The organism is Mycobacterium sp. 852013-50091_SCH5140682, from assembly GCF_001665685.1.
Lineage (GTDB): Bacteria > Actinomycetota > Actinomycetes > Mycobacteriales > Mycobacteriaceae > Mycobacterium.
The window spans coordinates 1-57,671 of sequence record NZ_LZTB01000065.1 but is presented as its reverse complement, the minus strand read 5'-3'; the positions used below and the strand labels follow the sequence as shown (position 1 = coordinate 57,671).

Genomic DNA, 57,671 nt, shown 5'->3' with positions numbered 1-57,671 from the left:
TGGCGCGATGAGATGAACACCCCGGCTTGGCACGAACGGAATGATCACCATGACTAACGGAATCCGCGTCGCCGTACTCGACGACGTCCCCGAAGGTGAAGGCATCGTCATCGAACGCACCGTCACCGGCACCGACGACGACATCGCTCTGCTGCGGGACGACGACGGCTGTGTCTGGGCGCTGGACAACACCTGCACCCACGCCGATGCGTCTCTGGCGGAAGGGTGGGTCGAGAACGGGCACGTCGAATGCCCTCTGCATTCCAGCAAGTTCTGCCTCAAGACCGGCGCGGTCGACGGCCTTCCGGCCACCAAAGATGCCCGCCCACACCGCGTCGAAGTCCGCGAAGGCGCTGTGTACCTGTTCCCGAATGAGCGACCGTGATGGTTCCCAACCGGGTCCTGGTAGTCGGCGGCGGAGTAGCCGGGGTCAGTACCATCGCTGCGCTGCGGGCCGGCGGCTATGACGGTGACCTTACGCTGATCGATGCCGGGGTATTTCCCTACGACCGCCCACCCCTGTCGAAGCAATACCTCGCCGGCCAAGTTGAACTCAAAGACGTTGCGTTGCAGTCACCTACGTGGTTCGACGAGCAATGTGTGCGGCTGATCACCCAGAGCACTGTTGCCGCGATCCGCACTGGCGAAGGCGCGGTCGAACTCGATGGTGGAACCGTGATCGCAGCAGACGCAGTGGTGCTGGCCACGGGAGGGCAGGCTGCCCGACCACCGATTCCGGGTGCCGACGACCCACACGTTCACACGCTCCGCACCGCCGAGGACGCCGACCGGCTCCGCTCCGCACTGACACCCGGGTCGCGCCTGTTGATCGTAGGGGCCGGCTTGATCGGCGCCGAAGTCGCTTCCACTGCAGCGGGACTCGGCTGCCAGGTCACCCTGGTCGATCCGATCGCAGCACCGTTGGCGGGCGTTGTGGGCCCACACGTCGCCGCGTGGCTCCATGGCATGCATGCCGACCATCGCGTGAAAGCCGTGACCGGCACGGTCGAATCATTCAGTGCTGCAGCCGATGACGCTATCGACGCCGTACTCACCGGCCAGCCCCCGCAGACCTTCGATGCCGTTCTGCTGGCGGTCGGGATGACCGCCGACACCGCCTTGGCCCGCGACGCAGGTCTGGCCGTCGAGCGCGGAGTCCTGGTCGATGACCGCAACATCACCTCCAATCCTCACGTCTTGGCCGTGGGCGATGTGGCCCGCACCTGCGTCGACGGCGTGCCAGGGCACCGCAGTGAACATTGGGAGGCGGCCCAAGTCGACGGACAGCGCGCCGCAGCCGCACTCCTCGGTCAACCTGGACCTGCGCCGTCAGCCTCGTGGTTCTGGACCGACCGCTACGGTCGTCACGTCGAAGCTGTCGGAAGCCTGGGCGACGCCGAACTTTTCGTACGGCGCGGCGAGTGCACCACGACACCGTGGGCCTCTTTCGGCTTGACCAACGGTCGCGTGGTGGGGGCGGTCGGGGTGGACGACTCCACCTCCGTACGTGCCGCCCGGCGCATGATCGATCGCGGTTTGTCGATCGACCCGACTGCGCTGGCTGACCCCGCCGCCGACCTGCGCAAGATGCTCAAGCGCTGAGGACGAAACGATGGAAAGAGCGTGATATGACAAGCACACCAACAATAATCGCCGGCGTCGCGGGGATGCGCGCCGACCGCGACGTACATTTCGAGGTCGAGCAGTTCTACTTCGAGGAAGCAGACCTGCTCGATGACGGCCGGTTCGCTGACTGGCTGGACCTGTTGGCCGACGATCTCGACTACTGGATGCCCACGCGCACCAACCGGTTGCGCCGACAGCAAGCCTTGTCCATCGCCGCGCGCGGGGAGGCTGCGTTCTACGACGAGACCAAAGAGAGTCTGGCGTGGCGGATCCGGCGTTTCGATTCCGGCATGGCGTGGGCCGAGGACCCGCCGTCACGAACCCGCCATCTGGTGACCAACGTCGTCGTCAGATACGCCGACCCCGGGCCCCACGATGACGTCAGTGCTGCCGACCTCGATGTCCGGTCCGCGTTTCTGGTGTACCGCAATCGCCTTGAGCGTGAAGAGAACGTTTTCGCCGGGCAGCGCAGCGACATCTTGCGCCGTACGCGCGACGGCTCGTTGCAGGTCGCGCGACGGGTGATCCTGCTTGACCAGAGCGTGCTGCAGGCCAAGAACATCTCCACCTTCTTCTGACTCAAACCGAAGTCTGATCCAACTAACAAGGGAAACCATCGTGTCCACCGCTGAACTCGATTCCTCCGTCACAGAATCGGTCGCCGTGCGCCACCGCGTTGTGACCACGTCCCGAGGTGACATTTCCGTTGCCGAGGCTGGGGACGGCCCTGTGCTGGTGATGCTGCACGGCGGCGGTCCCGGCGCATCCGGACTGAGTAACTACCACCAGAATCTGGCGGCGTTGACGCGCCGGTATCGGGTGGTGCTACCTGATCAACCGGGTTTCGGGGGGAGCTACCGGCCGACCGAGGCTGATCTGGAGGCCGAGTCGATCACTCAGATCGCCGTCGGTGCGCTCTTCGAGACCCTCGATGCCCTCGGTATTGACCGATTTCACTTGTTGGGCAACAGCCTTGGCGGCGCGGCGGCCATCGCGATGGCACAGGCGCAGCCAAAGCGAGTCTCTGGCCTGGTGTTGATGGCGCCCGGCGGCGGATGGCTGCCGTTCGGCCCGACACCGACCGAGGGCCAGAAGGAAATGTTCCGCTACTACAACGGTGACGGTCCGAGCGAAAAGAAGATGGCGAACTTCATCCGAACCATGGTGTTCGACCACAAACAGTTTGGCGCCGAGGTGGTCAAGGCCCGCTACGAGGCATCCCTGGACCCCAGCCATATCGAGTTCTACCACCGCTACAACGCAGCCTTCGGCAAACGCCACGGCATGGACCCGCTGTGGCGTGATCTGCATAGGATCACCGCGCCGACCCTGTTGCTGTGGGGTCGCGATGATCGCACAATCACCCTGGAGGGATCGCAGATCATGCTCAAGCAGATCCGTGATGTGCAACTGCATGTCTTTGGCAATTGCGGGCACTGGGTGCAGTTGGAACGCCGCCGCGACTTCGAACGACTGGTCGCTGACTTTCTTGCCGAACTGCCATGAGCGGCTGGCTCAACGACTACGCAGCCCTTATCACTGGCGGCGGTTCCGGCGTCGGTCGGGCGGTGGCGGAACGGTTTGTGTCCGAAGGCGCATCGGTCACCATCGTTGGACGTGATCTCGACCAACTCGGCGCTGTCGTGGCCGCTAGTGCGGACCCGTCGAGGATGCACGCCGTCCAAGCAGATGTGCGTAGCTCGGACCAACTGCACGAGGCAGTCGAGCAGACCGTGCGGCGTTTCGGCAAACTCGACACGCTCGTCGCCAACGCCGGCATCTGGGATTACCAGCGCCAGCTGACCCGCATGACCGGACAACAACTTGGCGAGACCTTCGACGAACTGTTCGCCGTCAACGTCAAGGGGTACCTACTGGCCGCCGAGGCGGCGTGGCGCGAGCTGGTCAAAACCAGGGGCAGCATAGTCATGACGCTGTCCAACGCGTCCTTTTACGTCAACGGCGGCGGACCCATCTACACCGCGAGCAAGCATGCCTGCCTGGGCCTCATGCGGGAACTGGCCTACGAACTGGCGCCGAAGGTCCGTGTCAACGGGGTGGCGTGCGGAGCGATGAACACCGAACTGCGCGGGCCCGAGTCGCTGAACTTGCAAGACCGTACGCTGGCGATGTCGTTCGCCAAGAAGACTGCCGACACACCGCCGCCGCCGATCCCACTACACGACTCCAGCACCGATCCGAAGGATTTCACCGGTTCCTATGTGCTGTTGGCCAGCCGCGAACAGAGCGGACCCATTACCGGACAGGCGATTTCGGTGGACGGCGGGATCGGCGTACGCGGGTTCGCCAGCGCAGCGGGCGGCGATGCACTGTGATCAACCCTTTGGCGCGGCTCGGCTCGGGCTGGACGGTGGCCTCGCAGGATGACCGGCAGACTGCGTTGCATTTCGACGACGGGGACGGCATCTTTGCGGCGGTCGTGCGCCGGCCTGCCGACGGCCCGCTGCGTACCGCCTACCCGGTCAGTGCCCATGATGTTGAGATCTGCCTGAATGGTGATGCAACGTCCACGCAGTTCGGTGCGCATCTCGCAGCACTGACCACGGCGCTGCTGGCCGACGACCCCACGTGCCGACGGGTCGTCGTGGCTCTCGCGACGTTTGAGGACGCCCGGATCGCGGTGATGCCGTCGGCCGGCTACCGGCACGTCGTCGATGTTGAGGTACCCGGTGCAGAACTGATTCTCTTTGTGCGGGAGGCGGATTGGCTGATCAGTATCGACCTGGACCGGGTGCCGGGAACTTAGCTGGCCTGAAAATTACTCGGCCGGCTCATCATCCGGCTGGCTGCGGAAGATACCTGACGCAGATTCACCGTGAGCTTGCGCAGATCGGTGGTCAGTGGCGCGGCGACAGACAGCGCCGCCACCGGCTGACCGTTGCGGCCGAACACCGGTGCTGCCACGCACGTCATTCCCGGGCGACTTTCCTCGCGCTCCACGGCGATCCCTTCATGGCGAATCCGAATCAGCTCGGCGGCCAGCACCGCCGGATCAGTGATCGACCGTGGTGTCAGCGCGGGCAGCGGACGGCCATCCAGAACGCGGCCGCCGCTCGGTCGATACGCCAGCAGCGCCTTGCCCACCGCCGTACAGTGCGCGGGCAAACGCCCGCCAATGCGGGACGGCGCAGCCATGTTTCGGTGGCCGTACAGCTTGGCCAGGTACACCACCTCGTCCCCATACAGAACGCCCAGATGAACGGTCTGCCTGGTGGATTCGAAGAGATCCGTCAGATACGGCAATAGTTGGTCGCGAACCCGGTCCTGGCCCGGCGCGTAGACCGCGAGTCCCAGTTCGTGCAGTCGCGACCCCAATCGATAGGCGGTCCCGATCCGCTCGACCATGTCATTGCGCTCCAGCATTCCCAGGACCCGGTACGCGGTCGACTTGCTCAGGTTGGTCCGGCGGGCCAACTCGCTGACGCCGAGGCCCGAACTTGCCTGATCGCCAAACGCAACCAGCAGACTGAAGGCCTTGTCGATCGCCGCGCGATCATCGCGGACCGACCCCATTGCTGTGGACATCACGACACCTCCATCGCGCCGGGGTCACTTTGAGTACCCCATTCGTCACTTCTAGATGACCATGATGCAAAACAACGGGCCGTTCGTCAATAATGACGATATGACTATTAAAAGTGACGGCCACGGGGATGAGAATCAGCTGGTGGCGCGCAACGTCCGCCGATTCCGTCGGGAGCGGGCGATGTCACTGGGGGAGTTGGCGCGGCGCTCCGGGCTATCAAAGCAGACCTTGTCCAAGATTGAGCAGGGCACGGGAAATCCGACGGTCGAGACCCTCGCCCTACTTGGGGCGGCCCTGGATCTGCCGGCCCGCCGCCTGCTCACCGAGTGGGGTACTCCGGTGTACGTGCAGCGCCACGACGAAGGCCAGTGGGCCGACGGAGCTGACTGGTCCGAACGCTTACTCGATGAGGTCTACGGCTCCGGTTATGTCCGAACATTGTTGCTGCGCTTGGAGAAAACCGGCGGCGAGTCCGGAATCATCAACCCGCACGCGCCCGGTACCCTGCATCACTTGTACGTCATCACCGGAAAACTGCGAACCGGGCCGCTGGTCGAACCTGTCGACCTGTCCGCCGGCGACTTCGTGCGGTTTCCCGGTGACGTCCCGCACCAGCATGTCTGCATCAGTGACCGGGTCACCGCGCATATGGTCACCACGCTGCCGCAGGTACGGCAGATCAGGCCGGTGTTACGGCCCGATACGGCTTCGGTGTCGCTGGACTGACTCCGCACAGCTGACGCGCCGAAACCCGGTGGCAGGCTAATTCAGGGTGGGCTCGGGTCGTTTGGAGGTCACCGCAGGCAGCGGCGGCCCGCCGGTCCGAGCGTTGATCAGCACGCTGCTCGGTGTGACGCCGAAAGCCTGCTTGAAGCATCGACTGAAATGCGCGGCGTCGTTGAAACCCCACCGGAATGCAACATCGGTCACCGTCTCGGACGACCCACCGTGGGACAGTGCCCGGTAGCACGCTTTGAGCCGCCGGTCCCGAATCCAGCGTCCTACGGTCGTGCCGGTGGAGGAGAACAGCTGATGGAGTGTGCGCACCGAAATGCCGTGGGCTGCAGCGATTGTCGATGGGCCCAAGCTGATGTCATCGAGATTGTCTTCGATGTACTGGCGCACGCCACGCAGCAGTGCTGCGCTGGCCGTGGGCCGCTGCTCAGCGGTGCTCAGAGCGCAGTCCAACACGTCGAACAGGGACTGGCACGCGATCGTCAGAGCCGCGTCGGACAGTTGATCGAGTTCGCGGTAGATGGTGCCGAGTTGTTGGGCAGCGACCGCGAGCAGCCCCGAGCCGGGACCCGCGGCGATGGCGCCGCTGGCTCGGGCGGCCGCCTCGGCCAGACCGGCCGAGACGCGGCTGCGGGGCAGCAGGAGATACAGCTCGTGGTGGGGGTCGACGACCTCGAAGTCACGTGCGGTTTCGCTGTCCCAGAGAATGAGCTGGCCAGGCTGGGCAACGAACTCGCGGCCGTCTAGATAGCGGCAATTGAGCCGACCGGAAAGGTTCATCAGCACCCCGACCGACACATCCTCGTGCTGGGACACTGCGGGTCGGCGGCCTACCAACCGGCCGGCATGAAATTCACCGACGGTCAGCGTATCGACCTTGCGGTAGCGAGCCGAGACGTCGAGAACCTCACGCGCGGACGGCGCCAACGCCCACGCCACATGCAGGTCCGACAACCCCGTGGGCGAGGCTGCCGGCGCATCACTCGCCGACGACCCGCGTGTTGACCACGTGGCTGCCACAGTCGCTGTCATAAATGACACCTCCACCTACCAATCCCTAATTAACCCACCAATCGCAGGTCGCGGACAAGCATCCGTGCCGACAGGTGGACCAGCCGCGGCCTGCACAAACAGGCAAACATCACCGCACTCTCGTGCAAGCAGCAACAGATCGGCGCCGACATAGTGATGTCAGCCACATCGATCAGCTGCAATGAAGGAGTCCTCGTGAGTGAGCCACGCCCGGTCGTCATCTATGGCGCGAGTGGATACACCGGCCGCCTGGTCGCCGAATACCTGCGCGAATACAGCATCCCGTTTGTCGCGGCCGGCCGGAACAAGGCCAAGCTGCAAGAGATCCTGAAATCAGTCCCCGGCATCGAGACCGCCGACTACGAGATCGCCGAAGTAGACGGCTCCGTCGATTCGCTGACCGCGCTGTTCGAGGGCCGCCGCATCGTCTGCAACATGGTCGGGCCTTTCCTTCGCTACGCCCCTGCGGTGCTGGAGGCCGCGGCCCGGACCGGATGTCACTACCTGGACACTGCCGGCGAACAAAAGCACCACCTGTCGGTGCTCAACGACTGGGGCCCGAAGTTCGCCGCTGCCGGCGCCGCCGTCTCCACTGCGGTGTCCATCCAGTACGCGGTGCCCGATATCGCCGCACGCATCGTGCTGGAATACCCGGGGATCGACACCCTCGAACTCGGCGAATACGTCAACGCGGTGCCCACCGTCGGATCCACGCAGTCGATCTTCGACGTCATCCGCACCGATGCCTTCTACCTGGAAGACAACGTGCTGAAGAAATACGACGGCATCTACGAACAGGACATCGTCGTTCCCGGCACCGGCTATGTCGTTCCCGGTTTGAACTGGGGTGGTACCGCCATGCCCGTGTTCTTCCGCGACGACCACCGAGTGCGTAACTGCCGCATGTTGGTCGCCATGCAGAACCAGGCCCGCGACATCCCCACTCGGGTGCGGGCCGCGGAGCGGATGTTCAAAGTGGTGTTCCAGTGGCTGCCCGAGGACAAGCTGTTCCCGGTACTCGACCGGGTCGCCGCTGGGATGACACCGGTCACCCCGCCGCGCGAGAACCGGCAAGTTCACCGCTCCATCGATTGGTGCACCGGACGCGGCAACAACGTGACCGCACGCGCCGTCATCCACGGCACGAGCGGATACCAAATGACCGGACTCATTCAGGCCTACATTGCGATGCGCCTGCTCGGCAACAACTTCAGCGGCATCGGGTTCCGTTCTCCGGCTGAACTGGTTGGACACCGAGAATTGTTGGGCGCCTTGGAATCCTACGGCCTGGCACGACTCACCGAAGACTCGGTGGCGTGATTATGAGCCCCGTCTGGGTGGCCGGGGTCGGAATGACCGCCTTCGGAGTCCGGCCCGATACCTCCGTGAAAGAACTCACGCGCGAGGCCGTGACCGAGGCACTGGCAGACGCGGGAGCGCAGCGTGGCGATGTGCAGGCTGTCTACTTCGGCAACACCTGCCAGGGCGTCTTGGAAGGTCAGGTGGTCGTCGGCGGACAGATCGCCTTGCGCTCCACGGGATTTGACCGCGTCCCTATCGTCAACGTCGAAAATGCCTGCGCCACCGGCGCTACCGCCCTGCATCAAGCGCTGCTGCATGTGAAGTCCGGCGCCGCTGACATCGCGCTTGCGGTCGGGGTGGAACGACTCAGCATCGGCGACAAGGCCAAGGCGCTGAGTGTGTTCGATGGCGGGGTCGACGTCAACGACCCCGACGGTGTGCGAGCCGTTCTCACCGAATTGGCCGGTTCTGCGCCGGTCAGCGCGCCGTCGCACAGCCTGTTCATGTACGTCTACGCGGCATTGGCCCACGCGCACATGGCTGTCTTCGGCACCACCCAGCATCAATTAGCGGTCATCGCGGAGAAGAACCACGCCCACGCCGTGGCCAATCCGTTGGCGCATTTCCGTGCCCCGATGTCGGTGGCCGACATCTTGGCCGCGCGACCAGTGGCAGGGCCGCTGACGGTGCCGATGTGTGCACCGTTGACCGACGGGGCCGCTGCCGCAGTGGTGTGCAACACCGACGGGCTCAAACGTTTGGGCGGTGCGCACCCGGTGCGGATCCTGGCCAGCGTCTTGCAGACGGGAATGATTCGCGCAGTGGACGACTGGGAACAGTCGGTCAGTCGGGCCGCCGCCCGCGCAGCCTACGAGCAGGCCGGTGTGGGACCCGACGATGTGTCTGTGGCCGAAGTCCACGATGCGTCCGCATTCGGCGAGCTCCTGCAAACCGAGATGCTCGGATTCTGCGAGATCGGTGCCGGCGGCAAACTCGCTGAATCCGGCGAGACTGCCCTGGGCGGCCGCATTCCGGTAAATCCCTCCGGCGGTTTGGAATCCAAGGGCCATCCCATGGGCGCGTCCGGGTTGGCCCAGATCTACGAACTCGCCCACCAGCTGCGCGGCAACTGCGGCACTCGCCAGGTACCAGGTGCCCGAATCGCACTGGCAGAGAACGGCGGTGGACTGTACGGCCCCGAGGAGGCTGTCGCCGCCGTCACCATCCTGAGCACCATATAAACGTCCGATCCACAAACCCGAGGAAGACCAATGACCTACCAGACTCTGAGCATTCGGCGTGACGGACGCATCCTGTACGTCGACTTCAACAACCCACCGGTCAACCTGATGACCGTGCAGATGGTCGGCGAGCTGTTCGACCTGGCGGGTTCGCTCGCCTTCGATCCCGACACCGCAGTGGTCGTCGTCGGTAGCGCCAACCCGGAATTCTTCGTCGCCCATTTCGACCTGAACGACCTGGTCAAGGTGGTCAGCGGCGATCCGTCGGTCCCGCAGAGTAATTACGACGACATCAACGCGGTACAGGCGCTGACCACGACCTGGCAGACCCTGCCCCAGGTCACCATCGGTGTCGTCGACGGCATCTGCCGCGGCGCCGGACTGGAATTCCTGCTGGCCACCAACATGCGGTTCGCCACCGCACGCAGCCGGTTCTGCTTCCCGGAGGTCAGCGGTGGCCTTCTTCCCGGCGGCGGCGGCACCACCCGCCTGGCGATACAGATCGGACCAGCCCGGGCGACGGAAGTGATCCTGTCCGGGCGTGATTTCACCGGCGAGGAAGCCGCCGACTACGGCATTGTCAACCGGACCCTGGCCGCCGAGGACCTGCCCGCTTATGTCGAGGCCCTTGCTCGCGGAATCGCGGCCCGCCCAGCGGCCGCCATCGCGGCAGTAGATCAGGTCGTCAAGGCGGTATACGACTCCATGATCGACGCGCAATTCGGCGGATTCGCCAGTGAGAACGCCGGATTGCGGGCGCTGTCAACGGTACCCGGCGTCAAAGAATCGCTCGAGCAGCTGGCCTGGATGCAGGACGCCGAACACGAGCGCGACCTGCCGGCGATCATCGCCGCCGCCACCTAGCACCACGACAGCTGCGAGCAGAAGGAAAGAACCATGACACAACAGATCGAGCGTGACACGCTCAACTCGGTACGTCCGCACCTGCCATACACCGAACTGAGCGGGTTCGAGGTGCTCACCGACGACGAACGAGCCATCCAGCAGGCCATGCACGCCTTCGCGCGGGATGTGATGCGGCCAACCGGAATTGCCATCGACAAACTCTCCGCGGAACAAGCCATCGCCCCGAGCTCACCGTATTGGGAATTCATGGCCACAGCGGCAGCATCCGGCATCGAATTCGATACGGCGGACGATGACGTCCCGCCGCAGGCCATGGCCCGGGTGCAGTCCATCGTGATCGAGGAATTCGGTTGGGGTGACATCGGTTTGACGGTGTCGCTGGCCGCCGCATCGTTCCCCAACATGATGGCCAAACGCATCGGCAACCAAGAACTCGTCGAGCTGACCTCCGGCAAGATCGGTGCCTGGGTCGCCACCCAGCCCGACCGCGGCTCCGACGGCACCATGCTCTACCCGGGTGAACGCCACGCCAAGGCGGCCACTGGTAATAAAGGCAACCTCACCGCACGCGTCGTCGGCGGCGACATCGTCATCAATGGCCAGAGCTCAGCCTGGGTGTCCAACGGCGCCGTTGCCCAGGTGGCGATCTTGACCATCGTCGCCGACTACGGTGACGGTTTTTTCGACGTCGACGGCCATCCGTACGGGGTTGAGGTCATCGTTCCGCTCGACCTGCCCGGAGTCACTCACGGCAAGCCGTTGGAGAAGTTGGGCCAACGCTCCCTGCCACAAGGCGAGTTGTTCTTCGACAACGTCAAAGTGCCGGTGCGTTATGCAATTTCCCTCGGAGACGAGTACTGGCACGGCCATGCTTCAACCTGGTCGACCGCCGGCGTGGCGATGGGCCAGATGATCACGGGGCTGGCTCGGGCGGCGTTGGAACACGCGGTCGCCTACACCCATGAACGTTCGCAGGGTGGAGCGTTGCTGGCCGAGCACCAGATGGTGCAATCCCGCCTCGGGGCGATGGCACGCAAAGTCGAGACCATGCGTGCGCTGGCCCGGCGCGCGGCCGAATACACGCTGCTCTCGCCGGCCAAACACCCCTACTACACCGGCAGCACCAAGGTGACCTGTACGGACCTGGGGTTCGAGGTCGCCGACGAAGCGCTGCAACTATTCGGCGGCTATGGCCTCACCAAGGAATACCCGATGGAGAAACTCTTCAGGGATGCCCGTGCCGCCCGCATCGAGGATGGCGAAAACCATTTGCTGAACATGAAATTCGGATATTTGACGTCCATGATGTACCGCAGCGCGCGGCACGGATCCTAAGGCGGAGCGCGACAATGGCTGTGACTGATTTTTTCGACCGAGGCTGGCGGGCCAACCCTGACGGCGTGGCATTCATTGCCGGCGACCGGCAATTCACCTATACCGAGATCGGTGAGCTGTCGTGCCAGGTGGGCAGCGCGCTGCTGGCCGCCGGGTTCACCGGACAGGTCAATGGTGCTGTGCTGGCTGGCAATGACCCCACAGCGTGGGCATGCGTACTTGGACTGTGGCGGGCAGGGATGGCCTGGGTGCCGGTCAACCCGGTCAGCCCGTCCGAGGAGATTCAACGTATGCTGCTCGGCTTCGACTGCCAGGTGTTGTTCTGCCAGGAGCAACTGTTGCCCGTCGCCCACAAGATCCGCGAAGCGCTCCCGCAGCTGCGCACGGTGATCGGACTCGGTGACGGCTTCACCGAGTCGACTGACGACGTCACGGCGCTGCGGTCGTTCATTGAAACAGCGGATACTTCTGTTCCCCAATATATTCCGGCGCAGGATGTGATCGCCGGCGTCATGCCGACCGGGGGGACCACCGGGGCCCCAAAAGGCGCGATGAACACTCACCGCAGCCTGTCGGTGAGCGCCCTGCACCACATGTTCGCCGCTCCGTACGCTAGCGATGAGCCGATCGTGAATCTCGTTGCGGCACCAATGACGCATGCTGCGGGGACCCTCACCCTGCCATGCACGGCGCGCGGCGGCACCGTCGTGGTGATGAACCGCATGGACCTCTCCCATCTGGTCGACCTCGTTGAGCAACACCGGGTTACCGAGATGTACGTGCCGCCGACGGTTATTTACCGGCTGCTGGAGATGCCGGGTATCGAGCAGCGGGACTTCTCCTCGCTCAAATACCTCATCTATGGCGCGGCACCGATGTCGACCGAAAAGCTGCGCAAGGCCATCGAGGTGTTCGGACCGGTCATGCTGCAGGGCTACGGGCAAGCGGAGGCACCCACGGCGATCGCCTACATGCGGCCCGAAGAGCACTTTCGCGATGGCGTCCTGGCGGAGGATGCTCGACTGTCAGCGGCAGGACGCCCGGCGCCGATGGTGCGGGTAGAGATCCTGGACGACGCGGGAAACATCCTGCCGGTCGGCCAAGCGGGCGAAATCTGCGTGCGCGGAGACTTGTTGATGAACGGCTACTACAACGCACCCGAAAAGACGGCCGAGACCATCGTCGACGGCTGGTTGCATACCGGCGACATCGGTCATCTCGACGACGAGGGATTCCTGCACATCACCGACCGCAAGAAAGACCTCATCATCAGTGGCGGATTCAATGTGTACCCCAGTGAAGTCGAGCAGGTTATTTGGCGCCATCCGGCGGTGCAAGACTGCGCGGTCATCGGCGTGCCCAGTTCGGACTGGGGCGAGGCGGTCACCGTTGTCGCAGAGCTCAACGCCGGTGCCGAGCTGACCGAAGACGAGCTGCTGGCCTACTGCCGACCGATATTGGGCGGCATCAAAACACCCAAATCCGTGGTGTTCGTTGACAGTCTGCCCCGCAGCCCCAACGGCAAAGTTCTCAAAAAGGACCTCCGCGAACCGTACTGGCGGGAGCGTGACCGCCAGATCTAGGTGCACTTCGGGCGCCAGAAATCGGTTTTCAGGTGCTGACGCGTGGGGCCGGTGCCGTGGTGCCGGGCGGGCGCATGCGCTGCGCCCGGCACCACTGGTGCTCAGGACATTCCGGCCTGCACCACCTTGACCACCACCAGCACCGTGGCCAGCAGCAGGTAGCCCCGCAGTACCGACAGCCCGACCCGGCGACCCGCCGACATGGTTGGCCGGTCCAGCGTTGCCAACGCGGGCATCCGCCATGAGGAACGGTCACCCTCCCGCACGGCTGCGCGTTCGCCACGGGACAGTGCTGCGTCGCTGTCGAGTTCCTCGATCACATCAGGGTCGATGCCACCGAACTCCGAGGACACCGCGCGGGCCCGACGCTGGATGTGCCGACGCCGAGACACCCCGATGACGAACGCTCCGCCGACGATCCCGAGCACCGCGCCCGCCCCCAGGCCGGCCTCAAGCGCGCCGGCCGACACATCGGGAAACAGGGTTGCCGCGGTCAACGCCAATGACAGCAGCACCAGGCACCACACGATGGTCCACGCGGCCATGTTCTGCCGGACGTTGTTGACCCATGGGCCCAGCACCGGACGATCGTTGCACAGCAGCACCAGAAACACCGTTGCCGACGGCAACAGCACCCCTGCCAGTACCTGAACGCCCAGGGTGATCAGACCCAACACGTGGTCAGGGCTGAACGCCAGCGCCGCGGACACCGCCAGGAGCACGGCGTAGGCGCCGTAGAAGACCGGAGCCTGACTTACCTTCCAGTGCAACGAGTGTCGCCTGCCCAGCGCGTCGCCCACCGCGTAGGTCGTGGCCAAGCCGACCGCATTGGCCCCGATCAGCGACGCGTCGAACAGCAGAACGGCGAACAGCACACCCACTGCGCGGCCGGCGTGATCTGAGAGGCCGGTGGCGACCGCGCCGGCATCGGTGAACTGTCCCACCAGATCGGTGCCTGCGAACCCGAATGCCGTTGTCGCCATGATGGCCAAGGCTCCTGCCATCACGACCGCGATGCCGATCCACAGGTCGGCGCGCGCATACCGGATCCAGTTGGGGGTGATGCGCTTGTCGACGATGTTGGACTGCTGGAAGAACAGCTGCCACGGCGCCACGGTGGTGCCGACGATCGCGACGATCACCATCAGCAGGGCGGCGTCGAGCCCGCCCGGCAGCTGTGGGATCAGGCCGTGCGCCGTGGTGCAGATGCTCGGATGCACCAGCAGCGCCATCGGCACCATGACGAGGTTCACCGCGATCAGGAGGAACAGCAGCCGTTCCCAGCGTCGGAACGAGCCACCGGCGACGACACCGAACAACAGCACCGCGGCCACCGGCACGGCAATGATCTTCGGGACACCCAGGTACCCCAAAGCCAATGAGACGCCGATGAACTCGGTGACGATGGTCAAGGCGTTCAGCAGAATCAGATCACCGAGGCTGAACGCTCCCCAGAACCGGCCGAATCGCTCGAAGATGAGGCGCGCATGCCCGACACCGGTGACCGCGCCGAGCCGCACGACCATCTCCTGATTGACGTAGAGCACCGGGATCAGCAGCGCCAGTGTCCACAACAGGCTCATGCCGTAGTTCTGGCCGGCTTGGGCGTAGGTGGCCACCCCGCCGGCGTCGTTGTCGCCGACCATGACGATGAGGCCTGGTCCGACGATGACGGCGAGCATGCGCATCCGTTGCCAGAAGCTCCGGCCTTGGGCGCTGTCGCCTTTGGTGATTCGGCCCAGCGCACCGACGATGTCACCGGTGTGGGCCGGGTCGAGGGCTGCAGAACCCTCACCGGTTGGGGCCTGCGCGGTGGTCCGGCCGCGCGGCCACGTCGCAAAGAAGCTCATCGGTAGTCACTTTCAGGTCGAGAGTGGATGGGGGAGCCCGAGCGGGCGATGTGAAGCTGGGCATGGCTCGGCGGCGGTGCAGCGGGAAAACCGTTGCACCGCTACCGAGTAGCCGGTTCATGCGTTCGGGTGGCCGCCCAATGAGGCCGTGATGACCGCAAGAGGAGTGGTGGTCAGCGCATGCAGGTTGGCGCGTTCTTGTGCGGTGAGATTTCGGCGGGCCCACAGCCGGCCGATAGCGCCGGTCGGCGAATGAGGCCGGCGGGTGAAACGAAATGTGTTGTGGATTGCTACGAAGGACATCGGCCTTCTCCTCATGGGCAGCATCCAGCGGTGCACGAGCATCAATTGCTTTGGCGCAGCTCAGATCTACCCGCAAAAGCGGGTTGTCGGGCGCCGTCGGTCAGCTGTGAATTGCGCGTGCCCTGGCCGGATGGAACGGAATAGGACTGGGATAGGGACTTTCCCCACTACTAATCGTCCTCACCTCCTCAGGGCCGTGGCGCGCGCGGGCGCCGGTGTCGGGCACACAGGAGTGGATCGGACCGCCGAGCGGCCGGATGCACCCCTCTCGTCACAGCTTCGGCACTGCACGGCGTATTCGGACCGGGATCCGAAAGCCACTTGGGCTCAACCCTTAAGCCGGGAAGAGCTGTCCTGACCGGGGGCGTCTCTCGACGTTCGGGGTCAGTGGCCTTTGTCCATGCAGACGCCTCGCCTAACGAGGTGCTTGCGTTACAGGTGTACACCCTCACGAACGCCCGCGTCAACTCGACTCGCTGGTTTCGTGCGGCCCGCGCGCGGCGGTCCTCGATCGCGAATAGCGCCGCCGAATAACATCTTTCGCTGCCACCGCGTGAGCCCACGCACGAAAGGCTCCTTGATACGCAAAAGGGATACGCAAAAGGCCAGAAACCCGAAGGGTCCCTGGCCTTTTGGCTCAGTGCGTGCGTTAGCGGCCGATGCCCGCGTTCACGCCGCCGTCGACACCGGCGTCGCCCACCGGCGTGTCCACGCCACCTTCGACTCCGGTGTTGCCGGAGACGCCCGCGGGGGCGAAGGGGTTGAACGGGTTGGGCAGGTTGACGCCGGTTCCGCCTTCGACGTTGCCGCCGCCGATCGGGGTGTTGACGCCGCCGCCGGCGTTGGTGTCACCGGAGACGCCCGCGGGGGCGAAGGGGTGGAACGGGTTGGGCAGGTTGACGCCGGTTCCGCCTTCGACGTTGCCGCCGCCGATCGGGGTGTTCACGCCGCCGCCGGCGTTGGTGTCACCCGAGACGCCTGCAGGGGCGAACGGGTTCAGCGGGTTGGGCAGGTTGACGCCGGTTCCGCCTTCGACGTTGCCGCCGCCGATCGGGGTGTTCACGCCGCCGCCCGCGTTGGTGTCACCGGAAACTCCGGCGGGAGCGAAGGGGTGGAACGGGTTCGGCAGCTGGAGGCTGGATCCGCCTTCGACGTTGCCGCCGCCGACGGGCGTGCTGACGCCGCCGTCGGCGCCACCCGACACACCGTTATCGGCCCAGGCAGCGCCAGCGGTCGCAAGCGGAATCAGTCCGGCGGCAAGCAGCGCGCTAGCGCCCATGCCGAGGCCAAATGCAACTCCGTTACGCCTAGTCTTGCTCATGCGGATAACCACTCCAATCATGGATTATTCGGGTGTTGTCGCGGGCTCGACACCAACACAGGTGTCCACCATCGACACAATTCATATCGGTAGCCACGCCGCGACCGTTACATCCCGGCGAAAAAATTCTGATAATTGGGTTTGGCCTGCATGGACATCCTGGCTTGACAGGTGTTCAGCCGTTGGGAGGCACGGGAATCGATCGGACACGACCGGGATGTTCGATGAAAGCTATTGATACACAGGTAAATATCAGAATGATCTGATATCGACTGGGATTTGTTTGCCGCCGGCTCCGGGTGCCGAGGTGTAGACGGAATGTGAGAACTGTCAACACCATTAGCCCGACTCGGATCGGAATATGCCCCACCGCAAGAGTTTTCAGGAGGCTGAGAGCATTCCTTGCGCGCACCGGCATAGCGGTGGGTGAACCGATCGCGCGGCCGCGGCTACGCTGCATCCACTCCAGCGCTCATACGCCCACTGAGCAGCACGTTACGGTCTTTGCAAGACAGGTGTCCGGTGACCGGAACGTCGCGGCAAATGCCTTCGCACAGCTGCGCCACCAATTAGTGTCTAGCCGACACCCGGCACGTGGTCAGCGCTGATGCCGGATCGACGGACCCTGGAAGGATGGTTTCCCCAGTGACGCGCTTTGATGTTGTGGAGGCCGACATTGCGCGGCTTCGGCGCGCGCTCGAAGACGGATCGGTGACCAGCGAAGAGCTTGTGCAGCGATACCTCGAGCGCATCGACGCCTACGACCGCAACGGCCCCCGGCTGAACGCTCTCGTGGTGATGAACCCCGATGCCTTGGCCAACGCCAAAGCCTCCGATCAGCGGCGCGCCGGCGGACAGACACTCGGGCCACTCGACGGTATCCCGTACACAGCGAAGGACAGCTACCTGGCGAAAGGGCTCACCGCGGCGGCGGGCGCCCATGCGTTCGAACATCTGGTGGCGCAGCGCGACGCGTTCACCATCGAGCGGTTGCGTGCGGCCGGGGCGGTGCTGATCGGGCTGACCAACATGCCGCCGATGGCCAACGGCGGTATGCAGCGCGGTGTCTACGGACGTGCGGAAAGTCCCTACAACGGTGACTACCTCACCTCGGCCTTCGGTTCAGGCTCGTCCAACGGCTCGGGAACGGCCACCGCCGCGAGCTTCGCCGCGTTCGGCCTGGGCGAGGAGACCTGGTCGAGCGGACGCGCCCCCGCGACGAACAACGCCTTGTGCGCCTACACCCCGTCGCGTGGGGTGATCTCGGTGCGGGGCAACTGGCCGCTGGTGCCCACCATGGACGTCGTCGTACCCCACACCCGGACCATGGCCGACATGTTCGAGGTGCTCGACATCATCGTCGCCGACGACCCCGACACCCGTGGAGACTTCTGGCGGGCGCAGTCGTGGGTAGAGATTCCCAAGGCGTCGGACGTGCGGCCCGACTCCTACCCGGCATTGGCGCCACAGGGCGCTGAAGCAGCCCGAAAAGCGCTGTCGGGCAAGAAGTTCGGCGTTCCCCGAATGTATGTCAATGCCGACCCCGAGGCCGGCACCAGCGAGCAGCCGGGTATCGGCGGCGCCACCGGACAGAAGATCGAGACCCGCCAGTCGGTCATCGACCTGTTCAACGCGGCCAAGGCCGACCTGGAGGCCGCCGGAGCCGAGGTCGTGCTGGTCGACTTCCCCGTGGTCTCCAACTACGAGGGGGACCGGCCCGGGGCCCCGACTGTGCGTACCCGGGGCCTGATCAGCAAGGAGTTCCTGGACCGCGAGATCCTGGACCTGTCGGCGTGGTCCTGGGACGACTTCCTGCGGGCCAACGACGACCCGAAGCTCAATCGGCTCGCCGACGTCGACGGCGCACTCATCTGGGTTCATCCCGAGGGTGCGCTGCCAGATCGCGCCGAGGGATTCGGCGACGACATCACCACCTATCCCGACTTCATCCGCGAGCATCCGATCGAGGACTTCACCAAGATCCCGCACCTGGAGGAAGGCCTGCGGGGGCTGGAGGAAACCCGCCGGATCGACCTCGAGGAGTGGATGTCCGGGCTCGGCCTGGACGCGGTGATCTTCCCGACCGTCGCCGACGTCGGTCCCGCCGACATGGACGTCAATGAAGCCTCGGCCGACCTCGGCTGGCGCAACGGCGTGTGGGTGGCCAACGGCAATCTGGTGCCGCGACACCTGGGCATCCCGACGGTGACCGTCCCGATGGGCACCATGGCCGACATCGGCATGCCGGTCGGTCTGACGTTCGCGGGCCGCGCCTACGACGACACCGCGCTGCTGTCGCTGGCCGCAGCGTTCGAAGCGACCGGGAACCGGCGTACCGTGCCACCGCGAACCCCGCCCCTTCCGTAGTTCACAGACCACATTTGCAGACGCTGTCGACGACAGCCGAGGAGGACCAGTGACCGATACACCCACACTCATGCCGGCCGAGACGGCCGCGCAGGACCGGGTCTGGATGGCGTTCCCCAGCGAGGGCTACTCGCTGGGGGACACCGAAGCCGAACACCATGAGGCCCGATCCGCCTGGGCGGCGGTCGCGCATGCCGTCGCCGGGTTCGAACCGGTCACCGTAGTCGTCGACCCGGGCGAACTAACCGCGGCCCAGAAGTACCTGTCGGCAGACATCGACATCGTCGAAGCCCCACTCAACGACGCCTGGATGCGCGATATCGGCCCCACATTCGTGCACCGCGCGGACGGCTCGGTCGCTGCCGTGGACTGGGTGTTCAACGGTTGGGGCGCCCAGGACTGGGCGCAATGGGACCGCGACGAGAAGATCGGTGCCACGGTGGCGGGGCTGGCCGGCGTCCCTGTCATCAGCTCGCCGCTGGTCAATGAGGGCGGCGGCATCCAGGTCGACGGCGAGGGCACGGTGCTGGTCACCGAGACCGTGCAACTCGACCCTGGGCGCAACCCGGGCTTGACCCGCGCCGACGTCGAGGCCGAACTGGCCCGCACCATCGGGGCGACCCACGCGATCTGGCTTCCCCGGGGGCTGACCCGCGACTCCGAGCGCTACGGCACCCGCGGCCACGTCGACATCGTCGCGGCGATCACGGCACCGGGCCGACTGCTGCTGCACACGCAGCAGGATCCCAATCACCCGGACTACCTCGTCAGCAAGGAGGTCCGCGCGGTCTTGGAACGCAGCCACGACGCCGCGGGCAGATCCTGGGAGATCACCGAAATGCCCGCCCCCGCGACGCTGACCGATGCCGAAGGTTTCGTCGACTACAGCTACATCAACCACCTGGTGGTCAACGGTGGGGTGATCGCGTGCAGTTTCGGCGACACCGTCGACGAAACCGCGGTGGCGATCCTCAGCGAGCAGTACCCGGGCCGGAGCATCGTGACGGTGGACGCCAGGCCGTTGTTCGAGCGTGGCGGCGGCGTCCACTGCATCACCCAGAACCAGCCGTCGGCCAGATAACGCCGTGGCGCGTGCCCTTGCCGGGCGAGGGTGGGAGAATGCGGCGGTGGCGTATGTCTTGAGCCGCCAAGGGCGACGACCATCCGTGGCAACCATCGGTGTGGTGGTTGCGACATGAGCCCGTACGACCATTACTACGGACGCACCGCACACCTGGCGACTCTCGGGTTGCGTACCCGGATGCGTCGCCTCAACGCGGCGTCGATGCTCGCGTTGAGCGTCGTGCCGCTGCTGCTGCTTGCCAGTTCGATGGGGCCGCACGGCCCGGAGCGCTACGTGGCGGGCCTGGTGACCCTGGGCGGGATTGTGATGGCGTGGCGCTGGTGGCGGCTGCAATGGCCGAGCCGCACCGAGTCGTGGATGATCGTCGTCGTCGGCGCCCTCGGCATCATCGTCACGTGCCTGCTGCTGACCAGCCCGATGATCGGTCTGCTCGGCATGTCGATCTACGCGATGCTCACCAGCTACGCAGCTTTCCTGCACAGTCGGCGGGTATGGGCGTTGACTTTGGCGGTCGGCGAACTCGTCGTTCTGTATCTCTCGGTGCGCGTGGGGATGATCGACCTGCTGCTGGGCTTGGCCGGCGCGATCGTCGTCACTCTCGTCCTGACGTTTACGTCGCTGATGTGCCGGATGGCGGTGCGCCTCATCGACCCGGATGCCATGCGGCATCCGAACGAAATCGAGCCACTGACCGGGCTGCTCAATCGCGAGGCCTTCGACATCGCGGCGGCGACGATGTTCGGCGCGGCAAGCCGCCACGACGACCAGTACCTCGTCGTGGTGGCGGTGTCCATCGACGACATGGAACTGCTCACCCACATGGAAGGCATGCACGGCACGCTGAGCGCGCGGGTGGCCGTCGGCCGCGCACTGCATGAGACCATTCGGCACAAGGTGCCGCTCGCGCACGTCAGCGATACCGACTTCCTCATCGCAGACGTCTTCAAAACCAACGATCCCTCGCCGCTGGTCGGACGAATCCGGGGATCGATCAAAACCACCGAGATGCGGCTGACCACGAGCATCGGGTCGGTATGCAGCCCCCTGCGCACCGCGGCGGACCTGCCGGCCGAGGAGGTCGTCGACACGCTCGTGACATTGGCGACCCGGGCCATGCAGCAGTCCAGGGACGGCGGTGGCAACCGGGTCACCAGTGCCTACTACCCGACGCTGGCCTGCGGCGGCGAGGCGCCCGACTAACTGGCGGGTGTGCGAAAAACCCGTCGGCGCAATGCGCCGACGGGTCAGATGTCGGGGGTTGCTACTCGACCACGAAGACGGGGATCTGCCGGTCGGTCTTGGTCTGGTACTCGGCGTACGGCGGATACGCCTCGACGGCCAGCTTCCACCAATGCTCACGCTCGTCGCCGGTGAGCTCGCGTGCGGTCAACTGCACGACCTTGTCGCCATCCTGTGCCGTCACCGCCGGGTTGGCCTTGACGTTGAAGTACCACGAAGGATGTTCCGGCGCGCCGCCCTTCGACGCGACCATCGCGTACTTGCCGTTCTCTTCCACCCGCATCAGCGGCACGTACCGCTTCTTGCCGGACTTCGCGCCCGTCGTGGTGAACAGGACCACGGGGCGGTCGAGGATCTCGACGCCGTCGGTGGTGCCCTGTTTGAGGATCTGTTCGGTCTGTTCGCGTACCCATTCGGTGGGGCTCAGCTCGGCATCAGTCACGCCGATCGCAACATCAGGCCTTGGCGTGCTATTCCGCAGGCACCGGCGCGCGGTGATCGATGCGGTTGGATTCGATTGGTGCTGCAATGGTCCGATGGCCCAACACCAGGAAGTGCACGAGCCGACGCCCGCGGCTACCGGCGGTAAGCGGCGACCGGCGAGCCGCGACGAGGTGAAGGCGTTCGAGGTGGCCACGCGAGACCTCGCGGGTGTCGCGCTGCGCAGCATCGATCAGCTGGGCGATGACCTGTCGCTGCCGCAGTTCCGGCTGCTGCTCGTGGTCTACGAGAACGGGCCGTGCTCGTCGGTCGAGGTGGCCCGTGCGCTGGGCTTGGCTGCGTCGTCAGTTACCAGGCTGGCCGACCGGCTCACCGAATCCGGGCATCTGGTGCGCCGCGCCGACCCGGGCAACCGCACCGTGGTGATTCTTGATCTGTCGCCTTCCGGTCGGGCCTTGGCGCGCAAGGTGATTCGCCGCAGGCGTCGTGAGCTGGCGGCACTTCTGGAGCATCTTGACCCCGACGTGCGGGCGGTGTGCGCGCAGGGACTGCGTGATCTGCACGCACACGTGGGAGGCGAATACACCATCGGACGGCGCGGGCTCGTCCCGCTGTAGCGCGGCGACTGTCAGTCTTGTTCGGGCGGAATCACCCGCGCAGCCCGGCGTCAACGTCGTAGGTACCGCACCGACATGGTGCGTGGACGGCCGTCGACGAATCCCAGCGTGGTCGTCGCGTAGGGCGCCAAGGTACGACTGCGGGTCACCGCGCTCGACGCGACGTATTCGTTGTCGGGGTCGGTGCTTCCGGGCTGACGGATGTAGGGCCGGATCAAGCGGTACATGCCCGTGCGGGTTTCGTGCATCTGACCGAACGCGTCGGGGTACACCTGCGTTCGGGTGGCGAGCGTTTCGTCCTCGACGGCCGGCGGTCCCGCGCCGGGCGAACGCTGATCGAACGCGGTGGGGTCGAAGACCAGACCGTAGCCACGCGCTCGACCCACCATCCACAGCAGTGCGATATCGCTCAGATCGTGGTCCGGATAGCCCCCGCCGACATCGGAGTGCACGCCGGAGAACCACACCTGCTCCACCCGTTGATCTTTCGGCGGATCCGGCTGTTTGGCCCACAGTGTCGGCTGGAAGGGCCCGCGCTTCTCGTCGATGGCCAGCGCCTGGAAGGCCGCGTCGACGTAGCTGCTCAGCGCGGTGTCGTGAAACGCCCATCTCTCGTTGACGAGCTTGGCCAGACCGAATCCGCTCACTGGAATTCCCAGTGCGCCGACGGTGTCCCAGACGCCGATGAAACGGATCCGCGATTCGTAGGAGTACGAGCGGCGGAACAGTGTCGATTCGGTGCTGCGCGGGTGGGTCTTGCTGGTGCGGTCGCGATAGAGCGCGTACGCGTCGTCGATCCGGTTGGTGTGCTGCGGCCGCAGAATGCCGGCGTTACGGACGAAGCCGGCGGTGCTGCGCGCGGTGAAGGCGCCGCGGCTGAAGCCGAAGAAGAACAGTTCGTCACCCGGGGCGTAGTTCTCCACCAGGAACCGGTAGGCCTCGATGACGTTGTGCGACAGCCCGTATCCGAACGCGCCACCGATGACGCGCTCGCCGCGACCGGTGCCGACACCCAGGGAGTAGAAGACGCGCTGCTCGATTCCCTTGGCGTCGTGATCGGCCACCGCGAGGGCGATCTTGGTGACATTGGTCGGGGCCAGTTGATCGGGGGTGTTCCACGTGCCGTCGCAGCACACCACCAAACGTTTCGGCATGTCACTCCCTCGCCCGGATGGCCGACCGGTATCGAAGCAAGTTTGACTGTGCCAGAACGCAAATGATCGACATTCGGCGTCGGCCGTTTCCGAAGTCGTTGCGTGCGCAACCAGAACTCAGCGCAGGCGCAGCACCACTTTGCCCTTGGCGCTGCGGTTTTCCAGCGCGGCGATGGCGTCGCCCGCGCGCTCCAGCGGATAGACCTCGGGGGTCGGCGCCGCGATGGCGCCGTCGGCAAGCAGCGGTTGCAGCTCGGCCCACTGTTCGGCCAGGTAGCCCGGGTGGGTGAAGGTCCACGCGCCCCATCCGGCGCCGACCACGTCGACGTTGTTGAGGAGCAACCGGTTCACTTTCACGGTGGGGATTTCGCCACCGGTGAACCCGATGACCAGCAGTCGGCCTCCCACCGCCAACGAGCGCAGCGAGTCGGTGAACCGGTCACCGCCAACCGGATCGACGACGACGTCGACCCCGCGCCCGGCCGTGAGCTCCTTCACGGCGTCGCGGAAGCCGTCGGCCAGCACCACGTCGGAAGCCCCTGCCGCCCTGGCGATCTCGGCCTTCTCCTCGGTGGACACCACGGCGATGGTCCGTGCCGCGCCCAGCGCGGGTGCCAATCGCAGCGCCGCGGTGCCGATCCCGCCGGCCGCGCCGTGCACCAGAACGGTTTCCCCCGAGGCCAGCCGGCCTCTGGTGCGCAGCGCGAAATGCACGGTCATGTCGTTGAACAAGATGCCTGCCCCGGATTCGAACGACACCGAATCAGGCAGCGCGAACACCCGATCCGGCGGCAGCACAACCACTTCGGCCATCCCGCCGGACAGCATGGTCAGCCCGAGCACCCGGTCACCGGCCGCCACGTGCGCTCCCGCCGGGGCGCTGCGCACCACGCCTGCGACCTCGGCACCGGGGGTGAACGGCAGCTCCGGCTTGTATTGGTAGAGGCCGCGGGTCAGCAGCGCGTCGGGGAAAGCCACTCCGGCCGCATGAACGTCGACGACCACCCCGTCGCCCCCGGCCGGTTCGTCGATCTCGGCCAGCTGTACGGCCGACGGTCCATCGAGCCGGGTGATCTGTGCTGCGCGCATCGAGGCCTCATTTCTGTGTCGGGTCGGGCCCAATTCTGCGCCTGCCGCCCGCGGGGGTTCTCGTCCGGTCCGGAAAACCGCGACCACTCTCGACAGGTGTCAAGTTGGTGTCCTAGCATCAGCCGATGCTCACAGCCCGCGCCGCGGTCCTGCTCGACGCGGGAGCCGATCCGTGCCTGACCGACGTCCAGTTGCGCGAACCTGTGGGCGACGAGGTGCTGGTGCGCATCGATGCGGTCGGCATCTGTCACACCGACATCAGCGTCGCCGCCCGATTCCGCAAGGTGCCGATGGTATTCGGGCACGAAGGCGCCGGGACCGTGGTCGCGACGGGACCGCAGGCCGAACGCAGGGTCGGTGAGCAGGTGGTGCTCACGTTCGCGAGCTGCGGCGACTGCTCCAACTGTGCCGCCGACAGGCCGGCCTACTGCGATCACGCCACCGACCTCAACATGCGGGGTGGGCGTCGCGACGAGTCCAGCGCGCTGCGCCTCGATGGAGCGCCGATCACCGCAGGCTTTTTCGGCCAGTCCAGTTTCGCCACCCACGCCATCGCCCGCAGCCGCAATGCGGTGGCATTGCCGGAGCCGATCGATCCGGCCCTGGCGGCGCCGCTGGGCTGCAGTGTGCAGACCGGGGTGGGCGCGGTGCTCAACGTGCTCACGCCCGGCGCGGACGATTCACTCGTCGTCTTCGGCGCCGGAGCTGTGGGCCTGTCATCGGTCATGGCCGCCCGCATCGCCGGTTGCCGGACCATCGTCGCCGTCGACCCCATCGAGCAACGACGCACGCTGGCAACGGAATTGGGCGCCACCGCCACCATCGACCCGGCCAGCGTCGACGTTGCTGCCGCGGTGCTCGACGTCACCGGGGGAGCGGCAGCCGCGGTGGACACCACCGCACGGCCCGACGTGATCGCCACGGCGGTCGGGGTCCTGCGCACGCGCGGGTCCCTGGCGCTGCTCGGCCTCGGTGCGCTGACCGCCGAGCTGCCTGTCGCGCTCATCATGGGCAAGGGCCTGGCGGTGCGCGGAGTGGTCGAGGGCGACAGTGAACCGCAAACATTCATACCCCGGCTTGCGGAGCTGTATCGCCGCGGGGAGCTGCCGTTGGACAAGCTCGTGACGACCTACCCGTTCGACGACTTCGACCGGGCGTGGGCCGCTGCCAAGGCCGGTGATGTGGTCAAACCGGTACTGGTCACCGGCAGGTAGGCTGCCAGTTCAGTGCACTTCCGCAAGGCAACGACGCCGACGATCGGAGCATCGATGACCGCTGCAGCTCTTCCCCAGCTACCCCCGGGGCGTCCGCTGCAGGTCCGCGGCACCGACGGTGTCCGGCTGCATGCCCAGGTGTTCGGCCCGGCCGACGGTCAGCCGATCGTGCTGGCGCACGGCATCACCTGCGCCATCAAGGTGTGGGCGCACCAGATCGCCGACTTGGCCACCGACCACCGCGTCATCGCCTATGACCACCGTGGGCACGGCCGCAGCGAGACGCCGCGGGGGCGCCGCGGCTACAGCCTCAACCACCTGGCCGGCGATCTGGACGCGGTGCTGGACGCTGCCCTCGCACCGGGGGAGCGGGCGGTGATCGCCGGCCATTCGATGGGTGGCATCGCGATCAGTGCGTGGTCGCAGCGCTATCCGCACCGGGTGCGCCAGTGCGCTGCCGCGGTCGCGTTGATCAACACCACCACCGGAGACCTCCTGCGCGACGTGCAGCTCGCGCAGGTTCCCGCGCCGTTGAGTGCAACCCGGATCCTGGCGGCCGGAACCCTGCTCAAGACCTTCGGCGCGACGCCGGTGCCGCGCTTGGCTGACGGCCCCAACAAGCGGTTCGTGTCCTACCTGGCCGTGGGGCGCGACGCCGACCCGTGGGTCGCGCAGTGCGTCTACGAGTTGTTCGCCTCGACCCCGGCCGCGGGACGGGGCGGCTGGGCCCGCGTGCTGGTGGACAACCTCGGCTCGCAGCACATCTCGCTGCGCAACCTGGCGGTGCCCACCCTGGTGATCGGCAGTGCTCAGGACCGGTTGCTGCCGATCAACGCGTCCCGCCGGATCGCCGCGGACGCACCCAACCTGGCGGCGTTCATCGAGCTCACCGGCGGCCACTGCGCCATCTTGGAGCGCCCCGAGCAGGTCAACCAGCAGCTGCGTGTACTGGCCGACTCGGTGGCAACACACGAACGCGTCAGTTAGGGCGCGCGAGCGCCTCAGCGACCTCGGTGGCCGCGCGTTGCCCGGAGCGCACGGCGCCGTCGAGAAACCCCGTCCACCGGTCGGCCGTCTCGGTGCCGGCCCAGAAGATGCCGTCCACCGGTTTGCGCAGCCAGGGCCCGTAGGTGGTCCAGGACTTCGGCGGCACGGCCGCTGTCGGTCCGCCCGGGGCGAATTCTTCTGTGCCCCAACAGTGGTCGATATAGTCGATCGGTTTCAACGCGGCCTTGCCGAACAATGTGGCGAAGCCGGCGAGCGCCTGGTCGCGTCGTTCGTCGGCGGGCAGCGGGTCGAACGCGCGGGCGTCGGTGAACCCCAGCAGGATGCCGGGCCCGTCTTCGGGGCTGACGTCGAAGGTGATGAACACGGGCCCCTCGTCGGACAACGCCTCACCTGAGCAGCCGCCTGCCCGCCAGAACGGCTTGTCGTAGGCGGCATACGCCTTGCTCAACGTGCCCTGTGGCCAGTGCTTGGTCAGCTCCGTGTACTGCGTGGGCAGCGGCGGGTCGAACGTGATCTGTGCGCGATGCTGGGGTGCGATCGCCACGATCACCGCACGGGCCGACACCTGCCCTCCCGCGTGGCCGACCACGACGCCGCCGTCCGGTCGGCGCTCGATGCGCTGCACGGGCGTTCCGAGCGCGACGCGCTCACCCAGTCCCTCAGCCATCCGCAGCGCGATCTGCTGGGTGCCACCCGGGAAGCGGTCCTGCTGAGCACCGCCCTTGACGTCGAGCAATCGGCCCAACCCGCCGGCGGCTCTGATGTAGCGCACGGCATGCAGCATCGATACCTCATCCGGCTCGGCACCCCAGGTGACCCGGGACACGATCGCCATGAGATTGCGCGTCGAGGCGCCGGCGTGCACCGACCGCAGCCAGCGCTCCATGGTGATCTGGTCGAGTTTGCGGGCAGTGGCGCCGCTCCACGGTTCGGACACGCGGACCTGACGGCGCAGCCGCTCGAACCGCCATTGGATACGGGAGACGTCGACCAGCTCGATGATCGACAGTTTCGGGATGGTGCTGCGGTAGGACCGCACCTTGCCGTGCCAGCGGATCAGGTTCTTGCCGCGACAGTACGTCGGCACGGTCTCGCAACCCAGCTCGGCGGCCAGCTTCAGCACCGCGTCCTGCGTCGGGCCGACGAACGTGCCGCCCAGGTCCACCGGGACACCGGCGATGGTGGTGGTGGACGACCGGCCCCCGACCCTGTCGCGGCCCTCGAGCACCAGCACGTCGTGCCCGAGGCTCTCCAGTTGGCGGGCGGCCGCCAGCCCGGCGAATCCGGCCCCCACCACGACGACGTCGGCGTTGGTTGGGATGCTCATCTGACTAGGCTCTCACGCCATGCAGGTGCTGACGGCGTTGTTCGGGCCGACGGACGCGATCGAGCGGGCTCACGCACTCCGGGAAGCCGGTGCCAGCGGCGTTTTCACCTTCGAAGGCCCGCACGACGTGTTCGCACCGTTGACGTTGGCCTCGACCGTCGGTGACCTGGACCTGCTGACCAACGTCGCAATCGCGTTTCCGCGCAATCCCATTCAGCTGGCCCATCAGGCCGTCGACCATCAATTGCTCTCCGGCGGCCGATTCACCCTTGGGTTGGGCACGCAGATCCGGACCCAGATCGAAAAGCGCTACGGCACCGATTTCGACCGCCCGGTGGCCCGGATGACCGAACTCATCGCCGCGCTGCGAGCGATCTTCGAAGCCTGGCAGACGGGCGAACGGCTGAACTTTCACGGCGAGTTCTACCGGCACACGCTGATGACTCCCACGTTCACGCCGCGGGACAACCCCTACGGTCCGCCACCGATCTACGTGGGTGCGCTCGGGCCGCGGCTGACGCGGGCGACTGCCCAGTTCGCCGACGGGCTGCTGGTCATGCCGTTCGGTTCGCGACGGTTTCTGCACGACGTGACGCTGCCCGCAGTGCGGGACGGGCTGAGCGCCTCTGGTCGCGAACTCGCTGATTTCGCGGTGGTCCCGGAGATCATCGTGTCGGTAGGAGACGATCACGACGCGACGCGGCGGCTGCTGGCGTTCTACGGGTCGACGCCGGCGTATCGGCCCGTGCTCGACGTGCACGGCTGGGGCGACCTGCAACCCGAGCTCAATGCGCTGTCCAAGCAGGGCCGGTGGCAGGACATGGGTTCGCTGATCGATGACGACATGCTGCACACCATCGCCGCATGCGGTAGCCCGAGCGAGATCGCCACGCACATCCGCGACCGGGTGCGCGGGGTGTCCGATCGGGTGTGCCTGTATCAGCCCAGCCCCATCCCGGTCGATTCGCTGGCCGAGATCGTTGACGCACTCCGCACCTGAGGTCTTAATGTGGATGGTACGCAGCGGGACCAAAGGAGGTTCGCATGGCGGCCACAGAACCCGATTACACGGACGTGCTCATCATCGGGGCCGGTATCTCCGGTATCGGTGCGGCCTACCGCATCCATGAGAAGAACCCTCACCTGACATACGCGATTCTGGAGCGGCGCGCGCGCATCGGCGGCACCTGGGACCTGTTCCGCTATCCGGGAATCCGTTCCGACAGCGACATCTTCACGCTCAGCTTCCCGTACGAACCGTGGACGAGGCCCGAGACCGTCGCCGACGGTGCCGATATCCGCGACTACCTCACCGAAACCGCGCACAAACACGGCATCGACCGCCACATCCGGTTCAACACCCATGTGTTGTCGGCGGATTGGAACTCGTCGACCGACACCTGGACCGTGCAGGCGCAGCACGACGGGCAGACGCGGACCTACCGGGCGCGGTTCCTGTTCTTCGGCAGCGGCTACTACAACTACGACGAGCCATACACACCGGACTTTCCGGGAATCGATAACTTTCGCGGCGAGGTGGTGCACCCACAGTTCTGGCCGGAGGCCATCGACTACACCGATAAGCGGGTGGTGGTCATCGGCAGTGGCGCGACAGCGATCAGCCTGATACCGGTGCTGGCCCTGCGCGCCGCGCACGTCACCATGCTGCAGCGGTCTCCGACCTACATGTTGTCGATGCCGCGGATCGACCCGGTGGTCCAGCGGATCCGGAAGAGCCTGCCGCGCAGGGTGTCCCACCAGGTTGTGCGGTTCCGCAACGCGATGATCCAAGTGCTGCTGTACCTCATGTTCCGCAAGGCACCGGACTTCGGGCGCAGGCTGATCCGTAACCGCACCACCACCGCGTTGCCGGCCGGCTACCCCGTCGACGTGCATTTCAAGCCGCGGTACAACCCGTGGGATCAACGCATGTGCTTTGTGGTCGACGGTGACCTGTTCGAACAGATCAGTTCCGGACGCGCCGACGTGGTGACCGATCACATCGACCACGTGGACGCCGGCGGCATCGTATTGCGCTCAGGTGACCGCGTCGACGCCGACATCATCGTCACCGCAACGGGTTTACAGTTGCAGGCCCTCGGCGGCATCACCCTGAGCATCGACGGTACCGAGGTGAAGCCGACCGAGCGCTTCGTCTACAAGGAGTCCCTGCTCGAAGACGTACCCAACATGGCGTGGTGCATCGGATACACCAACGCGTCGTGGACGCTGCGCGCCGACATGACCGCCCGCGCCGTGGCGAAGTTGTTGGCCTACATGGATTCCCACGGGTATACGCACGCCTACCCGCACCGGGGACCGGGCCCCATGCAGGAGAAGCGGACCTGGGATCTGGAGGCTGGCTACATCCAGCGCTCCGAACATGCGCTACCTCGGTCGGGCACCAAGCGACCATGGCACGTTCGGCACAACTATGTGCTCGACGCCATCGACCACCGCTTCGACCGCATCGAGGAGTCGATGGTGTTCGGTCGTGCACCCGCTGTCGCCCAGACCAAGTCCGCGCCTGAGTCCGAGTCCGTCGCCTAGGCACCGCGAGCGTGCGTGTCTGCTGCCCAACACGCCGTATTCCAGCAGCACGTTGCGCACGCTCGTCACGGTATGCGGATGCGTATCCCGGAGCTCAACAGCTGCGTCGCTGACAATCCAAACGTGGCCTTGAAGCTGTCCGCGAGGTGCGACGGGCTGGCGAACCCGGAATCGGCGGCCGCCGTGGTCAGATCGTGACCGGCCGCCACGGCGGTACCCGCCAATATCAGCCGACTCCACATCCGGTAGCGCCGCAGGCTGGTGCCCATCTCACTGCGGAACAGGTGCAGGAAGCGCGATTCGGACAGCGCTGCGGTTGCTGCCAACTCGCGTGCTGACACTGTGGCGGCCGGGTCGTCCCGAATCTGCTTGGTCACCAGTGCAATCCGCGGATCGATCACGTGCAGCACGTCGGGCGTTGCCACCTCGAGCCAGTGGCGGGCGGACGCGTCGTCGTGTGGCGCGACCGTCAGTGCCTGTTGGTTCACGTGACCCACACCGATACGACCCCGGAGCGTGGCGAACTGCTGCCGGCACGACGCGCTGCGCGGTGAGCTGGGGTCGAGGTAACACGACACCATCGCGCCGTGCATCGACAGGTGATGAGTCAGCCGCGGCGGAATCAGCACGCTCCGGGCGACGGTGACGTTGCCCTCAACGGTGACGGTCAGCGGTGCGTCGACCCCGACGGCCAGACACCAGACCGACCCGGAATGCGGCTCGAGGCCAAGGCCGGGCCCGGAGTAGAGCGCCTGGCCCGGCCACAACCACACCGTCGGACAGCAGGTTTGTGGAAGCGCGAGAGCGGCGTCGGACGACATGCTGGACTCCTGGTCATTTCGAACAGGAGGCTACCGTGGTCGTGATCGTCGCCGTCGGCGTGTTCTTCGCAGGGATGGGGCTCTACGCCATGGCCGCCCCGACAGCGCTGCTGCGCCCGTTCGGTCTGGTGCCCGGGCAATCCACTGCCCGCGCCGAGGTGCGTGCGGTCTATGGCGGATTCGGCCTGGCGATGGCCGCCATCCTCGGCTATGCCGCCGTTACGTCGGGACAGCTGCGCACCGGGATCGTGATCACCGTGGCCGCCGCCCTGGCGGGAATGGCGTTGGGCCGCATCATCTCTGGGGTGATCGACGTGCGAACGTCGTTCTACCCCAACTGGTTCTACTGCCTGGTCGAGGCCGGCGCCGCTGCCGCGTTGATGTCGGTGGCCTAGTTCCCCCGCGAACAGACACCAAGGTCCCGTTATCCCGGCGTGTCGCGAACCTTTACGTCTGCTCGCGCAAGAAAACTAGGGGGCGACGGTCAGCCAGTCCGTGAAACCCGACGGGTCGTGGCGGCCCAACGCGCCGTGCTCGAACAGACCCCAGCCCTCCACGGGTGCACCGTTGCCTTCGGTGCACACCGCGCGGCCGACGTGGTCGATGACGCCGAACGCGGCTCTGCCGATGATCGCGGGGTCGGTCATGTCGTAGGTGAGCCGTTCGGTGAATCGGTCACCTTTCCACATGCCGTGCAGCCAGTCGACGTCACCGCCGTAGCCACCGCCCACGTGAATCGGCACGGGCAGTTTGGATTCCACCTCAAAACGGAGCGCCGCACCCGATTGATCAGTCGCGTCGATGGTGGCGCCGGTGGGGATGCGGGTGCCGGAGCGGTAGTGGATCTTCACGCGCGGCCAGCCGAGTTGCTCGACGCGCCCGTCCTTCCAGATCCGGGTGCAGTCGTTGAGCGAGCGGAAACCGTTGGGTTCTTCCTGAATGATGATGACGATCGAGAACTCGTCGAACGCGATGGGTACGTAGAGCCACCACATGCCCTCAAACGGCGGGTCAGCAGGCCGGCCTGCCGGCTCGGCCTCGCCGATCGGCCGGATTCCCCAGGAGCGGTCCCTGGAGCCGATCCACGTTGCCGGGTCGACGGCGATGTGCTCCCCGTCGATCTCCAGATGGCCGGTCCACGAACCCAATTGGGCGAATCGCTGCGCGTCGAGTGTGACGCGGTTGCCCTGCCGCATCAGATGCGGCTGCTCCTGGACGACGTCGAACAGTCCGTTCCAGGTGAGATCCGCTGCGATGCCGTCGGTTTCGTCGAGCACGATGCGCACCTGCTGCAGAGGCTCGGTGACCTCGACGCGGTAGCCGAGGACGTGCTGGTGCAACCGGTCCTGGTCGATGGCATCGGACAGATGGACCGCGGTTTGCGTGTCGCCGCGGCGCACCAGCAGATAGGCATCCTTGACCCCCAGGTTGGGGTAATAGCCGATGCCGGTGATGACGAAGATGTCGCCGGTGCGGTCGTGCGCGTTGAAGTACGAGCGGTCGTAGAAATTCCGGTCCGATGATCCGGGCCACGCGATGGGCTGGGGGATCTGGTGTACCGGGAATTCGTCCATGGGGCCGAGCACTATGGTGTCTCCTCGATCATGCGTTGCAGCAAAGGCCGGTGGTAGAACAGGGTTTCGACGTCGTCGGGTTTCTCCATCTCGCCGAAGTGCACGCGGCGCGCGCCGGTGCGCATGAAGACGCAGGCCCACACCACCCCGGAATAGACGTAGAACCATTTCAGGTCGCCGACCTCGACACCGCTGTACTCGCGATAGGTGGCGCGGACGTCTTCCTCACGCAGCACATCGGGCAGGCCGGGCAGGCCCGCCATGCCGCACAGCTCCTGGAAGACCATGTGCGCGTAGATGATCCACGCGACGTCGAATTCGCGCGGGCCCACGGTGGCCATCTCCCAATCGAGAACGGCAGCGGGTTGGAAATCCTGGTAGAGCACATTGCCGATGCGCGAGTCGCCCCAGACAAGTACAGATTCGCCTGCCGCGATGTCCTCGGGGAAGTGCTCTTCCAGCCAGTGCAGCGCCTGCTCGACCAGCGGTGACCGGCCGATGTCCGGTACGGCGAATTCGTACCAGTTCTTGAGCCAGCCGAAGTGCCTGCGCAGTGCGTTGTCTCCCGGCGGATCGGCCTCGATCAGGAAGTCAAAGGTCTTCTCTGCGTTGGGAATCGCGTGCAGCTGGGCCAGTACCTGCACGGTCGAGTCCTGCAGGGTCCGCTGCTGCTCGGCGGTGGCGTCGGCGAACCAGTTGTTGCCGAACGTGTAGGGCATGACGTCGGGCGGTACCACACCGTCGACGCGGTCCATCAGGAAGAACGGCCGCCCCAATACCTCGCCGGTCGGTTCCAGCCAGCGCACCACGGGTACGGGGACATCGGTCAGTTCGCGTGCCAGTCGCATCACCTCGAACTGGTCGCCCAGCCGATACGCCGAGAATACGGGCACGTCATCGTCGGTGGGCGCCACGCGGGCCACCCACTGGTGTTCTCTGGCTTCGCAGTCTTCGGTCCAGCGGCCTGTGAGAATGATTGTCTCCGAAGACATTCCGTTGGAGTCGACGCCGCTTTCCACGGTGATGTCCGGTGCCACGCCGCCGGGCATCACGGTGGCCAGCCACTCTGACATCACTGCGGGCAGATCGCTGGTGTCCCGACTGGACCGTTGCAGTCGGTCGACGTCCTCTACGGCCCGTTCAGCGGCCACAATCTTTTCCTTCCCGACGTAATTACGATACTGTGGGTAGCGTTATGAAAGCAGACCCGTCTTCGAATGGCAAGGTTTCCGGCGCCGGGCGCCCCCGCGACCCGCGCATCGACGCCGCCATACTGCGCGCCACGGCGGATCTGCTTGTGGAAATCGGCTATTCGAGCGTCACCATGGCCGCCGTTGCCGAGCGCGCGCAGACCACCAAGACCGCGCTGTATCGGAGGTGGTCGAGCAAAGCCGAGCTCGTGCACGAGGCCGCGTTCCCTGCCGCGCCGACTGCACTGGCCACCCCGGCGGGCGACATCGCCGCCGACGTGCGCGCCATGATCAGTGCCGCGCGCGACGTGTTCACCAGCCCCGTGGTGCGTGCCGCCCTGCCGGGCCTGGTCGCCGACGTGGCCGCCGACCCCGAGCTCAACGCCCGCGTGATGGCCCGCTTCACCGGGATGTTCGCCGCGGTGCGCGATCGGGTGGTCGACGGCATCGCCCGCGGTGAGGTGCACGCGGACGTCGACCCGGACCGGCTCGTGGAGATCATCGGTGGGGCCACCATGCTCAGAATGCTGTTGTGGCCGGGCAGCGACCTCGACGACGAATGGGTGGCCCAGACCACCGCGATCGTGGTGCACGGTGTGACCATCGGGCAGTGACTCTCGACCCTTTTGCGTCATGGTGAGGACAAACCTTCCAGGTGGCCGCGGCGCTGCATAGCCTGTGGCCACGTGACGCTTACTGCCTCCCGTTCAGCGGCCAAACCCACTGCGCGCACTGTCGCGTTGGGCAGCGCGGTCGGCACCACGATCGAGTGGTACGACTTTTATCTGTATGCCACGGCTGCCGCTTTGGTCTTCAAACCATTGTTCTTCCCGAACATCTCATCGACGGCGGGAACGCTGGCCTCGTTCGCGACCTATGCCGCGGGGTTCGGGGCCCGGCCGCTCGGCGCACTGATCTCCGGTCACTACGGAGACCGGTTGGGGCGCAAGACGGTTCTGGTCGCCGCGCTGGTGGGGATGGGACTGAGCACGTTCGCGATCGGGCTCCTGCCGACCTATGCCCAGGTCGGGCTGCTCGCCCCCGCACTGCTGGTGAGCCTGCGGTTGCTGCAGGGCCTGGCGGTCGGCGCGGAATGGGGCGGGGCGGCACTGCTCTCGGTGGAGCACGCACCGGCAGGGCGCCGCGGACTGTTCGGCAGCTTCACCCAATTGGGTTCGCCGGCAGGCATGTTGCTGTCGACTGGGGTCTTCTACGCAACGAGGACGATCACGGGCCCCTATGCCTTCCTCGGCTACGGCTGGCGGATCCCGTTCCTGCTGAGTGCCGTTCTCGTCGTGATCGGGCTGGTGATCCGGCTGAGACTCACCGACGCCGAGGTGTTCACGCGAGTCCGGGAGCGCGGCGAGGTGGTGCGGTTGCCGGTGCTGGAGGTGCTGCGTACCCAGCCGCGAAATGTGTTGATCACCACCGGGTTACGATTTTCGCAGATCGCGCTGTTCGTCCTGCTGACCACGTATTCATTGACCTATCTGCAGGATTCGTCGGCTGCGGGCAGCCAAGTCGGCTTGACCGCCGTGCTCATCTCGTCGGCCGTCGGCCTGATCAGCACGCCACTGTGGGCGATGTTGTCCGACCGCGTGGGGAGGCGGCCACCGTATCTGTTCGGCGCGGTGGCCGGCGTGCTGGCGCTGGTCCTGTTCTTCGTGGCGGCCGGCACCGGTTCTCACGTCGCCATCGTGCTGTCGATCGTGTTCGGGATCAACATCGCCCACGACGCCATGTACGGGCCGCAGGCCGCGTGGATCGGAGAACTGTTCGACACCCGGGTGCGCTACAGCGGGGCGTCGTTGGGGTATCAGATCGGTGCGGTGCTCTCGGGCGGTTTCGCACCGTTGGTCGCGGCGGCGCTGCTGGTCGCCGGCGGGGGCAGCCCGTGGCTCATCGTCGGGTATTTCGTGGTCCTCACCGCGATCACGTTTACGGCCGCCTACTTCGCACGGGAAACGCATCGGGACGAGATTGGGGACGCGCGATGAGCCGGATTTATCTCAACGCGTTCGACATGGCCTGTGTCGGACACCAGTCCGCGGGGCTGTGGCGGCACCCCGAGGACCAGGGCTACCGATACCGCGAACTCGGGTATTGGACAGAGCTGGCCCGCATCCTGGAGTCCGGGGGGTTCGACGCGTTGTTTCTCGCCGACGTGCTCGGGGTGTACGACGTCTATGGCGGTTCGCGGGACGCGGCAGTGGCCGACGCCGCACAGGTACCGGTCAACGATCCGACGCTGGCCGTGTCGGCCATGGCCGCGGTCACCGAGACGCTCGGTTTCGGAGTCACGGTGTCGCTGACCTACGAGCAGCCCTACGCACTCGCGCGTCGGTTCGCGACGCTGGATCACCTGACCGATGGCCGGGTGGCCTGGAACATCGTCACCTCCTACCTCGACAGCGCCGCCCGCAACCTCGGGCTGGACGCCCAGATCCCGCACGACGAGCGCTACGAGATCGCCGAGGAATACCTCGAGGTCTGCTACAAGCTGTGGGAGGCGTCGTGGGAACCGGACGCCGTCATCCGGGACCGCGAACGTGGCGTGTTCACCGATCCGGCGAAAGTCCACGACATCGAACACAAAGGTCGCTACTTCAGCGTCCCGGGTCCGTTCCTGTGCGAACCGTCCCCGCAGCGCACGCCCGTACTGTTCCAGGCGGGAGCCTCACCTCGAGGAGTCCGATTCGCCGCCGCCCACGCCGAGGCGGTCTTCGTGTCCGGCCCGACGCCCGAGATCGTCGCCAAGCCGGTCACAGCGCTGCGTGCCGCCGCGGCCGATCTCGGACGAGATCCCCAGTCCATCAAGGTTTTTACGATGCTGACCCCGATCGTGGCCGAAACTCATGAGGCGGCCGTCGCGAAGCTACACGACTACCGGCAGTACGTCAGTGCCGATGGGGCGCTGGCGCTGTTCGGCGGCTGGACCGGGGTGGACCTCGCCGAGCTCGGGCCCGACGAACCGCTGAAGTACGTCCAGACCGAGGCCAATCGTTCTGCGCTGGCATCGTTTACCACGTCGGACCGCAACTGGACGGCGGGGGAGTTGGCCCAGGAAGTCGGTCTCGGGGGCCGTGGCCCGGTCGTGGTGGGGTCGCCGACGGACGTGGCCGACGAACTCGAACGCTGGGTCGACGAGGCCGGCGTCGACGGATTCAATCTGGCCTACGTCACGACACCGGGGACTTTCGTCGACTTCGCCCGCCACGTCGTGCCCGAGTTGCGGCGTCGTGGCCGGGTTCCCGATCACAAGGAGCGGGGGACACTACGAGAGCGGCTCGGCGGCACCGGCCCGCTACTGTCCGCGGACCACCCTGGCGCGGCGTACCGGCCGCCGGCTTGGGGCTGACACGTTGACACGCCCCGTCACGCACGCACGACACTGGGATGATGAGCGAGCAACCGTTCCCCGCGGACTGGCAGATCGCACTCGTGCTGGTGCCACACCCGGACGATCCCGAGTACGGCATCGGCGCGGCCGTCGCCAAGTGGACTGATTCCGGCAAGACCGTGCATTACGCCCTGGCCTCCCGTGGCGAGAGGGGGATCGCCGGCATGCCGCCCGAACAGGCCGCGCCGTTACGGGAAGTGGAGCAGCGCCGGTCGGCGGCCCTCGTCGGGGTCAGTGACGTGGCGTTCTGGGACTTTCCGGACAGCGACATTCGCAACACCCCCGAGCTGCGGGCCAAGATCGCCACGACCATGGCGACCCTGCATCCCGACGTCGTCGTCACGATCTACAGCGGCCCGATCTGGGCTCCCGACGCGCCCAACCAACGGGACCACATCGAGTTCGCTCACGCGGTCGCGCAGGCGTACGACAGTCTGGTCGAGCCGCCTGCCTGGCTGTTCGAGAACGGGCCAGACCCGACGCACTACGAGCTGGTTGACGGCTACACCGATCGGGCCGTCGAATCGCTTGCCGCCCACGAGGTTTACCTGTCGGTGCTCGATCCGCACACGCCCGTCGTCGAACAGGCCCGCCGTCAAGTGGAGATGACCACGGCGGTCCGGGAGGCACTCGGCGGACACGCGGTCGAATTCATTCTCAAGCGACACCGCTGAGCGACCAGCCGGCCCGCCTACCATCTATGTGTGCGAGCCGTGGTGTATCCCGAGGTCGGCGTGCTGCCGACAGTTGTCGACGTGGCCGATCCGCTATGCCCTCCCGATGGTGTGATCGTCGAGGTGGCGGCGACCGGCGTGTGCCGTTCTGACTGGCATGCCTGGCGCGGTCATGATCCGGTCGCACTGCCGATCATTCCCGGGCACGAGTTCGCCGGGACCATTGCAGCGGTCGGCGCCGACGTCACCGGCTGGCAGGTAGGGGACCGTGTCACCGTGCCGTTCGTACTGGGTTGCGGGCATTGCGAGTTCTGCGTGGCCGGTGACGCCCAGGTGTGCCCGGACCAACTGCAGCCCGGGTTCACCCTGCCGGGCTCCTTTGCTCACCGGGTGGTTGTGCCCCGCGCGCAGCCCAACCTGGTGCGGCTGCCGGATACGGTGTCGTTCGTCGCGGCGGCAGCGCTGGGGTGCCGGTTCGCCACGTCGTTTCGTGCGGTCGTCACCCATGGCGCGGTGCAGCCGGGCCAATGGGTCGCGGTCCATGGCTGCGGTGGCGTCGGGCTGTCAGCGGTGATGATCGCGAAAGCGTTCGGCGCCAACGTCGTTGCCGTCGATCGCAGCACCGAAGCGCTCGCGACGGCCGCCGCGCTCGGCGCCGACGAACTGATCAACGGTTCCGAGATCGACGATGTCGCAACCGAAGTCATCCGTCGTACCGGGGGAGGTGCGCACATCGGTGTCGACGCCATCGGCCACCCCGCGGTCGCGGCGGCCTCGGTGTCCTCACTGCGCCGTCGCGGTCGCCACGTGCAGGTCGGTCTGTTGCTCGGCGACGCGGCGCAGACCGCTCTGCCGATGGACCGCGTGATCGCCCACGAGCTCGCGGTCCTCGGCTCGCACGGGATGCCCGCCGTGGACTATCCGGCGATGCTCGAGCTCCTCGCGACCGGTGCGCTCGACCCGGAACGGTTGGTGACCCGGGTGGTGGGACTCGACGAGGCCGGTGCGGCGCTGGCGGCCATGGATGCGCCGACGGGTCCCGGGATGACCATCATCGAACCCGGCCGGTCAGGGTGAGTCGTACCATCAGCCTGTGATCAGCGCTTCACAGACCAACGGCAGCGGCCACACTGTGCTGGCCGAGGTCGACAGCACCTCCTACCGGTCGCTGCGGCACCGCCCGGTGTCGCGTGCCGAGCGGTACGCGATCGGTAAGGGGCTGCGGAAACGAGTTCCGCGTCGCACGCTGGCAGATTGGGAGCTGCGCATCGGCCGACCTGACCCGGTCCAGCTGATCACGATCAGCCACGAAGGGCGCGTCGACCGGCTGATTCCGATCCGGGTCGGCCGCATGGTCGCGTCGCCGTACGGCTTTCTGCGCGGTTCGGCGGTGGTCATGGCCGAGGATGTCGCGCACCTCCCGAGCACCGGCATCAACCCGGTCGTCTGCGGTGACGCACATCTGGGCAATTTCGGGTTCTATGCGTCGCCGGAGCGGGATCTGGTCATCGATCTCAACGATTTCGACGAGGCCCATCCAGGTGGCTGGGAGTGGGACCTGCGCCGATTGGTGGCCAGCATCTGGGTCGCGGGCCGGCACAACGGCGCAACCGAAGAGCAGTGCGCTACCTCGGTACAGTCCTGTGTTGCGTCCTACCGCAAGCAGATTCGATGGCTGGCCGACCAGCCGCTGTTCGCGCGCTCTTTCCAGCGGATCGGCGCCGACGAACTGGCGGCCGAGGCCGGGGGCAAGCTGCAAGACGAGGTGAACCGCGCCGCCAAGCGGGCGCGCAACCGCACGAGTGACCGCGCCCTGCCCCGGTTCACCGAGGAGGTCGCGGGAACACGGCGGCTGGTGGAGGAGCCCCCGCTGATCACCCGGCTCTCCGAACCGGACGCCGACCAGCTCGCCGAAGCGCTTGACGAATACCTGTGCACCTTGGCCCCGCACTGGCGTCGCATGCTCGGTGGTTACACGCTCGTCGACGTCGCGCACAAGGTGGTCGGGGTCGGCAGTGTCGGATTGCGTGCGTACGTGGCGCTGCTCGAAGGGTCGACGCCTGACGACGTGATCTTCCTGCAGCTCAAACAAGCCCGCCGGTCGGTGCTCGCGCGGTACGTGCACGGTGAATCCGCATGGCACGCCCACCAGGGACAGCGGGTAGTGGAGTATCAGCAGGCGCTGCAGACGGTCAGCGATCCATTGCTGGGCTGGACAACCATGGACGGTCGGCAGTATTACGTGCGGCAGTTCCGCAACATGAAGGGCACCATTCCACTGGATGCCATCGACGCCGCCGCCCTCACCGACTACGCCGGCGTCGTCGGACAGTTGCTCGCGAAAGGCCATGCGCGCACCAGTGGCGCGTCGATGATCGCCGGCTACATGGGCTGCTCCGACCGGGTGGACCAGGCAATGTGCCTGTTCGCCCGGCGATATGCCGATCAGACCGAGGCCGACCATGCCGCACTGGTCGCCGCGGTGGACCGTGGGCTGCTGCCAGTGGAGCGCGGCGTCTGAATTGCGAGCTGGTTCCGTGAGAGCGGATCACAAGACGCAGTGTCGTTTTCGGGGGAGGCGGTCCGCAGTCACCGTAGAGGCTCACGGCGCTGAGTGAGAAGGAATTACACCGTAACTGCCGTGCCGACTACGTGTCGTAGTCGGCCGACAACGCTGCGTCGAAGCGCTTGACGGTTTCGTTCACGTCGGCAATTGTGTGGGCCGCCGAGACGTACCAGATGCCGCGGTATGCGACCCAGATGCCGGCGGCGATGAGATGCCTGGCGAGGCGGCTGTACCGGTCATGATCGATGGTTTGCAGCTGCGCGTAACGCGTGATGGCAGTGTTCTCGGCGTCGAATCGGGCGTGGAACGCCATCGGAAGACCTTGGAACCTGATGGGAATACCGCGTTGCTCCATCAGCGCGGTAAGAGAATCGATGAGCTCGGCGCCGACTGATTCGACATGTCGGTAGACGCTGCGATCCTCGAGCTCGTCGAGTGAGGCGAGGACGGCGGCCGTGGCAATGGTGTTGCCGTTGAAAGTGCCGGCATGAGTGAGGGCGCCGGTTGCGACGTCGGAAAACAGGTCTTCTTTACCAACCAGGGCCGCGCAGGGCCAGCCCGCGGCCATTGCTTTGCCGTAAACGGCGAGATCTGGTGTCACACCGAACCTTTCGGCGGCCCCGCCCAGCGATACCCGGAATCCGGATATGGTCTCGTCGAAGATCAGCACGATCCCCTTCTGAGTGCAGAGCCTGCGGACATGCTCCAGGTAGTTCGCGGTCGGTACGATGGCGCCGGCGTTGAGCATCATCGGCTCCATCACCACCCCGGCGATGGTCTCGCCGTGTCGGGCAAGCGCTTCGGTGAAGGCTTCCTCGTCGTTCCACTCGATGGTGATCGTGGCATCAAGGGCCTCATGCAGCTGGCCCAGACTGCCCGTTTGGACTTGCCCGCCGTCCGAACGGATTTGGATGTTGTCGAACCATCCGTGGTAGTGACCATGAAAACGCAGGATGTCGCGTCGTCCGGTGGCGTTGCGGGCAATTCGCATCGCGGCCTGAATCATCTCGCTGCTGGAGCTACCAAATCGCAGTCGATCGGCCCATGGCAGTACGGCGAGGATGCGTTCGGCGGCTTCGATCTCACGGCGATGGGTGGCCGCATAGATGATTCCTTCGCGTTGAGCGGACACGACCTTCTCCACTACACGTGGCGGGGCGTAGCCGAGGAAGTTGGGTCCTTGGCCGAGCAGATAGTCCAGATACTCCGTGCCGTCGGCATCCCACAGGCGGCAACCGCTGGCGCGTTCGACGATCAGGTGTGGGTTGAGCAACCGGGTGTTGCTGCTGACCCCTCCTGCCAATGTGCGCAGCGCGCGCTGCTGTAGATCTTGTTGATTCGACGTCGTGGCTGTCATCTGTTTCTCCTGTTTAGCTGATGCCATCTGGAAAGTAGAAATTGATTGCGTTGTGGCAGAAGATATTTCGTGAGTCAACTTCATCTAATGAGGCGAGGCTTTGAGTAGCCGCCGCCAGCACACGGTCGTAGTCGGCGGCCAGCTCGCACACCGGCCAGTCCGACCCGAACATCATTCGTTGTGCGCCGAACGCGCTGACCAGATGGTCGATGTACGGTTGGAGATCTGCCGGCGTCCACGTGGTCCAGGACGCTTCGGTAACCAGTCCCGAGAGTTTGCACCAGACGTTTGGATGTCCAGCCAGGGCTGTGATCCCGTTGGCCCAGTGGGCAGACCAGCCTGCGGCAATAGGAGGCTTGGCACCGTGGTCGACTACCAGGCGCAGTTCCGGATGCCGGTCGGCCAGGGTATCAGCGGCGGCTGCCTCTCGGTCCGTAATCTCAAGATCGAAGGCAAGATTGCGCGCAGTGATCGCCCGCATCGCGTCGTCGACGTCCGTACGTAGTAGCCAGCGTGGATCGGGTTCGTCGGCAACGCCGTGGCGTAAGCCGACCAGGCGATGGCCGCCGGGGCCCGCGCGGAGCGTGTCGATCTGATCGCCCACGTCGGATGCAGTCAGATCCACCCAGCCGACGACTCCGACGATGGCCGGTGTGTGGCTGGACAACTCGAGCAGTTCTCTGGTCTCGGCCATGTCGGCGCGGACTTGCACCACAATGGTTCTCGAAACGCCGTTGGCTCGCAGGTGCGGTTGTAGGTCCGCGAAGTCGTAGCGACGCCGCAGCGCTGCGAAATCACCTGTCATCCATGGATAAGAGCCGACTTCGGGATCCCACAGATGGTGATGTGCGTCAACGATTGTCATGGGCACGTCGGTCTGCCGGTGTGGGCGCATCACCGATCAGCAGTCCCTCGTCCTTCAGGTCGGTCCAGAGATCGTCGGGGATCGGCTGATCGAACAATGTCACGTTCTCAATGACCTCTGCGCGGTTGCGCGCTCCGGTGAGGACGGCGGCGACTGCCGGGTGCGCCGCCGGAAACTGCAGCGCTGCCGCCTTGAGCGGGACGCCATGGCGCTGGCAGACTTCGGAAAGCCGATGGGCGCGGGCGATGCGGTCGGTAGGTGCGGGATCGTAGTCGTACCGTGCACCGGGGCCGGCGTCGGCCAGTAGACCACTGTTGAAGACAGCGCCGGCGACCACAGCGATGCCACGCGCTGCGCACAGCGGAAGAAATGACTGCAGCGCAGTCTGTTCCAACAACGTGTACCGGTTGGCCAGCAAGAACATGTCGGGGTCGGATTCCCGGGCGAACCGCTCGAGAGCGGCCGTCTGGTTCATCCCCGCGCCGATCGCGGAAACAACCTCCTGGTCGCGAAGATCGATGAGCGTCGGAAATGCGGTGTCCAGCGCCTCGTCGACGTAATCATCCGGGTCGTGTACCAGGACGATGTCGAGATGATCGGTGCCCAAGCGGGTCAGACTCTCATCGATGGAGCGCAGCACGCCGTCCCGCGAGTAGTCGTACACCGTGGCCACGTCGGGCGCACCGGCGTCATACGGGCGGCCCGTGGAGTCGAAGTCGTCAGGATGCGGTGGCGCGTCAGCACGCAGCAACCGGCCCACCTTGCTGGACAGCACATAGTCTTCGCGCGGATAGGCTGCCAGGCCCCGGCCCAAGCGCACTTCACCGTTGCCGCGTCCATACTGTGGGGCGGCGTCAAAGTAACGTAACCCGGCCGACCAGGCTGCTGCCACGGCGTCCTGCGCTACGTCGTCGGCCACTTCTGTGTACATGCCGCCGATTGCGGTCGCGCCAAACCCGAGCGCGGTGATCGTCAGCTGGGTGCGGCCTAGTTGGACCGGGGTGTCGTGCGCCATCAGGGCAATCTCCTGCCTATTCGTTCGTGCTGCGGTTTCGGTCATCTAGTTCACCGTGCCGTCGGGGTGCAGTACGGCGACGGTCTCGGCGTCGTAGAACGTCGCGACAACCTCTGTCGTTTGGGTCTCGCCCGGGCTCAGCAGTCTTGCCTGGCCGGCGGCCACGGCGTCGTGTAACGGGCTGGGATATCCGGTCCATGGTTCGATCAGGGCTTGCTGGTATCCGCGCCATCCGTCGTAGACAAGGCAGAACCACACCACCGAAAAAAGATCGTGGTCGAAGCACAAGCCGAACCCGCGCCTGTCCTGAACGTCGGTCGCCGCAACCCAGCCCGCGGTCAATCCCGTCAGGTAGTGCAGTGCGAACGCGCCCACATCGATGTCGGTTACGTTTCGCAAGTCGTTTCCGTGAAGCACCGGCCAGTCGTACGTCTCGCCGGGACGGCCGAGGAATTCGCCACCCGCTTCGTCGACGATTCCACCGGTGGCTGGGATGTCGAAGCGCATACCGGGCCGGATCGCCAGACTCGGATGGATGCCCCAGTTGTAGTCGAAAGGCAGTGTCCCGATATTGCGCAACCGGTAAGACACGGTGAAGCGTTGCTCGTCGGCACGCAATGTAATGGTGCGGTCCAGCTGGGCCGGTGTGATGGGGGTGCGCACCGTGGTGGTCAGAGAGACACTGGTGGGATCGCGGTGCAGTCGGTATTCAGCCGGCGCGGTCCAGACCTCGCCCATATACGGCAGCTGGTCACCGTAACGGTTGGGGCCGGCGCGGCCACCGGGAAATGTGTCGTCCCAGCCGCCGGCCCAGTGGTCGTCGAAGTCGGCGTGCACCGCTGCGAGATGCGGTGTCACTCGCGGCGACTTCCACAGCACGTTGAGGTCTCGGTGCTTGTCGAGCAGCTGGAGGATGTTTGCGCCGCGTTGAGGGAGAACATCGAGGGCAAGATGCCGATTCTGCAGCCGCACCACCTTCAGGCCGTGATAAGTCCAGTGGTCGTCGATGTCGAGGTGTGATCCCACGGTTCAGCTCTTTGCGGCCCGGGCTGAGCCTCCGCGCTGCGCCGTGCCGGGCGCAGCCGGTGTCGCCAGGGAAGTCGTCGGGACGTTATGTTCACGAAGGCTTTCGTCCACTTCTTCGACCGCGACCGCCAGGTAGCCCGCCTCGGAGGCCAGCCCTTCGTCGCTGTTGAGCGATTGAGCGATTCGTCGGGTGGTCTTCGGTGCGGCGACGATGACGACGACGATGGCAACGACCCAGACCGTCGCGATGACGATGTTTGCGCGGCCGGAAGCAGTGTCGGGCCACGGAATAACGTTGCGGAACATGGTGTAACCGATGACCGCGATCGCCAGCAGTGGGATCACGTAGTCGAGCGCGGCGGCCTTGTGGCCCTGGCGAGGTGCGCGGACACACAGGTAGTACCACGCACCGACAGAGAACAGTCCGTAGGCGACCAGAAGCACCAGAGTGCCGACTGTCCCGGACCAGGCGAACAGGTCGAATGCCGTGTTGGTGACGGCGACGCGGACAAGCACGATGATGGCTGCGGCGAGACCGCAGACGAACAGCGTCGCGGAGATCGGAGTTCCGGTTTTCGGCGAGACTTTGGTGAATCCGCGGCCGTCGAAAGCGCCCCTGTTCAAGGCGAATAACAGCCGCGAGGCGGCGACGGCGGTGGCCAGGGCACAGCCCATCGCGGAGACCGCGGTGCCCAACGTCACCAAATCGCCCACCACGGCGCCGATGTACTGCTCACCCAACGTCCCGAACAGCGAGGCCGATTTCGAGAACGCGTCGACACCCGCTGCGTCTGAGCCGAATCCGAGCATCTGCACACTGGTCCCGACGATGTAGAACAAGCCGCCGAACAGTGCGACTCCGAAGATGGCGATCGGGATCGCACGCTTGGGATTGGTGGTCTCTTCACCCAGTGACGCGGCGGCTTCAAAACCAGCAAAGGAGAGGAAGCCGAATACGATGCCGAGGAACAGCGTGCTTGTTGACGTGCCCGGCGGCACCATGAACATGTCGAGGGTGAAGCGCTGACCGCCGGGAGCGTTCCCGCCGACGACTCGCACCACGACTACGACGGCGATGATGGCGATTACCGCGGTCGTGCAGATCTCGACCCACAGCAGTGTGGCCATCGATTTCTTCACGGGGGAGATCGCCAGCAGTGTTGCGATGCCGACGGACAGCAGCGCGATGATCCAGGGCACGATGCCCGGCGTCGTCTCGTACAAGCCGAGGCCGCGCAGGAATTCAGCACCGAAGATTCCGGCCGTCATCGACGTCGTGAGCATGAAACTGAGATAGGCACCCAACAACGCCCAGCCGGCCACCACCCCGGCGCGCGGCCCGATGGTGATGCCGGTCAATCCGAATACCGAACCGGCGTGGCTGAGACGGCTGCAGATCCGGGCGAAGCCGTACGCCACCAACAGCACACCGATCGTGGCGAGGACGAAGGTCAGTGGCACCGCGCGTCCAACCGTCGCGCCGGCGCCCTGGGGGTTGATGTTGATCGCAAGGCTCGCTCCCATGGCGGCGACCGACAGGGAGATCGCTGCCCACGTCGCAAGGGTGCGGCGCAGTCTTGGCTGTTGCCCTGTCGGATGTCCTGCTGTTGACGTCATGATTCCCATTCCTTGTGCGACGGCCGAGAGGCCGCGTGCCGCCGGTCGTGTGTGCGGGTCTGAACCGCCTGAGCGCCTACGCGGTTACGGATATCCCAACGCAACATTGCAAGCGGCTCTTTGTTCGAACTGCGTTGAACGTATTGCCGGGTGACTGGCCACACAATGACGAACCTAGCCCCGGATTATTCGGCGCGACCGAAGGATGCTGTTGGCGATGCGTCGGCAGGTGAGCGTCAAATCGTCTCGGTCGGAGATACGTTGCTGCTCAGCTTGTCTGGGTACTCGACTGGCCCAACCGTGATGGTGTGAGAGCTCAGTCGGCGTCGGGTACATGCCTCAGCTGGTCGGCGACGCGGCTGAAACCCGTCGCGATGGTGACGAGATCAGCGACTTTGGCGGTGTGTTCTGGCCACCATGCCAGAGCCACCACACACGGCGGGATATCGCGGATGCGACGGAAGGCCACACCGGGGCGCGAATAGAACCGCTGGGCGCCTGCCGACGTCACGCTGATTCCGATACCGCGTGCCACCAGATGTAGCTCGGCATCGCGTGTGCTGGCCTCCTCGACGACGGGTGCCGGGGACGTGCGGTAGTCGGACAACAGCCAGTAGTCCCGCCACGGGCCAGGTGCTTTGGGCGCAGCGATGATGGGCTCTTTGAGCAGGTCGGCGACCGAGACGCTGTCCTGGTTGGCCAGCGGATGGCCCTCGGGCAGGCAGGCAACCCGGTCTTCGGTAAGTAGTTCCAGAGTCGTGAGACCGCCGAGTCCGATCGGCGGTCGGATGATCGCGGCATGCACTGCCGAGTCACGCAATCCGGCAGTGGGATCGGCGAAGTCGTATTCCACTGAACGCAAGGGGCGCTGCGGGAACTCGGCGGCGAACGATCGCAATAGCCACGGGATGACCTCAAGCCCGGCGCCGATCGTGTACCCCAAAGTCAGCACCGACCCGTCGCGGTCTGCGGTGCGCTGGGCAGCTTTGACGGCGGAGTCGAGGTCGTCGAGGACTTGGGCCACCAGACTGGCGAACACGACTCCGGCATCGGTGAGTTCGACCGAACGGGTAGTTCGGGCAAACAACTGGAGTTTCAGTTGATGTTCGAGGTCTTTGATGGTTTCGCTGAGCCACGGGTTCGACACCAGGAGCTGTTCGGCTGCACGGGAAAAACTGCGGTGTTCAGCGACCGTCAAGAATGCTCTCAACTGACGCAGGGTGATGCTTGGCTGCGGCATGGTGCCAGAGGCTACTCCGCTGCGGGCCAGAACTGTTCGGCAAATGCGAACAATTTCGGGATTGACCCGTCATTGTCCGTGACGGCCGCAGTCCCTAGTGTCAGGAGCACTCGCCAGTCCGTCGGACTTCGGCCCCAGAACTTTCGTTCACCGAGTGCAGTGCACATGTTGAAAAGTGAGGACACCTTGGATTCCACGATATGGCAGCGGTCGCAGGCGAACATCTCCCTCCTCTTCACTGAGTTGCCGTTCGAACGTCGGCCGGCGGCTGCTGCCGAGGCAGGTTTCACGGCGATCGAATGTTGGTGGCCGTTCGCGTCTGCCGCTCCCGGCGCCGGCGTGGTCGACGCATTTGTGGCGTCGGTTGGCGACGCGGGCGTTCGGTTGCGGGGCCTGAACTTTTTCGCCGGTGACATGGCGGCTGGGGATCGTGGCATCGCGTCGCACCCCGGCCGCCGACAGGAGTTTGACGACAGTGTCGCCATTGCGATCGATATCGGTGCGCGGCTGGGCGTCACTGGATTCAACGCCTTGTACGGCAACCGATTAGACGAGGTGAGCGACGCCGATCAGGACGACGCCGCGCTGACTGCTCTGACTTCGGCCACAGAGCTGGCTGATTCGATCGGGGCGACGGTCCTGATTGAACCTGTCAGCGGGGTGGCGACGTATCCGCTGCGACTGGCCGCCGATGCGCTCGATGTGATTCGAGCGGTCCGCCGACGAATTGCAAAGGGACGCATCGCATTGCTGGCGGATTTGTACCATCTCACGGTCAATGGAGACGATATCTTCGGGTTGGCGACACATGCCGACGACATCGGGCATGTGCAGGTGGCCGACGCGCCCGGTCGCCACGAACCGGGCAGCGGAACCACGCCACTCACCGAAGTGATCGGACTCTTGGCCCAGGGCGGCTATACCGGGACTATCGGTCTGGAGTACATCCCGACCGAGGACACCGTGGCCGGGCTGGAATGGCTGCGGCAGTTGGTTCCACCGTTCGGTCAAGACGACGATGCGGCTCGCACCGAGATGATCCGATGACCGCAATATCCCACGGAGGCAAGACGATCGGTTTCATCGGGCTGGGCATCATGGGTGCGCCTATGGCAGCCAATTTATGTGCCGCCGGATGGAACGTCGTGGGCCATAGTCGCACGCGCGCCAAGGTTGACGCCCTGGCACCTCGCGGGCTGCGTGCCGCAGCCGACGTCGCCGGCGCGGTGCGCGATGCCGACATCGTCATTACGATGCTGCCCGACTCGCCAGATGTCGAGCGGGTGGCGCTCGGGCCCGATGGGATACTGGAGAACGCCAGTCCGGGCGCCCTTTTCATCGACATGAGCAGCATTCGGCCCGACACCGCACGTTCCATCGGCGCCGAGGCCCAGAGCCGAGGGCTGCGCTTCCTCGATGCCCCGGTAAGCGGCGGTGAACAGGGTGCAATCGACGGCACTCTGTCGATCATGGTAGGCGGGCCGACCGATGTGGTGGACGCGGCGATGCCGGTTCTGAAACCGTTGGGCCGCACCATTGTGCACGTCGGACCGCTCGGAGCCGGCCAGACCGTCAAAGCCGCCAACCAGTTGATCGTGGCCGGAAACATCGAGTTGGTTGCTGAGGCGCTGGTGTTCCTTGAGGCTCATCAGGTGGACACCACTGCTGCGATCTCGGTGCTGGAGGCAGGGTTGGCCGGCAGCACTGTGATGGCCCGCAAAGCCCGCACCATGGTTGGCCGCCAGTTCGCACCAGGCTTCCGTATTGCCTTGCACGATAAGGATCTCGGTATCTTCACCAGTGCAGCGCGCGAGGCCCGGACGGCCGCCCCGCTGGGTGCGGTCGTGGCGCAACTGATGTCCGCTGCACACGCCCAGGGTGACGGTGAGCTTGACCACTCAGCGCTGTTTCGTTTGGTCGAGCGGCTCTCCGGCCAATCAGAGCCGTGACGCGAATAGTCCTTGCCCCTGACAAGTTCAAGGGCAGCCTCGCCGCCAGAGAGGTGGCGGCGGCGTTGGCCGCGGGAATTCGACACACTGAACCTGATTCCGAAATCATCGTCCGTCCCATCGCCGACGGCGGCGAGGGAACATTGGATGCCTTCGTCGCCGCAGGGTTCGCGACGGTGCCCATCCATGTGACCGACCCGTGGGGCAAGACACGGCACGAAACCAGTTTCGCGGTGCGAGGCAATACTGCCGTGGTTGAACTCGCCGCGACAGCGGGTCCGGGGACCGGAGGAGATCCGATTTCCGCGAGCACGGCAGGGTTCGGTGAAGCGATTCGCCAGGCACTCGATATCGATTGCACTCGCATCGTGCTGGCGGTCGGTGGCAGTGTCAGTACCGACGGAGGCATCGGCATGGCTCAATCGCTCGGAGCTGTGCTGCGCGACCGTGTTGGCAACGCCCTGGCAGGTACTGAAATTGACCGCGCACACCAGCTGGACATGACGGGATTCGACACCCGAGTGCCTCACGTCGAGTTCATCTTGGCTGCCGATGTCACCAACCCTTTACTCGGTGCGCAGGGCGCGGCCAGCGTCTTCGGTCCGCAGAAGGGTGCCAGTCCTGGCCAGATCGAGGCGTTGGAGTGCCGACTGCAGGACTGGAACCGGCTGGTCAATGGCGCAGTCGGCACTGACAATTCATGCCTGCCTGGATCGGGGGCCGCCGGCGGAACCGGATTCGCGGCGCTGACATTCCTGGGTGCGTCGTTCCGGCGCGGCATCGACGTCGTACGGCAGATGGTGAAGTTGGACGCCGCGATTGCCGGAGCCTCCCTCGTCATCACGGGCGAGGGATGCCTCGACAGCCAGTCCTTGCGCGGGAAGGCTCCGGTCGGCGTAGCTGAGGCTGCGCGGAAGCATCGGGTGCCCGTTGTGGCAATCGCCGGGATGGTTCGGCTCGATCACGTCGAGTCTGCACAAGCTGGGTTCGACGCAACCTATGCCCTCACCGATATCGAGCCTGATCCCACGCGGGCCATGCTCCATGCCGCCGATCTGCTCACCACGATGGGTGGCTACATCGCAGAAGACCATCTGCAACGCGGCACGGCTCGCAAGGACCGTGCCCCAGACGCGCCAAGGGCCCGAGAGGCCACGGCCATCATCAACTCGACCCCAGGGGGCAACAATGACGGACCTTGATGTCACTGTCGACGTCGACACGGTCGCCGTCAATACTATTCGGACGTTGGTCATTGACGCTGTAGCACAGGCGAAATCAGGACATCCGGGGGCCGCGATAGCCATGGCGCCGGTCGGTTACACGCTGTGGAACCATGCGCTCCGATACGACACAGACGACCCGACCTGGATCAACCGGGACCGGTTCGTGTTGTCGGCGGGACATGCCTCCATGCTGCTCTATGCGCTTCTACATCTTGCTGGGGTGCGACGCACCGACCAGGACCGGTTGGCAGTGCAACTCGACGATATCCGCCGCTTCCGACAGCTCGGCAGTCCCTGTGCAGGCCACCCGGAACACGGCCTGGCCGACGGCGTCGAATGCACCACAGGACCGCTCGGAACCGGGGTGGCCACCAGCGTCGGAATGGCCATGGCCGGCAAGTGGCAAGCCGCGCATTTCAACCGGGCCGGCTTCGACATCTTCGATTATCGCGTTTACGCACTGGCGGGCGACGGCGACATGATGGAGGGAATCGCGCAGGAGGCGGCATCATTGGCGGGCCATCTCAAGCTCGACAACCTCTGCTGGATCTACGACAGCAATGCCATCACGATCGAGGGTGAAACGTCGCTCTCCTTCACTGAGGATGTCGCCGCACGTTTCCGGTCATATGGCTGGACAGTTACCTCCGTGCCGGATGCCAACGATATCGCAGCTCTGCGAAGGGCATTCGATCATTTCAACGAGCACAGCGGGTCACCGATGCTCATCGTCGTGAGCAGCATTATCGGATACGGTGCGCCCACCAAGCAGGGCACCGCCTCAGCCCACAGTGAGCCATTGGGTGACGAAGAAGCCCGCGCAGCCAAACGTTTCTATCGCTGGCCGGATGATTCGGACTTCTTGGTGCCCGAGGCCGTCTACGAGCAGTTTCGGCTCGGCGTCACCGCTCGTGGTCACCGACAGCGATCAACTTGGGACACAATGTTCCTCAGGTATCAGGCCACGCATCCCGAGCTGGCCCGTGAACTGACCGACATGCTTGCACGAATCCCGTCGGAAGGTTGGGACAGCAACCTTCCGACGTTCGTGCCGAGCGACGGTCCGTTGGCCGGTAGGACCGCCAATCACCAGGTGCTTAACCAGGTCGCTGCTGCAGTGCCTTGGCTGATCGGCGGTGCTGCCGACCTCGCACCATCGACCAAGACATCGCTCGACGGCGCCACTGGGCACTTTGGTCCTGCTGACTACAACGGGCGAAACCTACATTTCGGTGTTCGGGAGGCCGCTGCCGCAGCCGCTGCCAACGGACTCGCGCTCTGCGGATTGCGACCGTTCCAAGCCGGATTCCTGGTGTTCTCCGACTTTCAGCGTGGTCCCCTTCGTCTCGGCGCTCTGATGCGGCAGCCCGTCATTCACATCTACACCCATGACTCCATCGGCATGGGCGAAGATGGCCCGACCCACCAGCCGATCGAACAACTTGCGTCGTTGCGTGCGATTCCCGATCTCATCGATATCCGGCCCGCAGATGCCAACGAAGTCCGAGAAGCTTGGCGCGTAATCATGTCAGTGCAAGACCGGCCGGTCGCCTTGGTGCTGTCGAAGCAGGACCTGCCGGTCCTCGACCGCAGCCGCTTCGCGCCGGCCTCCGGACTCGCCCGCGGCGCCTACGTCTTGGCAGATCCGCCCGGCGGTGAGAGCCCCGACGTTCTCATCATCGGCACAGGCAGCGAGGTGGCCTTGGCGTTGGACGCCAGAAACATCTTGGCCCGCCAAGGAATCGGTGCACGCGTGGTCAGTATGCCGTCGTGGGCGCTGTTCGACGAGCAAAGCCAGGACTACCGCGACTGGGTGCTCCCACCAGACTTGACCCTCAGGGTAGCTGTGGAGGCAGCGTCGGGCTTCGGCTGGGAGCGTCACGTGGGACCGGGCGGCCGTATCGTGGCCATGCGGAGCTTCGGAGCCTCTGGCCCCGGGCATGATGTGCGCTCCCACTATGGTTTCACTGCTGAGGAAATCGTCTCAGCAGCAAGCGAGTTGGTGGGTCGAGCGCACCGTCACGGAAAATCTGAGAGCCGGTGAATATGACGGCGTCGAGGCGTTGGGAAACGGCACCGTCTCTGTTCAGGGCAATCTGATGCTGAAACACATTCCTCTTCAGCGTATTCGGTCCTTCAGACGATTCATCGTCGCGATCCGCGCCGAACCTCTTCACTGCGGGTGAGATCTCTGGCGTGAACTGAACCTGGCGGGCGGCCGGGCGACGGTGTAATTTAGTTACGAAACTGTTTCGTTATTTAAGTAGGCATCATGGTCGATACTCAGGTCCTCATCGCCGGCGCAGGCCCCGCCGGGCTCGCCGTTGCCTGCGGCTTGCTGAGCCAGGGAGTGCCGGTCCGCATCGTCGATAAGGCAGAGGGACCTGCCACGACATCACGGGCCAACTTCGTGCACGCGCGAGGCTCGGAAGTACTCGACCGGCTCGGCGCGCTCGGAGAGTTGCCACAACAGTCGGTGCGGGCCATGCAGATCACCACCTACCTCGGCGATCAGCCGGTCATGCGCGTGCGGTTCGGTGACCCCGGAATCCGTTCGGCCGCACCACCCATGGTCATCTCGCAGGCGGCCGTCGAAGCGTCGCTGCGAAACCGGCTCGCCGAGCTGGGCGGTGCTGTCGACTGGTCGACACCGCTGACCGACCTCCGACAGGACGACACCGCCGTGGTGGTGACCCTCGGGGACGGTACGACGGCCCGGGCGGCGTGGCTCGTCGGCTGCGACGGTGCGGCCAGCACCACGCGACGCCGCGCCGGGATCGGCTTTCCCGGCGTGCAACTCAGCGAACGGTTCCTGCTGGCTGACGTGCGACTCGACTGGGACCTCGACCGGTCGGGGACCACTGGCTGGATCCACCCCCACGGTATGGTCGGAGCCATGCCGATGCCTGACGGCATGTGGCGCATCATCGCCTATGACCCCGGTCTCGCCGGTGACGCGTCGGATGACGAGGTCCTGCACCGGCTGCGACGACTACTGCCCGAGCGAACCGGCCACGACGTGCAGGTGACCGAATCCGCATGGCTGTCGATGTTCACCGTGCACCGCAGGCTTGCCGACACCTACCGCCGAGGTCGTGTCCTCATCGCAGGCGACGCCGCGCACACCCATGCGCCGTTCGGCGGGCAGGGCATGCTGACCGGGCTGGGCGATGCCGAAAACCTCGCGTGGAAACTGGCTTTGTTGGCCCAGGGGGTGGCAGAGCAAGCGCTGCTCGACAGTTACGAGGCCGAACGCCGTCCACTGGCCACTGAGGTGCTGCGCGGCACCAGCGCGGTCACCAAGGTAAACATCACGCAGCGGCCGGTCGGCCGGTTCGTCCGGGACCGTATCGCGGTACCCGTCCTCAATCTGCCTGCCGTGCAACGCTGGATCACCTATCAGACATCGCAACTCTGGGTGAGCTATCGCAAAGGTCCGCTGGCCGAAAGGTCACTTCCGTTGGCACACAAGCCCAGACCTGGCGACCGGGTCCCGGACGGCACGTACCTGGCGGGCGACGGTCACTCGGAGCGGCTCTACCCGCAGCTGCGCGGACATTGGGTGCTCGTCTCCGATACCGAGTCGGCGGCATGTGGCGTCGTCCGGACTCATCTGGCCGATCGCGTAGCGATCCTGCACCAGCCCGGGCACCCCGAGGTGTTTCTCATCCGTCCAGACGGTCATCTGGGCTGGCGGGGAACGGACCCCGAGCGGCTCGACACTTGGCTGACCCGGGTCCGGACCACCGGGCGCGTCCGATGACCGTCGGCCGCGGGCGCCCGCGCGACCCGGCCGTCGACACCGCGATCCTCACCGCCGCGCTGGAGTTGTTCATCGAACTCGGCATCTCCGCGATGAGCATGGAACAGATCGCCAAGCGCGCCCGCGTCGGGAAGCCGACGCTGTATCGACGGTGGTCGACCAAAGAGGCACTCGTCGCCGACGCGATCGAAACGCTCGTCACCGCCGACGTCGCCTGGCCAACTCGCGACGAAATCGACGCTACGCCAGCGCATAAGCTCGTCAAGCGCAATATCGCCGCCGCGGCTCGGACGGCAGCCGATCCCCGCTTCCGTGCCCTCGTCGCCCAGATCTACGGTTCGGCCGTGACCCACCCGCTGCTGATGCAGACCTATTGGACGCACTACATCCGGCCTCGGCGGGCGTTGGCCGTCGCGATGCTGCGCAGGGCCCAGGCCGACGGCCGGATCGCGCCCGACGCCGATCTGGAAGTCCTCGTCGACATGCTCGCCGGCGGGGTGACCTACCGTGTGCTGCAACCAGATCCACCGACCGAAAAGCAGATGAGGCATTACCTGGAGGCCGCCTACCGCCAGGTGGGCCTGTTGCCGTAGCTGCGCGAGCAGTCATTGCGGTACCGGAACCGCGGCGTGTCGCGGACCGCTGCGTCTGCTCGCCGGAAAACTTCAGCGCAGGAAGGCCTCGGCGTTGTTGGCGAGATCCAGCAGCGGCTGCGGGAGCGCGCCGAGCGCGAACGTCACCACTGCGGTGACGGCCACCACGGTCATGGTCGGCCCGCTCGGCACCACCACGTCGGGAGCGTCCTCGGGAGGATCGGTGAAGAACATCAGCACGATCACCCGCACGTAGAAGTAGGCGGCGACGGCGCTGGCGATCACGCCGACGATCACCAGCGGTATGGCGCCACCCTGACCGGCCGCCTTGAACACCGCGAACTTGCTGACGAACCCACTGGTCAGCGGGATACCGGCGAACGCCAGCAGAAACAGCGAGAACACCACGCCGACAATCGGATAGCGCCGCCCCAGCCCGGCCCACCGGGACATCGCGGTCGCCTCCTCACCCGTGTCATCGCGAACCAGACCGACCACCGCGAACGCACCGACCGTGCTGAAGCCGTAGGCGAACAGGTAGAACAGCGTCGACGACACCCCGGCCGGGTTCGCGGCGATCACACCGGTGAGGATGAAGCCCGAATGCGCGACGGCCGAGTACGCCAGCATGCGTTTGACGTCCGTCTGGGTGACGGCGGTGATGGTGCCGATCACCATGGTCAGGATTGCCACCGCCCACAGCACCGGGCGCCAGTCGGCGCGCAGCTGCGGTAGCGCCACGTAGAAGATGCGCAGTGTGGCACCGAAGGCGGCGATCTTGGTGGCGGCCGCCATGAACGCGGTGATGGCCGTCGGCGCCCCTTGGTACACGTCGGGAATCCACGAGTGGAACGGCACCGCACCGACTTTGAACAGCAGCCCGACCAGCAGCAGGCCGATGCCGATCAGCGCCAGCGACGTGTGCCCGCTGCCGGTTGCGACCGCGTCGGCGATACCGGGCAGCGTCAGAGTGCCGGAGTAGCCGTACAGCATCGCCGCGCCGTACAAGAAGAACGCCGACGAAAACGCCCCGAGCAGAAAGTACTTCAGCGCCGCTTCCTGGGATAGCAACCGGCGCCGCCGTGCCAGCCCGCACAGCAGGTACAGCGGCAACGACAGCACTTCCAGCGCGATGAACATGGTGAGCAGATCGTTGGCCGCGGGGAACAGCAGCATGCCTCCGATGGCCAGCATGGTCAGCGGAAACACCTCGGTCTGCATCACCCCGGCGCGCGTGGCCAACTGCTCGGCAACGCTGCCCGCGACCGCCGACGCCTGCGGGGTGAAACCGTCGAGACCGCGGGCGCTGTCATCGGTTTGGAGGCCGATCTGGCGTTCGGCGATCAGCAGGATCCCGAGAATGCCGACCAGGGCGATGGTGGCCTGCAGGAACAACGCGGGGGGATCGAGCATCACCGCACCGAGCACCGCCGCCCGGCCGGGGCTGCCGTGCAGGTCGCGAGCCAGCAGGCCCACCGCCGCGACCGCGGCGACCAGCCCGCCGAGCGCCAGGGTCACCTGGATCGGGTAGCGAGTGCGCCTCGGCGCAAACGCTTCCACGAGAACACCGGCGACCGCCACGCCGAAGACGATCAGCATGGGGGAGAGCAAGCCGTATTCGATGCTGGGTGTCACCATGTCAGCGGCTCCCTTCCGCCACGGTCGGCGGTGCGCTCGGTACGGGATCGGTCTGGCCCATGATCGTCAGGGTGTGGTGGACAGCCGGATTGATCACGTCGAGCGCGGGTTTGGGATAGATCCCGAGCACCAGCAACAGCGCGATCAGCGGCGCCACCACAGCGAGCTCGCGCGGTACGAGATCCCGCAGGTTGCTCACGCCGCCGGTGTCGTCGCCGTCGTCCTCACGAACCGGTCCGGTCATCATCCGCTGGTAGGTCCACAGGATGTAGACCGCGGAGAGCACCAGCGCGGTCGCGGCGAACACCGCCAGCACCGGATAGCG

At 65.7% G+C, this 57,671-nt stretch carries 53 protein-coding genes, 1 pseudogene and 1 riboswitch (1 of these 55 running past the window's edge); of the genes and pseudogenes, 34 read left to right on the top strand and 20 right to left on the bottom strand.

Going from position 1 to position 57,671, the window contains the following annotated elements; genetic code table 11:
- The 7 genes from A5784_RS19810 to A5784_RS19780 all read left to right on the top strand — a co-directional run.
- On the top strand, positions 1-57 hold the 3' end of the coding sequence (locus A5784_RS19810; protein ID WP_064946635.1) for an aromatic ring-hydroxylating dioxygenase subunit alpha. It extends 1,122 nt beyond the left edge of the window; only the last 57 of its 1,179 coding nucleotides appear in the window; the start codon falls outside the window, past its left edge; its stop codon occupies positions 55-57.
- Positions 50-385 (top strand): non-heme iron oxygenase ferredoxin subunit, encoded by a 336-nt coding sequence (locus A5784_RS19805; protein WP_064946634.1) that lies wholly within the window; start codon positions 50-52, stop codon positions 383-385. Before A5784_RS19810 ends, A5784_RS19805 begins: the two co-directional genes overlap by 8 nt.
- Entirely contained in the window at positions 385-1,602 is a 1,218-nt protein-coding gene (locus tag A5784_RS19800; protein ID WP_064946601.1) for an NAD(P)/FAD-dependent oxidoreductase, read from the top strand. Before A5784_RS19805 ends, A5784_RS19800 begins: the two co-directional genes overlap by 1 nt.
- Before the next feature lie 26 nt (positions 1,603-1,628).
- Positions 1,629-2,204, top strand: coding sequence for a 3-phenylpropionate/cinnamic acid dioxygenase subunit beta (locus A5784_RS19795; RefSeq protein WP_064946600.1), 576 nt, complete (start codon positions 1,629-1,631; stop codon positions 2,202-2,204).
- Positions 2,205-2,289: 85 nt separating this feature from the next.
- The gene (locus A5784_RS19790) at positions 2,290-3,132 is read left to right on the top strand and encodes an alpha/beta fold hydrolase (protein ID WP_156750665.1); all 843 of its coding nucleotides are present in this window, start codon (positions 2,290-2,292) and stop codon (positions 3,130-3,132) included.
- Positions 3,129-3,962 carry an SDR family NAD(P)-dependent oxidoreductase gene (locus A5784_RS19785; RefSeq protein WP_064946598.1) on the top strand — a complete coding sequence of 278 codons (834 nt, stop codon included), beginning with the start codon at positions 3,129-3,131 and terminating at the stop codon, positions 3,960-3,962. The genes A5784_RS19790 and A5784_RS19785 overlap by 4 nt, the downstream gene beginning before the upstream one ends.
- On the top strand, positions 3,959-4,393 hold the full coding sequence (locus A5784_RS19780) for a hypothetical protein (RefSeq protein ID WP_064946597.1): 435 nt from the start codon (positions 3,959-3,961) through the stop codon (positions 4,391-4,393). The genes A5784_RS19785 and A5784_RS19780 overlap by 4 nt, the downstream gene beginning before the upstream one ends.
- Here A5784_RS19780 and A5784_RS19775 read toward each other — a convergent pair.
- Positions 4,390-5,160, bottom strand: a complete 771-nt coding sequence (locus A5784_RS19775) for an IclR family transcriptional regulator (RefSeq protein WP_232006144.1) — start codon at positions 5,158-5,160, stop codon at positions 4,390-4,392. The two genes, A5784_RS19780 and A5784_RS19775, sit on opposite strands and share 4 nt — an antisense overlap.
- A 112-nt stretch (positions 5,161-5,272) precedes the next feature.
- Here A5784_RS19775 and A5784_RS19770 point away from each other — a divergent pair, with 112 nt between their 5' ends.
- On the top strand, positions 5,273-5,899 hold the full coding sequence (locus tag A5784_RS19770; RefSeq protein WP_064946633.1) for a helix-turn-helix domain-containing protein: 627 nt from the start codon (positions 5,273-5,275) through the stop codon (positions 5,897-5,899).
- A 36-nt stretch (positions 5,900-5,935) separates the two neighbouring features.
- Here the strand turns inward: A5784_RS19770 and A5784_RS19765 are convergent, their stop codons facing one another.
- Positions 5,936-6,940 carry a helix-turn-helix domain-containing protein gene (locus tag A5784_RS19765; RefSeq protein ID WP_064946595.1) on the bottom strand — a complete coding sequence of 335 codons (1,005 nt, stop codon included), beginning with the start codon at positions 6,938-6,940 and terminating at the stop codon, positions 5,936-5,938.
- Between the two features lie 195 nt (positions 6,941-7,135).
- On the opposite strand from A5784_RS19765, the gene A5784_RS19760 reads away from it, so the two are divergent.
- From A5784_RS19760 to A5784_RS19740, 5 genes are read left to right on the top strand one after another with little or no spacing between them, the layout of a single operon-like run.
- The gene (locus A5784_RS19760) at positions 7,136-8,260 is read left to right on the top strand and encodes a saccharopine dehydrogenase family protein (protein WP_064946594.1); all 1,125 of its coding nucleotides are present in this window, start codon (positions 7,136-7,138) and stop codon (positions 8,258-8,260) included.
- 2 nt (positions 8,261-8,262) lie between these two features.
- Complete coding sequence (locus A5784_RS19755; RefSeq protein ID WP_064946593.1) at positions 8,263-9,483, top strand: thiolase family protein; 1,221 nt, start codon at positions 8,263-8,265, stop codon at positions 9,481-9,483.
- 30 nt (positions 9,484-9,513) lie between these two features.
- Positions 9,514-10,347 carry an enoyl-CoA hydratase/isomerase family protein gene (locus A5784_RS19750; protein WP_064946592.1) on the top strand — a complete coding sequence of 278 codons (834 nt, stop codon included), beginning with the start codon at positions 9,514-9,516 and terminating at the stop codon, positions 10,345-10,347.
- Between the two features lie 33 nt (positions 10,348-10,380).
- Positions 10,381-11,685 carry an acyl-CoA dehydrogenase family protein gene (locus A5784_RS19745; RefSeq protein WP_064946591.1) on the top strand — a complete coding sequence of 435 codons (1,305 nt, stop codon included), beginning with the start codon at positions 10,381-10,383 and terminating at the stop codon, positions 11,683-11,685.
- A 14-nt stretch (positions 11,686-11,699) separates the two neighbouring features.
- Positions 11,700-13,268: a class I adenylate-forming enzyme family protein gene (locus A5784_RS19740; protein ID WP_064946590.1), complete on the top strand. Its 1,569-nt coding sequence runs from the start codon at positions 11,700-11,702 to the stop codon at positions 13,266-13,268.
- A gap of 101 nt (positions 13,269-13,369) precedes the next feature.
- Here A5784_RS19740 and A5784_RS19735 read toward each other — a convergent pair whose 3' ends face one another.
- The 3 genes from A5784_RS19735 to A5784_RS19730 all read right to left on the bottom strand — a co-directional run bounded on the left by A5784_RS19735 (position 13,370) and on the right by A5784_RS19730 (position 16,742).
- Positions 13,370-15,118 (bottom strand): NRAMP family divalent metal transporter, encoded by a 1,749-nt coding sequence (locus A5784_RS19735; protein ID WP_064946589.1) that lies wholly within the window; start codon positions 15,116-15,118, stop codon positions 13,370-13,372.
- 117 nt (positions 15,119-15,235) lie between these two features.
- Complete coding sequence (locus tag A5784_RS38370; RefSeq protein ID WP_156750661.1) at positions 15,236-15,421, bottom strand: hypothetical protein; 186 nt, start codon at positions 15,419-15,421, stop codon at positions 15,236-15,238.
- Positions 15,422-15,677: 256 nt separating this feature from the next.
- Positions 15,678-15,851, bottom strand: a riboswitch (M-box (ykoK) riboswitch).
- A gap of 219 nt (positions 15,852-16,070) precedes the next feature.
- Positions 16,071-16,742 carry a hypothetical protein gene (locus A5784_RS19730; protein WP_156750660.1) on the bottom strand — a complete coding sequence of 224 codons (672 nt, stop codon included), beginning with the start codon at positions 16,740-16,742 and terminating at the stop codon, positions 16,071-16,073.
- A 645-nt stretch (positions 16,743-17,387) separates the two neighbouring features.
- Here A5784_RS19730 and A5784_RS19725 point away from each other — a divergent pair.
- The 3 genes from A5784_RS19725 to A5784_RS19715 all read left to right on the top strand — a co-directional run bounded on the left by A5784_RS19725 (position 17,388) and on the right by A5784_RS19715 (position 21,393).
- Entirely contained in the window at positions 17,388-19,109 is a 1,722-nt protein-coding gene (locus A5784_RS19725) for an amidase (protein ID WP_502687524.1), read from the top strand.
- Positions 19,110-19,179: 70 nt separating this feature from the next.
- Positions 19,180-20,190, top strand: a complete 1,011-nt coding sequence (locus A5784_RS19720) for an agmatine deiminase family protein (RefSeq protein WP_064946586.1) — start codon at positions 19,180-19,182, stop codon at positions 20,188-20,190.
- Between the two features lie 114 nt (positions 20,191-20,304).
- On the top strand, positions 20,305-21,393 hold the full coding sequence (locus tag A5784_RS19715; RefSeq protein WP_064946585.1) for a nucleotidyl cyclase domain-containing protein: 1,089 nt from the start codon (positions 20,305-20,307) through the stop codon (positions 21,391-21,393).
- A gap of 61 nt (positions 21,394-21,454) precedes the next feature.
- Here A5784_RS19715 and A5784_RS19710 read toward each other — a convergent pair whose 3' ends face one another.
- Positions 21,455-21,874, bottom strand: coding sequence for a nitroreductase family deazaflavin-dependent oxidoreductase (locus A5784_RS19710; protein WP_064946584.1), 420 nt, complete (start codon positions 21,872-21,874; stop codon positions 21,455-21,457).
- A 94-nt stretch (positions 21,875-21,968) separates the two neighbouring features.
- Between A5784_RS19710 and A5784_RS19705 the strand changes: the two genes are divergently transcribed.
- The gene (locus A5784_RS19705) at positions 21,969-22,490 is read left to right on the top strand and encodes a MarR family winged helix-turn-helix transcriptional regulator (RefSeq protein ID WP_082944949.1); all 522 of its coding nucleotides are present in this window, start codon (positions 21,969-21,971) and stop codon (positions 22,488-22,490) included.
- Between the two features lie 50 nt (positions 22,491-22,540).
- Here A5784_RS19705 and A5784_RS19700 read toward each other — a convergent pair whose 3' ends face one another.
- Positions 22,541-23,644: a T6SS phospholipase effector Tle1-like catalytic domain-containing protein gene (locus A5784_RS19700; protein WP_064946583.1), complete on the bottom strand. Its 1,104-nt coding sequence runs from the start codon at positions 23,642-23,644 to the stop codon at positions 22,541-22,543.
- A 117-nt stretch (positions 23,645-23,761) separates the two neighbouring features.
- Positions 23,762-24,733, bottom strand: coding sequence for an NADPH:quinone oxidoreductase family protein (locus A5784_RS19695; protein WP_064946582.1), 972 nt, complete (start codon positions 24,731-24,733; stop codon positions 23,762-23,764).
- 125 nt (positions 24,734-24,858) lie between these two features.
- On the opposite strand from A5784_RS19695, the gene A5784_RS19690 reads away from it, so the two are divergent.
- Both A5784_RS19690 and A5784_RS19685 read left to right on the top strand, forming a co-directional pair.
- Positions 24,859-25,947, top strand: a complete 1,089-nt coding sequence (locus tag A5784_RS19690; protein ID WP_064946581.1) for an NAD(P)-dependent alcohol dehydrogenase — start codon at positions 24,859-24,861, stop codon at positions 25,945-25,947.
- Between the two features lie 54 nt (positions 25,948-26,001).
- Positions 26,002-26,934, top strand: a complete 933-nt coding sequence (locus tag A5784_RS19685) for an alpha/beta fold hydrolase (protein ID WP_064946630.1) — start codon at positions 26,002-26,004, stop codon at positions 26,932-26,934.
- On the opposite strand, the gene A5784_RS19680 is transcribed toward A5784_RS19685, so the two are convergent.
- On the bottom strand, positions 26,927-28,282 hold the full coding sequence (locus tag A5784_RS19680) for a flavin monoamine oxidase family protein (RefSeq protein WP_064946580.1): 1,356 nt from the start codon (positions 28,280-28,282) through the stop codon (positions 26,927-26,929). The genes A5784_RS19685 and A5784_RS19680 overlap by 8 nt on opposite strands.
- A gap of 28 nt (positions 28,283-28,310) precedes the next feature.
- On the opposite strand from A5784_RS19680, the gene A5784_RS19675 reads away from it, so the two are divergent.
- On the top strand, positions 28,311-29,282 hold the full coding sequence (locus tag A5784_RS19675) for a TIGR03617 family F420-dependent LLM class oxidoreductase (protein ID WP_064946631.1): 972 nt from the start codon (positions 28,311-28,313) through the stop codon (positions 29,280-29,282).
- 44 nt (positions 29,283-29,326) lie between these two features.
- Positions 29,327-30,832 (top strand): flavin-containing monooxygenase, encoded by a 1,506-nt coding sequence (locus A5784_RS19670; protein WP_064946579.1) that lies wholly within the window; start codon positions 29,327-29,329, stop codon positions 30,830-30,832.
- 65 nt (positions 30,833-30,897) lie between these two features.
- On the opposite strand, the gene A5784_RS19665 is transcribed toward A5784_RS19670, so the two are convergent.
- Positions 30,898-31,653 carry an AraC family transcriptional regulator gene (locus A5784_RS19665; protein ID WP_064946578.1) on the bottom strand — a complete coding sequence of 252 codons (756 nt, stop codon included), beginning with the start codon at positions 31,651-31,653 and terminating at the stop codon, positions 30,898-30,900.
- A 35-nt stretch (positions 31,654-31,688) separates the two neighbouring features.
- Here A5784_RS19665 and A5784_RS19660 point away from each other — a divergent pair, with 35 nt between their 5' ends.
- Positions 31,689-32,048, top strand: coding sequence for a DUF4345 family protein (locus A5784_RS19660; protein WP_064946577.1), 360 nt, complete (start codon positions 31,689-31,691; stop codon positions 32,046-32,048).
- 75 nt (positions 32,049-32,123) lie between these two features.
- Here A5784_RS19660 and A5784_RS19655 read toward each other — a convergent pair whose 3' ends face one another.
- Positions 32,124-33,227, bottom strand: coding sequence for an Rv3169 family protein (locus tag A5784_RS19655; protein WP_197514809.1), 1,104 nt, complete (start codon positions 33,225-33,227; stop codon positions 32,124-32,126).
- Positions 33,228-33,238: 11 nt separating this feature from the next.
- A complete protein-coding gene (locus tag A5784_RS19650) occupies positions 33,239-34,378 on the bottom strand; it encodes a phosphotransferase family protein (RefSeq protein WP_064946575.1) in 1,140 nt (379 codons plus the stop codon).
- Positions 34,379-34,422: 44 nt separating this feature from the next.
- Here A5784_RS19650 and A5784_RS19645 point away from each other — a divergent pair, with 44 nt between their 5' ends.
- The 6 genes from A5784_RS19645 to A5784_RS19620 all read left to right on the top strand — a co-directional run bounded on the left by A5784_RS19645 (position 34,423) and on the right by A5784_RS19620 (position 41,012).
- Positions 34,423-35,031 carry a TetR/AcrR family transcriptional regulator gene (locus tag A5784_RS19645; RefSeq protein ID WP_064946574.1) on the top strand — a complete coding sequence of 203 codons (609 nt, stop codon included), beginning with the start codon at positions 34,423-34,425 and terminating at the stop codon, positions 35,029-35,031.
- Between the two features lie 72 nt (positions 35,032-35,103).
- Positions 35,104-36,414, top strand: coding sequence for an MFS transporter (locus tag A5784_RS19640; RefSeq protein WP_064946573.1), 1,311 nt, complete (start codon positions 35,104-35,106; stop codon positions 36,412-36,414).
- Positions 36,411-37,775 (top strand): LLM class flavin-dependent oxidoreductase, encoded by a 1,365-nt coding sequence (locus A5784_RS19635; protein ID WP_064946572.1) that lies wholly within the window; start codon positions 36,411-36,413, stop codon positions 37,773-37,775. The genes A5784_RS19640 and A5784_RS19635 overlap by 4 nt, the downstream gene beginning before the upstream one ends.
- 41 nt (positions 37,776-37,816) lie before the next feature.
- A complete protein-coding gene (locus A5784_RS19630; RefSeq protein WP_064946629.1) occupies positions 37,817-38,491 on the top strand; it encodes a PIG-L deacetylase family protein in 675 nt (224 codons plus the stop codon).
- A gap of 30 nt (positions 38,492-38,521) precedes the next feature.
- Positions 38,522-39,568: a zinc-dependent alcohol dehydrogenase family protein gene (locus tag A5784_RS19625; RefSeq protein ID WP_064946571.1), complete on the top strand. Its 1,047-nt coding sequence runs from the start codon at positions 38,522-38,524 to the stop codon at positions 39,566-39,568.
- A gap of 16 nt (positions 39,569-39,584) precedes the next feature.
- On the top strand, positions 39,585-41,012 hold the full coding sequence (locus A5784_RS19620) for a DUF2252 domain-containing protein (RefSeq protein ID WP_502687523.1): 1,428 nt from the start codon (positions 39,585-39,587) through the stop codon (positions 41,010-41,012).
- Positions 41,013-41,139: 127 nt separating this feature from the next.
- Here A5784_RS19620 and A5784_RS19615 read toward each other — a convergent pair whose 3' ends face one another.
- From A5784_RS19615 to A5784_RS19590, 6 genes are all read right to left on the bottom strand, one after another.
- Positions 41,140-42,498: an aspartate aminotransferase family protein gene (locus A5784_RS19615; RefSeq protein ID WP_082944948.1), complete on the bottom strand. Its 1,359-nt coding sequence runs from the start codon at positions 42,496-42,498 to the stop codon at positions 41,140-41,142.
- Entirely contained in the window at positions 42,428-43,219 is a 792-nt protein-coding gene (locus A5784_RS19610; protein ID WP_232006153.1) for an amidohydrolase family protein, read from the bottom strand. The genes A5784_RS19615 and A5784_RS19610 overlap by 71 nt, the downstream gene beginning before the upstream one ends.
- Before the next feature lie 46 nt (positions 43,220-43,265).
- Positions 43,266-44,339 carry an aldo/keto reductase gene (locus A5784_RS19605; protein ID WP_232006142.1) on the bottom strand — a complete coding sequence of 358 codons (1,074 nt, stop codon included), beginning with the start codon at positions 44,337-44,339 and terminating at the stop codon, positions 43,266-43,268.
- Entirely contained in the window at positions 44,340-45,320 is a 981-nt protein-coding gene (locus A5784_RS19600; protein ID WP_082944947.1) for an aldose epimerase family protein, read from the bottom strand.
- A 3-nt stretch (positions 45,321-45,323) separates the two neighbouring features.
- Positions 45,324-46,937 carry an APC family permease gene (locus A5784_RS19595; protein ID WP_197514803.1) on the bottom strand — a complete coding sequence of 538 codons (1,614 nt, stop codon included), beginning with the start codon at positions 46,935-46,937 and terminating at the stop codon, positions 45,324-45,326.
- Between the two features lie 316 nt (positions 46,938-47,253).
- A complete protein-coding gene (locus A5784_RS19590) occupies positions 47,254-48,135 on the bottom strand; it encodes a LysR family transcriptional regulator (protein WP_197514802.1) in 882 nt (293 codons plus the stop codon).
- Between A5784_RS19590 and A5784_RS19585 the strand changes: the two genes are divergently transcribed.
- From A5784_RS19585 to A5784_RS19560, 6 genes are all read left to right on the top strand, one after another.
- On the top strand, positions 48,040-49,224 hold the full coding sequence (locus tag A5784_RS19585) for a hydroxypyruvate isomerase family protein (protein WP_232006151.1): 1,185 nt from the start codon (positions 48,040-48,042) through the stop codon (positions 49,222-49,224). The two genes, A5784_RS19590 and A5784_RS19585, sit on opposite strands and share 96 nt — an antisense overlap.
- Positions 49,221-50,126, top strand: coding sequence for a 2-hydroxy-3-oxopropionate reductase (locus A5784_RS19580; protein WP_064946565.1), 906 nt, complete (start codon positions 49,221-49,223; stop codon positions 50,124-50,126). The genes A5784_RS19585 and A5784_RS19580 overlap by 4 nt, the downstream gene beginning before the upstream one ends.
- Positions 50,123-51,328: a glycerate kinase gene (locus tag A5784_RS19575; protein ID WP_064946564.1), complete on the top strand. Its 1,206-nt coding sequence runs from the start codon at positions 50,123-50,125 to the stop codon at positions 51,326-51,328. Before A5784_RS19580 ends, A5784_RS19575 begins: the two co-directional genes overlap by 4 nt.
- On the top strand, positions 51,315-53,396 hold the full coding sequence (tkt, locus tag A5784_RS19570; protein WP_064946563.1) for a transketolase: 2,082 nt from the start codon (positions 51,315-51,317) through the stop codon (positions 53,394-53,396). Before A5784_RS19575 ends, tkt begins: the two co-directional genes overlap by 14 nt.
- Before the next feature lie 228 nt (positions 53,397-53,624).
- Positions 53,625-55,115, top strand: coding sequence for an FAD-dependent monooxygenase (locus A5784_RS19565; protein WP_064946562.1), 1,491 nt, complete (start codon positions 53,625-53,627; stop codon positions 55,113-55,115).
- Positions 55,112-55,708, top strand: a complete 597-nt coding sequence (locus A5784_RS19560; protein ID WP_064946561.1) for a TetR/AcrR family transcriptional regulator — start codon at positions 55,112-55,114, stop codon at positions 55,706-55,708. Before A5784_RS19565 ends, A5784_RS19560 begins: the two co-directional genes overlap by 4 nt.
- A 72-nt stretch (positions 55,709-55,780) precedes the next feature.
- On the opposite strand, the gene nuoN is transcribed toward A5784_RS19560, so the two are convergent.
- Positions 55,781-57,346, bottom strand: coding sequence for an NADH-quinone oxidoreductase subunit NuoN (nuoN, locus tag A5784_RS19555; protein ID WP_064946560.1), 1,566 nt, complete (start codon positions 57,344-57,346; stop codon positions 55,781-55,783).
- 1 nt (position 57,347) lies between these two features.
- Positions 57,348-57,671, bottom strand: a pseudogene (locus A5784_RS19550) (NADH-quinone oxidoreductase subunit M); the annotation flags it as partial.

Excerpts from the sequence above, each read along its gene's own strand:
- A5784_RS19805 (WP_064946634.1), top strand. The coding sequence starts at position 50 with ATGACTAACGGAATCCGCGTCGCCGTACTCGACGACGTCCCCGAAGGT.
- A5784_RS19800 (WP_064946601.1), top strand. The coding sequence starts at position 385 with ATGGTTCCCAACCGGGTCCTGGTAGTCGGCGGCGGAGTAGCCGGGGTC.
- A5784_RS19795 (WP_064946600.1), top strand. The coding sequence starts at position 1,629 with ATGACAAGCACACCAACAATAATCGCCGGCGTCGCGGGGATGCGCGCC.
- A5784_RS19785 (WP_064946598.1), top strand. The coding sequence starts at position 3,129 with ATGAGCGGCTGGCTCAACGACTACGCAGCCCTTATCACTGGCGGCGGT.
- A5784_RS19775 (WP_232006144.1), bottom strand. The coding sequence starts at position 5,160 with ATGGGGTCGGTCCGCGATGATCGCGCGGCGATCGACAAGGCCTTCAGT.
- A5784_RS19770 (WP_064946633.1), top strand. The coding sequence starts at position 5,273 with ATGACTATTAAAAGTGACGGCCACGGGGATGAGAATCAGCTGGTGGCG.
- A5784_RS19765 (WP_064946595.1), bottom strand. The coding sequence starts at position 6,940 with ATGACAGCGACTGTGGCAGCCACGTGGTCAACACGCGGGTCGTCGGCG.
- A5784_RS19755 (WP_064946593.1), top strand. The coding sequence starts at position 8,263 with ATGAGCCCCGTCTGGGTGGCCGGGGTCGGAATGACCGCCTTCGGAGTC.
- A5784_RS19750 (WP_064946592.1), top strand. The coding sequence starts at position 9,514 with ATGACCTACCAGACTCTGAGCATTCGGCGTGACGGACGCATCCTGTAC.
- A5784_RS19745 (WP_064946591.1), top strand. The coding sequence starts at position 10,381 with ATGACACAACAGATCGAGCGTGACACGCTCAACTCGGTACGTCCGCAC.
- A5784_RS19740 (WP_064946590.1), top strand. The coding sequence starts at position 11,700 with ATGGCTGTGACTGATTTTTTCGACCGAGGCTGGCGGGCCAACCCTGAC.
- A5784_RS19735 (WP_064946589.1), bottom strand. The coding sequence starts at position 15,118 with ATGAGCTTCTTTGCGACGTGGCCGCGCGGCCGGACCACCGCGCAGGCC.
- A5784_RS38370 (WP_156750661.1), bottom strand. The coding sequence starts at position 15,421 with ATGTCCTTCGTAGCAATCCACAACACATTTCGTTTCACCCGCCGGCCT.
- A5784_RS19730 (WP_156750660.1), bottom strand. The coding sequence starts at position 16,742 with ATGAGCAAGACTAGGCGTAACGGAGTTGCATTTGGCCTCGGCATGGGC.
- A5784_RS19720 (WP_064946586.1), top strand. The coding sequence starts at position 19,180 with ATGCCGGCCGAGACGGCCGCGCAGGACCGGGTCTGGATGGCGTTCCCC.
- A5784_RS19715 (WP_064946585.1), top strand. The coding sequence starts at position 20,305 with ATGAGCCCGTACGACCATTACTACGGACGCACCGCACACCTGGCGACT.
- A5784_RS19705 (WP_082944949.1), top strand. The coding sequence starts at position 21,969 with ATGGCCCAACACCAGGAAGTGCACGAGCCGACGCCCGCGGCTACCGGC.
- A5784_RS19700 (WP_064946583.1), bottom strand. The coding sequence starts at position 23,644 with ATGCCGAAACGTTTGGTGGTGTGCTGCGACGGCACGTGGAACACCCCC.
- A5784_RS19695 (WP_064946582.1), bottom strand. The coding sequence starts at position 24,733 with ATGCGCGCAGCACAGATCACCCGGCTCGATGGACCGTCGGCCGTACAG.
- A5784_RS19690 (WP_064946581.1), top strand. The coding sequence starts at position 24,859 with ATGCTCACAGCCCGCGCCGCGGTCCTGCTCGACGCGGGAGCCGATCCG.
- A5784_RS19685 (WP_064946630.1), top strand. The coding sequence starts at position 26,002 with ATGACCGCTGCAGCTCTTCCCCAGCTACCCCCGGGGCGTCCGCTGCAG.
- A5784_RS19680 (WP_064946580.1), bottom strand. The coding sequence starts at position 28,282 with ATGAGCATCCCAACCAACGCCGACGTCGTCGTGGTGGGGGCCGGATTC.
- A5784_RS19670 (WP_064946579.1), top strand. The coding sequence starts at position 29,327 with ATGGCGGCCACAGAACCCGATTACACGGACGTGCTCATCATCGGGGCC.
- A5784_RS19665 (WP_064946578.1), bottom strand. The coding sequence starts at position 31,653 with ATGTCGTCCGACGCCGCTCTCGCGCTTCCACAAACCTGCTGTCCGACG.
- A5784_RS19655 (WP_197514809.1), bottom strand. The coding sequence starts at position 33,227 with ATGGACGAATTCCCGGTACACCAGATCCCCCAGCCCATCGCGTGGCCC.
- A5784_RS19645 (WP_064946574.1), top strand. The coding sequence starts at position 34,423 with ATGAAAGCAGACCCGTCTTCGAATGGCAAGGTTTCCGGCGCCGGGCGC.
- A5784_RS19635 (WP_064946572.1), top strand. The coding sequence starts at position 36,411 with ATGAGCCGGATTTATCTCAACGCGTTCGACATGGCCTGTGTCGGACAC.
- A5784_RS19630 (WP_064946629.1), top strand. The coding sequence starts at position 37,817 with ATGAGCGAGCAACCGTTCCCCGCGGACTGGCAGATCGCACTCGTGCTG.
- A5784_RS19615 (WP_082944948.1), bottom strand. The coding sequence starts at position 42,498 with ATGAAGTTGACTCACGAAATATCTTCTGCCACAACGCAATCAATTTCT.
- A5784_RS19610 (WP_232006153.1), bottom strand. The coding sequence starts at position 43,219 with ATGACAGGTGATTTCGCAGCGCTGCGGCGTCGCTACGACTTCGCGGAC.
- A5784_RS19605 (WP_232006142.1), bottom strand. The coding sequence starts at position 44,339 with ATGACCGAAACCGCAGCACGAACGAATAGGCAGGAGATTGCCCTGATG.
- A5784_RS19595 (WP_197514803.1), bottom strand. The coding sequence starts at position 46,937 with ATGACGTCAACAGCAGGACATCCGACAGGGCAACAGCCAAGACTGCGC.
- A5784_RS19585 (WP_232006151.1), top strand. The coding sequence starts at position 48,040 with ATGTTCGAGGTCTTTGATGGTTTCGCTGAGCCACGGGTTCGACACCAG.
- A5784_RS19580 (WP_064946565.1), top strand. The coding sequence starts at position 49,221 with ATGACCGCAATATCCCACGGAGGCAAGACGATCGGTTTCATCGGGCTG.
- tkt (WP_064946563.1), top strand. The coding sequence starts at position 51,315 with ATGACGGACCTTGATGTCACTGTCGACGTCGACACGGTCGCCGTCAAT.
- A5784_RS19565 (WP_064946562.1), top strand. The coding sequence starts at position 53,625 with ATGGTCGATACTCAGGTCCTCATCGCCGGCGCAGGCCCCGCCGGGCTC.
- A5784_RS19560 (WP_064946561.1), top strand. The coding sequence starts at position 55,112 with ATGACCGTCGGCCGCGGGCGCCCGCGCGACCCGGCCGTCGACACCGCG.
- nuoN (WP_064946560.1), bottom strand. The coding sequence starts at position 57,346 with ATGGTGACACCCAGCATCGAATACGGCTTGCTCTCCCCCATGCTGATC.